At 28.0% G+C, this 50,260-nt stretch carries 35 protein-coding genes and 5 pseudogenes; 36 read left to right on the top strand and 4 right to left on the bottom strand.

Features of this window, described 5'->3' with window-relative positions; genetic code table 11:
* Nucleotides 1–302 precede the first annotated feature (302 nt).
* Nucleotides 303–1,673: a relaxase/mobilization nuclease domain-containing protein gene (locus tag FYJ26_RS09405; RefSeq protein ID WP_154541815.1), complete on the bottom strand. Its 1,371-nt coding sequence runs from the start codon at nucleotides 1,671–1,673 to the stop codon at nucleotides 303–305.
* Complete coding sequence (locus tag FYJ26_RS09400; RefSeq protein ID WP_154541813.1) at nucleotides 1,673–2,041, bottom strand: plasmid mobilization protein; 369 nt, start codon at nucleotides 2,039–2,041, stop codon at nucleotides 1,673–1,675. Before FYJ26_RS09400 ends, FYJ26_RS09405 begins: the two co-directional genes overlap by 1 nt.
* Before the next feature lie 607 nt (nucleotides 2,042–2,648).
* Between FYJ26_RS09400 and FYJ26_RS09385 the strand changes: the two genes are divergently transcribed.
* The 32 genes and pseudogenes from FYJ26_RS09385 to FYJ26_RS09240 all read left to right on the top strand — a co-directional run bounded on the left by FYJ26_RS09385 (nucleotide 2,649) and on the right by FYJ26_RS09240 (nucleotide 45,715).
* Entirely contained in the window at nucleotides 2,649–3,020 is a 372-nt protein-coding gene (locus tag FYJ26_RS09385) for a metal-dependent transcriptional regulator (RefSeq protein ID WP_326831257.1), read from the top strand.
* A 156-nt stretch (nucleotides 3,021–3,176) separates the two neighbouring features.
* Complete coding sequence (locus FYJ26_RS09380; RefSeq protein WP_154541807.1) at nucleotides 3,177–3,935, top strand: thioesterase II family protein; 759 nt, start codon at nucleotides 3,177–3,179, stop codon at nucleotides 3,933–3,935.
* The gene (locus tag FYJ26_RS09375) at nucleotides 3,913–4,587 is read left to right on the top strand and encodes a 4'-phosphopantetheinyl transferase family protein (RefSeq protein ID WP_154541805.1); all 675 of its coding nucleotides are present in this window, start codon (nucleotides 3,913–3,915) and stop codon (nucleotides 4,585–4,587) included. The genes FYJ26_RS09380 and FYJ26_RS09375 overlap by 23 nt, the downstream gene beginning before the upstream one ends.
* An 18-nt stretch (nucleotides 4,588–4,605) precedes the next feature.
* On the top strand, nucleotides 4,606–6,195 hold the full coding sequence (locus FYJ26_RS09370; protein ID WP_154541803.1) for an AMP-binding protein: 1,590 nt from the start codon (nucleotides 4,606–4,608) through the stop codon (nucleotides 6,193–6,195).
* A 12-nt stretch (nucleotides 6,196–6,207) separates the two neighbouring features.
* A complete protein-coding gene (locus FYJ26_RS09365) occupies nucleotides 6,208–12,381 on the top strand; it encodes a non-ribosomal peptide synthetase (RefSeq protein WP_154541801.1) in 6,174 nt (2,057 codons plus the stop codon).
* Nucleotides 12,382–12,403: 22 nt separating this feature from the next.
* Nucleotides 12,404–13,468: a Gfo/Idh/MocA family oxidoreductase gene (locus tag FYJ26_RS09360; protein ID WP_154541799.1), complete on the top strand. Its 1,065-nt coding sequence runs from the start codon at nucleotides 12,404–12,406 to the stop codon at nucleotides 13,466–13,468.
* Nucleotides 13,465–14,922, top strand: a complete 1,458-nt coding sequence (locus FYJ26_RS09355; protein WP_154541797.1) for a condensation domain-containing protein — start codon at nucleotides 13,465–13,467, stop codon at nucleotides 14,920–14,922. The genes FYJ26_RS09360 and FYJ26_RS09355 overlap by 4 nt, the downstream gene beginning before the upstream one ends.
* Before the next feature lie 24 nt (nucleotides 14,923–14,946).
* Nucleotides 14,947–16,323 (top strand): phosphopantetheine-binding protein, encoded by a 1,377-nt coding sequence (locus FYJ26_RS09350; protein ID WP_036762254.1) that lies wholly within the window; start codon nucleotides 14,947–14,949, stop codon nucleotides 16,321–16,323.
* Complete coding sequence (locus FYJ26_RS09345) at nucleotides 16,320–17,393, top strand: NAD-dependent epimerase/dehydratase family protein (protein WP_154541795.1); 1,074 nt, start codon at nucleotides 16,320–16,322, stop codon at nucleotides 17,391–17,393. The genes FYJ26_RS09350 and FYJ26_RS09345 overlap by 4 nt, the downstream gene beginning before the upstream one ends.
* Nucleotide 17,394: 1 nt before the next feature.
* Nucleotides 17,395–18,444: a Gfo/Idh/MocA family oxidoreductase gene (locus FYJ26_RS09340; protein ID WP_154541793.1), complete on the top strand. Its 1,050-nt coding sequence runs from the start codon at nucleotides 17,395–17,397 to the stop codon at nucleotides 18,442–18,444.
* 19 nt (nucleotides 18,445–18,463) lie between these two features.
* On the top strand, nucleotides 18,464–23,836 hold the full coding sequence (locus FYJ26_RS09335) for an AMP-binding protein (protein WP_154541791.1): 5,373 nt from the start codon (nucleotides 18,464–18,466) through the stop codon (nucleotides 23,834–23,836).
* Nucleotides 23,837–23,903: 67 nt separating this feature from the next.
* Nucleotides 23,904–26,075 (top strand): class I SAM-dependent methyltransferase, encoded by a 2,172-nt coding sequence (locus FYJ26_RS09330; protein WP_154541789.1) that lies wholly within the window; start codon nucleotides 23,904–23,906, stop codon nucleotides 26,073–26,075.
* Between the two features lie 23 nt (nucleotides 26,076–26,098).
* A complete protein-coding gene (locus FYJ26_RS09325; protein WP_154541787.1) occupies nucleotides 26,099–26,755 on the top strand; it encodes a hypothetical protein in 657 nt (218 codons plus the stop codon).
* Between the two features lie 109 nt (nucleotides 26,756–26,864).
* A pseudogene (locus FYJ26_RS11155) lies at nucleotides 26,865–27,017 on the top strand (TetR/AcrR family transcriptional regulator); the annotation flags it as partial.
* A gap of 60 nt (nucleotides 27,018–27,077) precedes the next feature.
* On the top strand, nucleotides 27,078–27,476 hold the full coding sequence (locus FYJ26_RS09320) for a hypothetical protein (RefSeq protein ID WP_229771246.1): 399 nt from the start codon (nucleotides 27,078–27,080) through the stop codon (nucleotides 27,474–27,476).
* Between the two features lie 170 nt (nucleotides 27,477–27,646).
* Complete coding sequence (locus tag FYJ26_RS09315) at nucleotides 27,647–28,240, top strand: MptD family putative ECF transporter S component (protein WP_001006067.1); 594 nt, start codon at nucleotides 27,647–27,649, stop codon at nucleotides 28,238–28,240.
* A complete protein-coding gene (locus tag FYJ26_RS09310) occupies nucleotides 28,241–28,927 on the top strand; it encodes an energy-coupling factor transporter transmembrane component T (RefSeq protein WP_154541785.1) in 687 nt (228 codons plus the stop codon).
* A gap of 12 nt (nucleotides 28,928–28,939) precedes the next feature.
* Nucleotides 28,940–30,355: an ABC transporter ATP-binding protein gene (locus FYJ26_RS09305; RefSeq protein ID WP_154541783.1), complete on the top strand. Its 1,416-nt coding sequence runs from the start codon at nucleotides 28,940–28,942 to the stop codon at nucleotides 30,353–30,355.
* Between the two features lie 3 nt (nucleotides 30,356–30,358).
* Nucleotides 30,359–32,071, top strand: coding sequence for an ABC transporter ATP-binding protein (locus FYJ26_RS09300; RefSeq protein ID WP_154541781.1), 1,713 nt, complete (start codon nucleotides 30,359–30,361; stop codon nucleotides 32,069–32,071).
* 1 nt (nucleotide 32,072) lies between these two features.
* The gene (locus FYJ26_RS09295) at nucleotides 32,073–33,815 is read left to right on the top strand and encodes an ABC transporter ATP-binding protein (RefSeq protein WP_326831255.1); all 1,743 of its coding nucleotides are present in this window, start codon (nucleotides 32,073–32,075) and stop codon (nucleotides 33,813–33,815) included.
* A 2-nt stretch (nucleotides 33,816–33,817) separates the two neighbouring features.
* The gene (locus FYJ26_RS09290) at nucleotides 33,818–34,072 is read left to right on the top strand and encodes an AAA family ATPase (protein WP_229771245.1); all 255 of its coding nucleotides are present in this window, start codon (nucleotides 33,818–33,820) and stop codon (nucleotides 34,070–34,072) included.
* A 19-nt stretch (nucleotides 34,073–34,091) separates the two neighbouring features.
* Nucleotides 34,092–35,429 (top strand): MATE family efflux transporter, encoded by a 1,338-nt coding sequence (locus tag FYJ26_RS09285; RefSeq protein WP_154541777.1) that lies wholly within the window; start codon nucleotides 34,092–34,094, stop codon nucleotides 35,427–35,429.
* Between the two features lie 306 nt (nucleotides 35,430–35,735).
* Nucleotides 35,736–36,146: an RNA polymerase sigma factor gene (locus FYJ26_RS09280; protein WP_154541775.1), complete on the top strand. Its 411-nt coding sequence runs from the start codon at nucleotides 35,736–35,738 to the stop codon at nucleotides 36,144–36,146.
* A gap of 412 nt (nucleotides 36,147–36,558) precedes the next feature.
* Nucleotides 36,559–36,726, top strand: a complete 168-nt coding sequence (locus FYJ26_RS09275; protein WP_154541774.1) for an aminoacyl-tRNA hydrolase — start codon at nucleotides 36,559–36,561, stop codon at nucleotides 36,724–36,726.
* Nucleotides 36,727–36,824: 98 nt separating this feature from the next.
* Nucleotides 36,825–38,543 (top strand): recombinase family protein, encoded by a 1,719-nt coding sequence (locus FYJ26_RS09270; protein ID WP_154541772.1) that lies wholly within the window; start codon nucleotides 36,825–36,827, stop codon nucleotides 38,541–38,543.
* Nucleotides 38,536–40,284 (top strand): recombinase family protein, encoded by a 1,749-nt coding sequence (locus FYJ26_RS09265; protein ID WP_154541770.1) that lies wholly within the window; start codon nucleotides 38,536–38,538, stop codon nucleotides 40,282–40,284. Before FYJ26_RS09270 ends, FYJ26_RS09265 begins: the two co-directional genes overlap by 8 nt.
* Entirely contained in the window at nucleotides 40,277–41,800 is a 1,524-nt protein-coding gene (locus tag FYJ26_RS09260; protein WP_154541768.1) for a recombinase family protein, read from the top strand. The genes FYJ26_RS09265 and FYJ26_RS09260 overlap by 8 nt, the downstream gene beginning before the upstream one ends.
* Before the next feature lie 140 nt (nucleotides 41,801–41,940).
* Nucleotides 41,941–42,984, top strand: a complete 1,044-nt coding sequence (locus FYJ26_RS09255; RefSeq protein WP_154541766.1) for a Fic family protein — start codon at nucleotides 41,941–41,943, stop codon at nucleotides 42,982–42,984.
* Between the two features lie 34 nt (nucleotides 42,985–43,018).
* Nucleotides 43,019–43,645: pseudogene (locus FYJ26_RS09250) on the top strand (ABC transporter ATP-binding protein); the annotation flags it as partial.
* A gap of 398 nt (nucleotides 43,646–44,043) precedes the next feature.
* Nucleotides 44,044–44,655 (top strand): class I SAM-dependent methyltransferase, encoded by a 612-nt coding sequence (locus tag FYJ26_RS09245; protein ID WP_154541764.1) that lies wholly within the window; start codon nucleotides 44,044–44,046, stop codon nucleotides 44,653–44,655.
* A gap of 82 nt (nucleotides 44,656–44,737) precedes the next feature.
* A pseudogene (locus FYJ26_RS11270) lies at nucleotides 44,738–44,848 on the top strand (phage replisome organizer N-terminal domain-containing protein); the annotation flags it as partial.
* A 45-nt stretch (nucleotides 44,849–44,893) separates the two neighbouring features.
* A complete protein-coding gene (locus FYJ26_RS09240; RefSeq protein WP_326831254.1) occupies nucleotides 44,894–45,715 on the top strand; it encodes a cation:dicarboxylate symporter family transporter in 822 nt (273 codons plus the stop codon).
* Nucleotides 45,716–45,758: 43 nt separating this feature from the next.
* On the opposite strand, the pseudogene FYJ26_RS11150 reads toward FYJ26_RS09240, so the two are convergent.
* Together FYJ26_RS11150 and FYJ26_RS09230 are read right to left on the bottom strand one after the other, a co-directional pair.
* A pseudogene (locus tag FYJ26_RS11150) lies at nucleotides 45,759–46,376 on the bottom strand (sensor histidine kinase); the annotation flags it as partial.
* 436 nt (nucleotides 46,377–46,812) lie between these two features.
* Nucleotides 46,813–47,487 (bottom strand): annotated as a pseudogene (locus FYJ26_RS09230) (response regulator transcription factor).
* Nucleotides 47,488–47,603: 116 nt separating this feature from the next.
* On the opposite strand from FYJ26_RS09230, the gene FYJ26_RS09225 reads away from it, so the two are divergent.
* From FYJ26_RS09225 to FYJ26_RS11145, 4 genes are all read left to right on the top strand, one after another.
* Nucleotides 47,604–47,750, top strand: a complete 147-nt coding sequence (locus FYJ26_RS09225) for a CD1871A family CXXC motif-containing protein (protein ID WP_320595417.1) — start codon at nucleotides 47,604–47,606, stop codon at nucleotides 47,748–47,750.
* On the top strand, nucleotides 47,737–48,624 hold the full coding sequence (locus FYJ26_RS09220) for a 4Fe-4S binding protein (RefSeq protein ID WP_229771244.1): 888 nt from the start codon (nucleotides 47,737–47,739) through the stop codon (nucleotides 48,622–48,624). Before FYJ26_RS09225 ends, FYJ26_RS09220 begins: the two co-directional genes overlap by 14 nt.
* Nucleotides 48,608–49,522, top strand: coding sequence for a TlpA family protein disulfide reductase (locus FYJ26_RS09215; protein WP_154541758.1), 915 nt, complete (start codon nucleotides 48,608–48,610; stop codon nucleotides 49,520–49,522). The genes FYJ26_RS09220 and FYJ26_RS09215 overlap by 17 nt, the downstream gene beginning before the upstream one ends.
* A gap of 472 nt (nucleotides 49,523–49,994) precedes the next feature.
* Nucleotides 49,995–50,260, top strand: a 266-nt coding sequence (locus FYJ26_RS11145) for a transposase (protein ID WP_326831256.1), incomplete at its 3' end; no start/stop codon positions are given.

Genomic DNA, 50,260 nt, shown 5'->3' with positions numbered 1-50,260 from the left:
CAATTAACATTTTTGCTATTTTACTTCTTCTTGTTTCCGGTCTTTTTCTTGGCATAAAAATTCCTCCTGGTTAGTTTTTCTTTACCCTAATCAGGAGGTTTCTATACACAAAACTTTACACAGTCTCATAGAAAGGTAAAAGATTATAGGGGGCAGGTTTTAGTCTGCCTCCTGTATTTTTTTATTGGTTGTCTTTAAGAAAAAATGAGGGGTTATATTGAAAAAATATCAGCCACATCCTATCAGGAGGGCTGATATACAAAACTTTTCACACTACCAGAGAAAGCTGATACACCAGATCCTTACTTATATAATTCATTATAAATATACTTATCAGTATTCTTTCTTAATTGAGTCAATTCATTTATCAAGATATTCTCGTTGGCGTAGTCATCCATAAGAATATCTTTTTTATTTTTGTATTCATCATATAAATTTGATAACTCTTTTATACTTGGATTTTTATATTGACACTTTTCTAAAGTATTTATTGCTTTTTCATATGCGATAATTTGAGGCTTATATTCACTATAAAAATCTTTATCATTTGGATTTTCTTTATAGGTTCTATAGATAACCTTATTTATTTTTATAGTGTTAATGTCTTCAATAGCTGTGTAAATTTCGCTCATAACTCTCTCTATATCCTTAATTTTATTTAAAATTTTTTGCCTATTAACAGCCTCCTCTTGAAGTTTATTTTCTAAATCCATACTAGATGATAGACCATATTTTCTAAGCTGATTTAAGGTATTTGCCATAGTATTCATGTTATGTTTTCTTGCCCATATTTCATAACCTTTAGAAGATTTAACCTTTTCATTGCCTTCCATATCTATTATATTATCAAATTTCTTATAAGATTTTTTAGCATAATATACTTCACTATTTTTGTAATTTTCATTTACCTTATTTTCAATTCTTTCTTTTATTTTCTCTTTTGTATAATCTTTTCCAAGAGTAGTTTCCCTCGCACGAATGAATCGCCCTTTTTCTCCTTGTTCTTTATGTCTGAAAGAAAGATATTTTCCAAGTTTAATTTCATAGCCATATTCTTCCATAAGCTTTAAGAAATCCTCATAGCTATTTGTTTTATTAATAGCATGATCAATAGCAATTTGAAGTTTATGTTTCCAAGATTTTCCTTTCTTAAATTCAACATATTCTTTGTAGGACTTTCCATTGGTTTTATACTTTTCTTTAAATTTTGCATAATCTTCATCTATAACTGATAGCTTATACTTTCTACATAAATCATCACTATGATTTCTAATTTGGTGGTAAGTTTTTTTATTACTTTGATATGCTTTACCAGTTTCAAAAGAAACATTATTAAATAGTATATGATTGTGAATATGTCCCTTATCTATATGGGTAGTAAGAACATATTCATACTTTCTTTTTAAGATTTTATCGCATAGTTCTATACCTATTTGATGGGCCTCTTCAGCAGTAGTTTCTCCAGGGAAAAAAGATTGAATTAAATGTCTTGCCAAAACTTTTGCTTTAGAATTACATTCTATTTTTGTTTGTTCAAATTCTAAATGAGCAGTTATAGGGTTACAGTTTAGGGAGGAAATTAGAATTTTTTCATCTGTTTTATCACTATTCATAATATAATCAAGTGCTGCTTTTAAGGTAGATTTTATAGGGTGAATTTTAGTAATAGCCATTATTCTTTCTCCGTATTTATGCTATTAGAATTAGTAAGAGAGTATATTTTTTTACGCATAGAGAAAATATCTTTCGCTTGATTTTCTAATAAGCTTTTTAAATCTTCTACATCATCTTTATATATAATTGATGTAGTATTTACTCTTTTAGCAATTTGATTTATATTATTTGAAGTACGACTTATATTTGTTGACATTTTACGAAAGACATCCATATCTAATACATAAATATCTTTTTCTAAAATACATTTCATAATAAATTGCCTAAGAGTTTTACACTTAGATGCTTTATATTTTTCATTTAGCAATTCTAACTCCTCGTCAGATAACATTAAATAAATTCCGTTATTTCTAAATCTACTTGTCATAATTTAACCTCCTCGTATATTATAGTTGTAGTAATAAATACTACATTTTGTTCTCAATCCCTCTTTCTTATGGGATAATAATTGTATAGATAGAGCTCGTAGTAAACCTCCTTGAAGCTTGTCTTCCTAATAAATTTATTAATCGAAATAAAAAAGAAAAACCTGTAAATTCAAGTAGGATAACTTGACTTACAGGTTTAATTTATTCTATATATTTCGTCTGGAAATCTCCTGATTTATTTTTTTATTGCTTATATTTTATCATTTTTTGAGATAATATTCAAGTTTACGTTGAAGCTATTATAAGAGTTTGTTGATGAATTTAATTATTATAAATTTAGGGGTTTGGGGATATTCCCCAACAAGTAAAATGGAAAAAAATAAGCGATATAATCGTAGTATTCTTATTCCATTTTTAGTAAGTGCATATGCACTTACTGTGCTTGCTATAATTGCTATAATTGCTATAATTGAAAAATTTACTTTGAAATAGAGACTTTTACAACTATAATAATATGTATGATGTTAAAAAATATTTTAAATTATCAAATTTCAAAATATTTAATTAAATTCTTAATCACTAACAATTTAAGAGGGGGCGTAATTTATTTTACACAGGGAATTTGCTGAAGAAAATTATTTAGAAGCCATATATATTTTATCTTTGGAAAATGAAGAGGTTAGAAATATAGATCTTGCTAACTTTTTGGATTATAAAAGGCCGACGGTTACAAGAATGCTAAAAAAACTTGAAAGTAAAGGCAGGATAACTTATGGAGATGATAAAATAATTCGTTTAACAGACGAATCAAAAAAATTTTGTGAAAAGATGTATAAAAAGCATATGTATCTTACTGGTGTATTCATTAAACTTGGAGTTAATCCTAAACAAGCAGAAGCCGAAGCTTGCCTTATAGAACATGTTATTTCAGATGAAACTTTTGAAAAACTAAAAAAACATTTTAATGAAACTTTATAATATATAGCATAGATTACTTTTAAATAAGTTTTTTATGCTATTTTTTTTAATTATTTTACAAAAAAGATCAAAAACCTATTGATAAATGTTATCAAATAGTATATAATAAATTAAGGTTAGCTATCGCTAACAAAGAATGAATTAAAAGGTGAATTTATGTCAAAAAATTTTGAAATACTAAATAAAGAATTAGACGAAAATAATATTAAAGCTAGCCTTGTTATATTTCCGTTTGCAGGAGGTGGAGTATCCGCATTTAGAAAATGGGCAGATAAATTTGATGATACTAGACTTTACGTGGCACAGTATCCTGGCAGAGAAAATAGATTCTCTGAAAAGGCTATAAGTGATATAAATGTTTTAGTGGAAGAGTTATTCAATGATATGAAAGAAAATTTTGATTTTGAAAAACCTTACTTTTTATTTGGACATAGCATGGGAACAAAGATTGTCTATGAACTTGCTTTAAGAATCAAAAAGTCTGATTATGTAAACCCAAGAGGGATAATAATTTCAGCAGGGCGAGCTCCACTATATAAAGAACCAAACCCAATTTATCATCTAAATGATGAGGGATTTATAGAAGGTCTAAGAAGATATGAGGGAACTCCGAAAGAGATATTAGATAATAAAGAATTAATTTCAATTTTTTTACCGACACTTAGAGCAGATTTTGTAATAGACGAGGACTATAAAGATACAAAACATGAAAAATTAGAAAGTCCCATACTTGGACTTATGGGAGATAAAGATCAAGAAATGAAATTAGAAGAACTTAAAAAATGGCAAGATTATACAACAAAAGAATTCGTCTATAAATATATAGATGGCAAGCATATGTTTGTAAATACATCTACTGAAATGGTTATAAGGGAAATAAAAAGCTATATTAATGAAAACGTTAAAAATAATTAAAAATACAGAACTAACAAAATATGACATTAATGAGGTAGTTCAATTTATACATGATGATTGTATAGCAGTAGTTGCTGTAGAAACAAATAGTTATGGAATTATAAGTGAATGTATTCCATATTTAAGTAAAGATCAAATTGAAATTATGTGGAAGTATAGAAAAGAAAGTGACAGAATTAATTATGCTGTAACAAAAGCAATAGTAAACTTGCTATTTTCTAAAATTGAGAAACTAAAATGCGAAGAGATTAGATGGCGTTACGGTAAATATAATAAACCATATATTAGAAATCATTTGAATTTACATTTTAATATATCACATACCACAGGATTTTCAATAGTAGCTTTCTCAAGAAATGATATAGGAGTTGATATTGAAAATATAGAAAGAAATATAGATTATAGTGAAATTAAGAATAATTTTTTTATTAACAATGAAAAAATATTAGGTCTGAAGGACTTTTACAAATATTGGGTTTCTAAAGAAGCTTATTTAAAATATAAAGGAGTCGGCTTAATTCAAAATTTGGAAACAGTTGATGTTATTAATAAAAATAATAATGTAATGAAAGTTATAGATAAAGAAAATGATATTCAAAAGGAGATTTTAATTTTTGAAAAAGAAAAATTTGTTTTTGCATTATGCTATTAAAAAGGTAGGGCAAATATTATGAATTTAGAGATTAAGAGACAATTAATCAACTTTTATGACAAAAATGTTTGGGAGCATCTAACCGTTAGCGAACATTTGAAAATGTGGTCAAATACATACGCCGATAGAGTAGCAGTTGTAGATGAAAATGAAGAATTGACATATAGACAACTTAAAGATGAAGTGGATTGTTATGCTAATGGACTTTTAAATCAAGGCTTCTGTAAGGGAGATAAAGTATTATTTCAACTTCCTAATAGTAAAGAATTCATTATAATTTTATTTGCAATGATGAGTATAGGAGTGATTCCTGTAATTATCTTGATGGGTCATAGATATTCTGAAGTTAAGGGAATTTTAAATAAAACAAATGCAAAAGCATATATTGGAATTAACAGGTACTTAGGATTTTCATATGAAGATATGGTGTCTAGTATTATAGAAGATACGAAAGAAGATTTACAAGTTTATTTGATTGGCGAAACAGAGAAATATGAGAAATTATGTGCTTTAAGACAAAATAGAAAAAATAAATTTGCCGAAGAGTTAGATTATAAGGAAACTGCTATATTTTTATTGTCAGGAGGTACAACCGGCTTTCCTAAACTAATACCTAATAGGCATTGTGAATTTATATATTTAGCAAAAGAATTGGCAAATGCAACGGATATGAATGAAGATACAGTGTATTTGGCAGCTTTACCTATGAGCCATAAATTTGCACTTTGTTGTCCGGGAATGATTGGGACATTGTCAAAAGGTGGTAAGGTGGTTACTTGTAGAGTATCCAGTCCTGATGAAATAATACCTTTGATTGAGGAACAGGAAATTAGCATTATGGCATTGGTACCTACTTTAGCTAATATGTGTATAGAATATCTTAAAAATGATGATGCTGATATCAGCAGTTTGAAGTATATACAGATAGGTGGATCTGTTCTTGATTCTAACTTAGCAAAAAAGATTCAGGAAGAATTTAATTGTAAATTATTGCAATTATATGGCATGAGTGAGTCGTTGATTACTTGCTCTAGGGTTTTGGACGATGATTATGACAGATTATATACTCAAGGGAAGAAGTTAAGTGAGTTTGACGAAGCTCGTATTGTTGATGAAAACGGGAAAGAGGTTTCTGATGGAGATTTTGGAGAGCTAATAGTTAGGGGACCATATACTATTTTGGAATATTATGATTCATCAAAACTAAATGATACTCAGTTTACAGAAGAATGTTTTTTAAGAACAGGAGATAGAGCCGCTAAGTTATATGGAGACAATTATAAAATTGTTGGTCGTGTGTTGGAGATGATAAATCGTGCTGGAGAAAAAATAGTTCCTTCTGAGTTGGAAAATATTTTGCTTACAAATAAGAATATTAGAGAAGTGCAAATTGTTGGCATACCCGATGAGACTCTCGGAGAAAAAATAGGTGTATTTATTTTGAAGGGGAGTACCGTTCTTACGCTTAGAGATATAAGGAATTATTTGGTAGAAAGAGGACTTGCTTCTTTTAAGTTACCGGATGAAGTACAGTATGTTGATCAATGGCCATTAACAAGCGTTGGAAAGATAGATAAAAATAAATTGAAGCAACAAATGATTAAATAAGGAGAATATCGCATGGAAGAATATCAAATCAGGCAACAGGCAATAAAGCTTCTTGATGAAGTTTTACAAGAAGATTTAGATGGATTTAAACCTTCAGGAAAAGACAATTTGATTGAAAAGGGTTTAGGCTCTATCCAAATCATGCAAATAGTTTCAGAGCTTAAAAAATTAGGGATAAAATTATCGTTTGCAAAACTAATGGAAAATCCTACACTTGAAGATTGGATTAGACTTATTGAAAAAGCAAATATTAAAAATATTGATAAAAAAACTGATTTAAGAGAAAAGAATATTTCGGAAGAGTTCCCTTTAACGGATGTACAGTATGCTTATTTTGTAGGGAGAGAAGAAGATCAGGTTCTAGGTGGTGTTGGGTGTCACGCATACTTAGAAATTGATGGACAAGAGATTGTAACAGATAAATTAACTGCTGCTTGGAACTGTTTACAAATGGAAAATCCAATGCTTAGAGCAAAATTTAACCGTAATGGTACTCAGCAAATTATGGAAGAACCATACTCAAAAGAAGTTAAAATTTTTAATTATACTTCACTATCTGAAGAAGATGCAGACATAAAACTATTGGAAATGAGAAAAGGAATGTCTCATAGAAAATTTGATATAGAAGTTGGAGAAGTAGCTAGCCTTAGCATTGCGTTACTAAAGGATAAAAAACATAGAATATTTTTAGATGTTGATATTCTAGTTGCAGATATAATGAGCATAGGCATTATAATGAGTAGACTTGTAGAGCTGTACTGCGGAGAAGATAAAGTTTCAATAGATAGCAATTATACTTTTAAAAATTATCTGGAGGGACGAAAAATAGATGACGAAATATACAAAAAAGATAAGGAATTCTGGAAGAAAAAAATTGAATCCAGTTTTCCTTTAGAGGCACCTAACTTACCCATCAACAAAAAACCAGAAATGATTGAAAAAGTGGTTTTTTCAAGAAGAAAGAAAATTATTAGCAAAGAAAACTGGATTAAGATTAAAGAAAATGCATATAAAAATAAAGTTACCCCATCAATGGTTCTGTTATCAGCATATTCAATGATTATTGAAAGATGGACAAATCAAGAAAATTTTGTAATCAATGTTCCATTATTCAATAGAGATGTAAATGGTAATAGTGTTAAAAGGATGGTTGCAGATTTTACTAATCTTCTATTAGTTGAGTGTGAAAGAAAGAATGAAAATTTTTTAGATAGAGTGAAAACTATATCTGGCACATTTTTAGAAAATGCCTCTCACAGCTCATACTCTGGAGTGCAGGTACAAAGAGATGTTTATAAAGAAGTTGGAAAAACTATCAATATTGCACCTGTGGTGTTTGCTTGTAATATAGATTATCCTTTAGAGACTCAGGAAACAAGAAAAATATTCGGGAAAATAAACTATATGGTATCACAAACTCCACAAGTTTGGCTCGATTTTCAAACTTATTTAGTAGATGATGAGATTGTATTATGCTGGGATGTGGTTGATGAATTATTTCCAGATGGAATGATTGATGATATGTTCGACTCTTTATACACTTTATTACAATCATTAAGTGATAATGAAAATTGGTATAGATTGACTGAAATTCTTCCGTTGAATCAGATTGAAGATAGAGAAAAAGAATTAAAAAATATTTTGCCTTTGAGTTACCCTAAACAAACTCTCTATACAGAATTTCTTGATAGGATTAAAGTAAACCCGGAAAAAGTTGCTATCGTGGATGCACAATCCGGTATTGAATTAACTTATGGAGATTTGTACAAAAAGGCGTTAATTATTGCAACAAATTTAATTTCTTTTGGAGTAAAAAAGAATGACTACGTGGGAATAACATTGCCAAGGGGATATAGTCAAATAGTTGGTATTTTAGGAATTTTATTTGCCGGTGCAGCATATGTTCCTATCGGTATTAATCAACCCAACGAAAGAAGAAGGAAAATATATGAACAGATAGGAATAAAACATGTCTTATCCAATAAAAATACAATAAGGGATTTTAATTTAGATGATACAGATATCACATTTGTTGATATGGATCAATCAACTATTCAAAGTATAATTGAAAAACCTGTCAATATTAGTCCGTTTGATACAGCCTATGTAATTATGACATCAGGAACGACAGGAATTCCTAAAGGTGTTGAAATTGCACATAATAGTGCTATTAATACAATAAATGACTTAAATGAAAGATATAAAGTAAATACTAATGATAGTGTAATAATGGTATCGGCAATTGATTTTGATCTGTCAGTTTATGATATTTTTGGGATACTATCAACTGGAGGAACCATCATTACTTTAAATGATAATAATTTCAAAAATCCAGAACTTTGGTTAGAACTTATTAAAAAATATAAAGTAACAATATGGAATTCTGTACCAATTCTTTTTGATATGCTAGTAACTATGGCAGAAGGTAAAAATGTTTTTATTCCATTGAGATTAGTGTTTCTTTCTGGAGACTGGATTACAACAACATTGCCTAAAAGATTTTATAGCAGAAGTAAAAACTCTCTTGTAGTTGGAATGGGTGGAGCAACGGAGGCATCCATATGGTCAAACTATATCAATATTCCAAAAGAAATACCTGAAAATTGGATTTCTATTCCGTATGGAAAAGCGTTAAAGAATCAAGTCTATAGAGTAGTTGATGGTTTAGGAAGAATATGTCCTAACTATGTTAAAGGAGAATTGTTAATTGGTGGGGTTGGTGTTGCAAAGGGATATAGGGGAGATAAGGAATTAACAGAAAAGAAATTTGTAGAATCGGATGGAGTTAAATGGTATAGAACTGGAGATGCTGGAAGAACATGGAATGATGGAACTATTGAATTTTTAGGAAGGCTTGATAATCAGGTAAAAGTTAAAGGGCACCGAATAGAACTTGGAGAAATTGAAGATGCTTTAATTGGAAATCCTAAAATTAATAAAGCTGTTGTTGATGTTATTAAGATAGGCACTAATAATCAATTGGTCGCATTTATTGAAAGTAATGAGAGTAAGGATCATACATTAACTAGATTAAGTAGTAATGAAAAAATAAATAAACTGAAATCTGAATACATTGATTATGATGAGTATCTAAATAGTGAAAATAATATGGTTTTAGGTTTGATATTTTCTATTTTCATGGATTTGGGTATTAGTCAAGGGAAAAGGTATTCTTTTGATGAAATAATGAAATTTGGAGAAATAGATATAGGATACGAATTGCTCGTAAAAAGATGGCTATTATTATTGCAAGAGCATAGTATGATAAGTTTAGAAGATGGTATTTACTTATTTAAAAAAATAGATATAGCATTAGACACAACAGTCAACCTAGATAATTTCAAAAATAATGTGGTAGATATTATACAGGGTAAGAAACAAGCTATTGATGTGTTTTATGCTTCTGAATCTAAACTTAGTCCTTCCAGACTTTTGAAAAACCTAAAAAATTATAAAGAAAATATAAATGAACTTATTGAAATTATAAAGATGGTATTTGATGGCAAAAATAAAAAGCTTAAGATTTTAGAAATAGGTGGAAGAAATAGCGAATTAACAGAAGAGGTAATTACAAACTTTGAAGATAAAATCGAAAAATATGTTTATACCGACACTTCGCTATATTTTTCAAATGAGTTTGAAGGCATAAAAAATAAATATACTTGTTTCGAGTTTATAAAAATAAATTCTTCAAGTAAGTATTTGGAAAATTTTAAAACGGAAAATTTTGATATTGTCATATTATATAATTCGCTACATCGTTCTCATAATATTTCAGATATGTTGCGTAATATAAAAACCATATTAGCTCCTATGGGCGTTGTGATTGGAACTGAAATAAATGATGAATTATTATTACCAGAAATTAGTGCATCTGTATTAGAACGTGGTTTTATTGATTTTGATTTGTTAGAGCGAAATGGAAAAATTATTCCAAATATTAAAAACATTAAAAATGCAAGTGAAAATTGTAAATATAAAATTGAGTATTTATCTAATGAGACTGAAATTAACAAAATGGGAAGTATGATATATGTTCTTAAAAATAACAAAATAGATGTTGAACAAGATGAATTAATTAAATTTTTAAAGAACAAGCTTCCTGAATACATGATTCCACTTGAGTTTATAATTGTAGAAGAAATGCCATTAAATAAAAATGGGAAAATTGACAGAAAATCATTAAGAAAATTGATAGAAAGAAATGATAATCATAATTTTATCAATGTCAGAAAAAGGATTAATAATACAAATGAAATAGAAAAGTATGATGAAATTACAAAAAAAATAATTGATATATACAAAGAAATTTTAAATAATGAAAATGTATCGTTTACTTCTAATTATTTTCAATTAGGGGGAGATTCTCTTACAGCAACAAAGGTTGTTTCAAAAATTCAAAAAGAATTATGCGTAGAAGTATCAATTGGCGATATCTTTAAATATCCTATTTTAAGAGATTTTTCAGAGTTTATTAAGAAAATCGAAAAAGATAGACATTTACCATATAAAAGAATTGTACATGATTTTAAAAACATAAATGAGCCATTTCCATTAACGGATGTGCAATTTGCATATTGGATAGGAAGAAACAAAATGTATTCTTTAGGTTCAGTAGCAACACATTGTTACTTCGAATTAGATTGTTTGAATATTGAGCCTAATAAACTTCAAAAGGTAATAAATGATATGATTAAGTATCATTCTATGTTAAGGGCGATAATTTTAAACAATGGAACACAACAGATATTGGGAAAAGTTCCACCATTTATGTTAGATATTAATAACTTATCATGTCTTAATAAGGTTGAACAAGAGGAAGCTTTAAAACTGACTAGAGATATTATGTCTCACGAAATATTAAAGATAGATAAATGGCCTATATTTAATTTCAAACTTAGCATTTTAGATGAAATTAAATCCAGACTCCATATTAGTTTAGATAATATTATTTTAGACGGTTGGAGTATGTTCTATATTCTAGATGAATTGAAATTAAGATATAATGATGAAAATTTTTATAAGGAATTACCAGATGTTTCATTTAGAGATTATGTTTTAGAAATTAGAAAAGTAAAAAACACATCTAAATATCAAGTTGATAAAAAATATTGGCTGGATAGATTGAATGGATTTTTGGAAGCCCCTAAATTTGAAATAGCAAAGTTAGAAAGTGATATAGAAGAACAAACTTTTAATAGAAGAGAAAAAATTATTGATTCTTATGGATTGAATAAATTAAAAGGAATCGCAAGAGAAAATAACATAACATTGACAATTTTATTAATAACATTATTTTCTGAAATAATTAGGAAATATTCATTAAATGATGAATTTGTATTAAATATTACACAGTTTAACAAGGAACAAATTCATCCGGATATAAATAAAATCATAGGAGATTTTACTAACCTAACATTTCTTGAAGTAAAAAATTGTACTAGCGATTCATTGCTAGAAAAATCCAAAATGTTGCAAAAACAATTATTAGAAGATACAAAACACAATTCATATAGTGCTGTAGAATTTGGAAGAGAATTAAGGAATAAATACTCTAACAATAGATATTCTTTAATGCCTATAGTATTTACAAGTGGATTAGGTTTGTCTGAAGGCAGGAAAGATACTTGGCTAGGAGAACTTGTATATAATATTTCTCAAACACCACAAGTTTGGCTTGATCATCAAGTTATGGAAATGGACGGCAAATTAAAAATAATTTGGGATTCCATTGATGAAATATTTACGGCACAGTTGCTAGATAGGATGTTTGAGTCTTATGGAAACTTATTGGATACTATAATAAATAATACCAATACGTTTTCCACTAAAATTAATTATAAGGAAAATAAAGATACTGAAAATAATGTATGTATTAGAGAAGACTTATCAGTTTATCAAAATAATGAACCTGATGAAGATATTCATAAATCAAACAAGAAAACAGAAGATAAACTGAACACTGAGTTACTTTATTCTATATCAGAAATTTGGAAAGAAATTTTAAAAATTGAAGAAATAAAAAAAGAAGATAACTTCTTTAAACTAGGAGGGAATTCTTTAAATATGATACAACTATCTAATACATTAATGGAACGATATGGTTTTCATTTAGAATTAGGGGAATTTATGGAAACTCCATATATTGAAAATTTGGTAATAAAGTTGAGGGATTTTTTGAAATGATGTATTTGGAGAGAGGAACATTATGATGAAAGCGATAGTTTGTGGAACAACTTTTGGTCAATCCTATATAAATGCGATTAAAAAAATAAATAATATTGAATTGGTAGGTATATTAGCTTTTGGAAGTAGTCGTTCTAAGAGGTGTGCAGAAGAACATAATGTTCCACTATATGTTGATGTAGATTCTATTCCAGGAAATATAGATATTGCATTTGTTATAATTAAATCTTCTGTATTGGGAGGTAAGGGAACTGAATTGTCAGAGAGTCTCTTAAAAAAAGGAATTCATGTGATACAGGAACATCCAATTCATTATAGAGAGATAGAGAACTGCTTAAAGTTGGCTCATGAATTCAACTCATATTATATAGTAGGGAATTTATATAATTCATTGGAAACTATTGAAAAATTTATTGAAGCTGCAAAATATTTAAATAAAAAAGATGTTCTTGAACATGTAGATATCATGACATCTTCGCAACTTCTTTATTCTTTGATAGGTATTCTGAACGAAGCATTACCTCTTCTTAGAAGTTTTAATATAATTCCAACGTTAACAGAGAAAAGATACCCTTTTAATCGTGTTGTTTTGTCAAATGGGCAATTGGATGTAAACTTACAAATTCATAATGAGGTTTCTGATGTGGATGGGAATAACCATATGCATCTTCTTCATAAAATTACTTTTTTTTATAAAAGTGGAAGATTAGATCTTGAAGATACCTTTGGATCTGTAATATGGAGGGATAGAATGAATATATCTGATAATATTGTGTTAGATTCAAAACAAATTGATGTTAATTATTTAAATAAGCCAATAAAATTTAGCTTGGCAAATTACAGTAACTTGACATATGAAACTATACTTTATGATGTTTTTCCGAATGCCATAAGGAAAGAAATTGAAAAATTTATTGAAAATGTTAAACAAAGAAAAAATAATATTACAAGAACGCAAAAGGAAATAATAGTTTCGAAAAAATGGGGAGAAATAATGAAAGAAATAGGGTTTCCTAAAAATGTTAAATTTGGTGAAGAACATCTTAACCATTTACAAGCTTTAAAAAATTTAGGGATGAAAAAATGAAACTAAAAAATGATAGTACAGACTTAGAATTATTTGATTATGTAAATGAGCTGAGAAAACAGGGAATGTTTTTGTTTGTGGAAGATAAAAAATTAAAATATAGAATCAAAAAAGAATTATACAATGAAGAGGTAATCAACGAAATTAAAGTTAACAAAGAGGATTTACTCAGATATTTATCAAAAGCACAAGAAAACACTTTGGAATTGAGTTCACTTCAGTTGGCATATATGGCTGGACAAGTAGATGGGGAATTTTTAAATAAAGTTAATGCTCATTATTATATTGAATTTGAAAAGCAAAATTTAAATATTGCTAATCTTGAAAAAAACATTAATTTGATGATTAGAAAAAATGATATTTTAAGATTGATTTTATTATCGGATGGTAGAGGGATTATACTGGAAAAAGTTCCTGAATATAAAGTTTTTAAATATCAATATAATTCTAAAGAGGATAGGTATAAAATGCGAAAGATTTTATCGCATATGAAGTATAATATCGAAACATGGCCTATGTTTAAATTCGTAGTTGGAAAGAAAATTAATGGCGGGAATAAAAATGATGTACTCCACATAAGTTTTGATTGTTCTATATTAGATGCGTGGAGTGCAGGTAATATGATATATAAGCTTTTTGCGTTATACGAAGGAGAAAAAATAAGTTTTTCCGATGTATCTTATAAAGATTATGTAATGAATTTAAGAATATATAAGGAACTTGCATTTAATAAGAGACTTTTAGATGAGGCTGAAAAATATTGGAATAAAATGATAAAAACACTACCAAAAGCACCGAATTTAAGAACAAAAATGCCGATTAATGACTTAGAAGAATACAATTTTAAAAGAAAAGAATATCGTTTTAGTAAAGAACAAACTGACAATTTAATACATTATTCAAAACTAAGAGGTGTAACGTTGTCTGCTATATTAATCACTATTTATATGAAAGTATTGTCTGACTTAATTGAGACTGACGAATTAACAATAACAACAACATTATTTGGGAAATTACCAGTAGTTAAAAATGCAGATGAATTGTTGGGAGAATTTACAAATATAGGATTAATTAGCTATAAAGATGAATATAAATCTATATTAGAGTCCATCAAAAAAACCCAAAAACAAATATTTAAGTTATTAGAATATAGATGTTTTGATGGGATTAATATTATAAATAAAGCTAGGCAAGAGAATGGAATAAATAAATTGTTTCCAATAGTAGTTACTTGCATGATTGGAGAGAGTTATAGCAATTGTAAAAATGGATTTCATGAAATATGTTCATTAAGTCAAACACCTCAAGTTTATCTAGATCATCATATAAGAATGATTGATGATAGTATTGTGATTACTTTTGATTATATAGATGAGTTATTATATGAAGAGGATATTATTTGGATGGTAGGTAAGTATATTGATGTTTCAAATGAAATATGCTCTAATTTTTGATAAATCAACTATGGAGGGAATAATATGAAAAGAAAAAAGTTTAATATTGAGTATCAAAAAAGAATTTATAGTGGTAAATATAAAACAATAATCTCACAAGAAAATGTTAAAACGCTCCTGGTTGAACCAGAATTAGAGGAAGATAAATCGGAATTTAAGATAAATTATATTGATAATATTAATACAGACAATGAGGTAAAAAAGAGAAAGTATTTTGTCCAAAAATTTTTATTAGATTTATTAACTGAAATTAATGTTAAAAAAATAAAAATAGACAACAAGAATGAAAATATAATTAAATACTGGTTGAAATATGTGAAAGATTTTAAAGCAGATGAGATGAATGAAGTAAAAATCGCAGAGGATTCTTTATATAGAAAACTACAACTAAAAAAGAATTTATTTGTAGATATACTTGAGAATAATAATAAAAAAGAGCTTTTGCTTTTAGATAATGAAATATCCCCAGCAAAACTAGGCATTAGAAGTGAGTTTACTGAGAGTTTATTAGATAAATTAATTAAAAACATCAATAATGAAAGTAAAGATATTAAAAGGTTAACAATAGGCATTGTTAATGATGTAGATTGCATAATAAAAGATAACTTAGTCAGCAGAATTAAAGATTTAAACAATGTAATTTTATTAAATGATTGTAATGATAAGAAATTTTTGAAAGATAATTACTTAAGTAGATTTGATCACATTATTTCTGTTAATTTTTTACATCAAATTGAAGACGTTGAATCTTTTTTCAAAACCTCAAAACTAATGTTAAAAAGAAACGGAAAAATTCATGTAATTGATTTTGGTAAAATGGATCCAATATCTGTACTTACAGCCATATTTTTTCAAGAAAAAAATCTTGATGTAGAAACTGAAAAACGTACGCAGTTTTTTTATAAAGTTGATTACATTAAGAAAATAGCCAAAAAATATTTTTTTAAAAATACTATGTTTTTGATAGAAAATAATATTGCTTATTATCTCGAATCAGAAAACTATACAGATCATATTGAGTTGATAAATAACTTAGAAAATGAAATTGGGTTAGATTTCGATAAGAAGATTGTTTTGCTGTCATTGGACTCTTTTAATGTGGATGTCTCTGATAAAACAACAATAAAAGAACAATTAAAAAATTATAATGAAAATTTAGAAGAAATCTTAAAAATAATATGGATGCAAAATTTGGATATAGATGATGTAGATAGAAATTCTAATTATTTTAAGCTTGGAGGAAATAGCTTATCTGCAACAAAGCTTCTAGTTGAGATAGAAAGAAGATTAAAATGCAAACTCACATTAAATGAAATTTTTTCAAATCCTGAATTTGAAAAAATGTTAAATTTGATAAATTCAAAACAGTTAGGTATGGAGGTAGTAGAAGGTGAAATATGATAGGAATAATTGGAGCTACTGGAGATATTGGTTCAGAATGTACTAAAATTTTGAATGATTATGGAATCAAAGATATAAAGTTGGGATATAGAAGAAAAGAAAAAGTTTATAAGAGTAAGAATACTTTTGCATTTATAGATTTGGATGATATAAATACTTGTATTGAGTTTGTTGATGGATGTGACTGTATTATAAACTGTTCAGGGTATTCAGATTCATCAATATTTAATTTAATAGATACAGTTAATAAAAACAAATGTATTCTCATTGACTTAAGTTATTATAATTTCTATGAGAAATCTGTTTTTGAAGGAGGAACAATATATCATGGAGTTGGTTCATCGCCAGGATTAATAGAAGCATTGCCAGTTATTATTTCTAGAGTTTTTGATAAAACCCTTAGTTTTCAAATGTATTACGCCTCTAATGGAGAATTTACTTATAATGCAGCCAAAGAATACTTGAGATATTTAAGTGAAGATGGTTTTTATGCAAGATCAATCTTAAATTCAGGAAAGATAGAACCCTATTTGGCAGGAAATAAAACAATAACATTGCCAATAAGCAGCGAAAGATGGGTGCCATTTCCGTATATTGATAAAAGAACTCTTAAAGTTTGTAGGCAAATAGGTGTGGAAAATGCCATATTTTATATGTGCATAAAGAACGGATATGTTTGCAATTTTTTAAAGAATATTCGTTCTGATAACATTGAAAATATAAATGTAATGGCACAAAAATTAGTGGATTTATCCAATTTGGATAATATTGATAAAAAAGAATTTGGAGGATTTATCTTAGAGGCAACAGGAATAAAAAATAAAAATACTATAGATGCTAATATGATTTTAAAAAGCATTTCACCAACTAGATTAACGGCTCTAACAGTAGCAGCTGTTTCTATTTTAGCTATAGAACATGGTAATAAAACTGAAATCAAAGATATGAGTGAGTTTCCTTTATTAAATAGTTTACTTGATAAGATGATGGAAATGGATACAACATTTTATTACAAATTGATGAAAGGAACAAATTTGAAATTGAATAATATCTTTGAAGGAGAAATATAAAATGAAAAAAAGATTGAAAGCCATAGTTTGTGGCACGAATTTTGGGGAATTTTATTTAAAAGCATTAAAGAGAGCCGAATCAGATTTTCAAATTGCAGGTATTATCGGAAGAGGGAGTGAAAGGTCAAAGACACTTTCAAAGAAATATAATGTACCACTGTATTTTAATGTTGAAGAATTGCCATCAGATATAGATTTAGCTTGCGTTATTGTTAGAAGTGAGGGAACAGGTGGGGATGGAACAGAATTGTGCATAGATTTACTAAATAAAGGAATAAACGTAATTCAAGAGCAACCTGTTTATCAAGAACATTTATATAAATGTTATAAGCTAGCAAGAGAGAAAAACCTTATTTACTTGACTGCAAATCTATATTCAAATTTATCAAATATGCAGAGCTTTGCAGTGTATGCAAAAAAATTAAATATATATTCTAAGTTAGAATATATAAGCGTTTCTTTTTCTACACAATTATCATATGTAGCTTTGGATTTATTAGCTATTTCTGGTATTTTAGGTGATTTGGAGTTGGATAATAATATAATAAAGGGATTAGGTCCATTTGATATATTATATGGAAATATAGGGAAATTACCTATTTTAATAGAATTCAATAATCAATTAAATCCCAAAACACCTGATTACAATATGCAATTAATGTATAGTTTTAAACTTTATTATGAAGATGGAGTATTATCGCTAAATGATGCTTATGGAGATGTTGCTTGGCGTCCAAGAACATATTTAAAAGGAGCTAAAGACGATTTAAATATAGGTAAAGAGTCAATCTACAAGGTTTTGAATTCTTTAAAAGAAACGAGTACTTCAAAATTTTTTCAAACATACTGGATTGATTCAATAACAGCAGAATTGATTAAAATGAAGAAATATATGAATTCAGGCAAACTTGATATTCGTCGAGTAAACAGGGAACTATCAACATCTAAAAAATGGGAAATTTTGCAGAAAAAAGCGGGATATGCAAAGTTTATGGAGACTAGTAAAGAGAAGCTGCTTTTGCTGAGTGATATAAAAATTTTTGATGAATAATTTAATAAGGAGGTAAATAATGGAGAACGGTTATAAAGAAATAATTGAAAAATATTCTAAGCAAGGTATTGAGTTGTATGTTGATGGTGAAAAGTTAAAATATAAATCCATAAATGGTCAGTTAGATGAAGATATTTTAATGGAATTAAAATTAAATAAAGAGGGACTTAAAGAATACATTAAAAAACTTGAGAATAAATATGATGTTAAAGATGATTATGCACCATTTCCATTATCTCCAGTTCAGACATCATATCTTTATGGAAGAGATGACCTACATTCATATGGAAATGTATCTTGTCACATTTATCAAGAATTTTTATATGATAATTTAGACGTTTCAAAAGTACAAGATACATGGAATTACTTGATAAATAAACATGAAATGCTGAGGGCAGTTATATTTAAAGAAGGATATCAAAAAATACTACAAAAAGTTCCAGAATATGAGGTTGTTACTGGAGATAGGATATCTATTAGAGAACAGTTAGAGGATAAAGTTTATCAATTAGAAAAATGGCCAATGTTTGATATTGGAGTATCAAATTATGGAGAAAAATCAATTTTACACTTTTCGATGGATTTTATGATATGTGATTGGTCAAGTATATGGCAACTTTTATTAGAGTTTGAGATGAAGTATTTTAAAGGAATAGAGAATGATAGACAATCTAAGATATCATTTAGGAATTATATAATAAGTGAAGAAAAGACAAAAGAAAACTCGGAATACAAGAAGGCGAAAGCATATTGGAGTCAAAAGACTAGAAAATTAAAGACATCTCCAGTAATACCTTTAAAAACGCTAAAAGAAACGGACGTTTGTAAGTTTAAAAGATTGTCTTTAACATTAGATAAGGATATGTGGGATAAATTTAAAATTTTAGCTCAAAACCATGCTTTAACACCGACAGCATCAGTATTGACTGTATATAGTGAAGTACTAAAAAAATGGAGTACAGAAAAAGAATTTCTTATAAATTTAACTTTATTTAACAAGAAAAATTTAGGGGAAAATATAGAATCTTTAGTAGGCGATTTTACAAATACATCGGTAATTTCGATAAAAAACATAAAAGAATCTTTTTCAGAGTTAGCAAGAGAAGTTAATAAAGAATTATTCAGCTCAATAGATAATAGTGCATATCCTGGAGTTAATATATTAAGAGATATTGCTAAACTGCATAACTCCAAAGAATTTTTAGCACCGTATGTATTTACAAGTGCAATAGGGTTAATTAAAAAGAGGTTGATAGGAAGATATGTGTATGGAATATCTCAAACACCGCAAGTATTTATTGATTGTCAAGCTATGGATACTGAATTAGGTTTACAGATTAATTGGGATGTTCGTGAAGGAATATTTGAAGATGATATGTTGGAGGATATGTTTAGTGAGTTTAAGAAGATTTTAATAAATTTATCGAACAATAAAGAATTTTGGGAGAAACGTCTTGAAATTGATCTACCTAAGTGGCAACGTGAAATTAGAGAAAAAGTTAATGCTACAAATAAAAAAATTAATAATAAGACATTATTAGAAGATTTTATAGAAAAAGTAAAATCTTATCCAGATAAGGCGGCTGTTATAGACTCTAGAGGTTCAATTTCTTATAAAGAATTATATAATAAGTCTGTATCTATAGCTTTAGCATTGAAAGAAAAAAATGTAAAAAAAGGTGAGCATATAATTGTAAAACTACCACATAATAAAAGTCAAGTTTATACTATTCTTGGAATACTTATGGTAGGAGCTATATATGTTCCGGTAGATTTTAATATAGAAGAAAAAAGATTAGAGAATATTTTAAAACAATGTAATTGTAAAGTTATTTTGACAAATGGCAGTTGTTATGATAGCAGACAAAGAAATTTTGTGAACATTGATGATGTAAATTATAGGTTAGATTTGATAAATATGTTTAATATAGAACATATCGATTCGACTGATGCAGCTTATATCATGTTTACGTCAGAGACTACTGAAAATCCAAAAGGTGCTGTAATAAATCATGGCGCAGTATTTAATACTATATATGATATAAATCAAAAATTTGAAATATCTGAGAGAGATTGCATATTAAGAATATCAAAATTAGATTTTGACTTATCTGTTTATGATATTTTTGGAATGCTATCAGTTGGAGGAACTATTGTATATCCTGATGAAAGTGAGTATTTAAATCCCGCTCATTGGGATAAATTGATTGAAGAAAATTCTGTGTCTATATTAAATATGGTACCAGAATTAATGAAACTATATTTAAATTATTTAGAAAATTTATCAAAAAAACAAAATTTTATTAAACTAATATTGCTATCAAGAGATTGGATTCCTTTAAATATGCCTAATGCGGTGCAAAAAACTTTTGTAGAATCTAAAATAATAGTATTGGGAGGTGCTACAGAAGCCTCTATATGGTCTAACTATCATGAATATAAAGGTATTAAAAAGGGATGGAAAAGCATTCCGTATGGGAAACCGCTCACTAATCAACAAATTTATGTATTAGATAAAAATTTTGAAGATTGTCCAGTTTATTGCGAAGGTAATTTATATATAGCTGGTAGAGGCTTGGCGGAAGGGTATTTAGGAGATAAAAAGTTAACAGAAGAAAAGTTCTTTATTCATCCTCTAAAGCAGGTCAGACTTTATTCTACTGGAGATTTGGGTCGCTATTTATCAAGTGGAGAAATAGAATTTTTAGGTACGGAAGATACTCAGGTAAAAATAAGAGGCAATAGAATAGAACTTGAGGAGATAAAAAATGCTTTAATTAAGCAAAAAGTAATTTCAAATGCTATTGTAATGGTAAATGAAAATAAAAAAGAATTTCCTATTGAATCAGTAGTAACAATTGCTAGAGAAGACAGAGATGATAAATTAGATTCGCATTATGAAACTTTATTTAATAATAATGAGGATATAGATATTAAAAATAAGGAATACTTATTTAGTAACAAATATAGGGAATTATGCGATATAAGAGATAAAATATGTTTAAATGCTATACTAAATGCAATGATAGATACAGACATATTAAAAAAAGAACCAAATTCTGACTTATATAAAAGAAAAAGGAAATTAAATGATAATAAATATAATTGGATAATTGACAGATGGTTATATCAATTGATAGAAAAAAATATAATATATGCTGAAAATGGAGATTATAAAATTCAGTCTATTTTGACATATGATGATATTGCTAATTTATGGACAAAAGTTTTTTTAAAATGGGATATTAAAAATGATAATAGTTTGAAGTACTTAAAGTATGTCAAAGACAGCACGGATAATTTAGTAGAAATTTTAAATGGGAAGATTGATCCAGTAAATATATTATATCCTGAGGGTTCTGATATTTACACTGATGCAATGTATAATACAAGTATAAATTCTATTGTTATTAATAATTTTTACTGTAATTTTATTAATGAGTATATTAAAAATAATAATCATAGGAAAATAAGAATTTTAGAAATAGGTGCCGGAACTGGGGCAACATCTGAAAAAATAATAGATTTATTAAATGGTGTAGATTATGAATATCATTTTACAGATGGAAAGAAATATTTTTTATCTAAAGCTAAAAAGAAGTTTGAAGATAATAAAAATGTTAAGATCTATCAATTGGACATTAATGAAGATCCTATAAAAATAGGAATAGAATACAATTATTTTGATATAATAATTGGCGCTTATGTTTTAGAAAATGCTAAAGATGTTGTAAGTAGTTTAAATTATATAAGAAATATATGTGCGCCTAAGGGATACTTACTATTTTCTGAGCCTATACGTAATGAACCGTGGATAATTGCATCTCAAGTATTTATGATGGAAAAACCATTAGATTCATTAAGGAAAAACAAATTTTTCTTATCAATAGAAGAATGGAAAAATATATTATATGAAAACAATGAAAAAATCTTTACTTTACCAAGAGAAGAATCTGTTATAGAGAAATTAGGAATGGTTTTGTTTATAAAACAGTTTAAAAGTGATTATTCTTTTATCAATAGAGAGAAAATATATAATAATCTTAAGATATGTTTACCTATTGATTTGATGCCTGACAAAATAACTTTTTTAGAAAAATTCAAATTGACTTCAAATGGTATAGTTGACATAAAGAAAAATTTTTCATATGTAACGGATTATTTGAGATGTGCAGAAAATGAATCTATTAATTTTAATTCAAAAAAGACATCTATACCAAAAGAAGTGTTGAATATTTGTGCTAAATTTTTAGATGAAGAAGAATTAAATTTAAATAAGAATTTATATGAATGTGGAGCTGATTCATTGATTTTAGCTCAAATAGCAGCTGAAATTAGAAAAAGCATTGAATCAAGTAGCACATTTGAATATATACTTAGAGAATTAATAGATGAACCAACTTTTTATAGGATTTCCGAGTTATTGAAAGGCGGAAACGGTACAGAGCATAATATTTCTAATGATGAATTTATATACTCAAAAAAATATAGTGCAGCCATCGAGGATAAAAGATTAAGAGTTATATTACATGGAGCTTTTGGAAATCTTGAAAATTTAAAAAATTTAGCAATGGAATTATGTTCTCAAAATAAAGGAGATATATTATTGATGGGTGTATCAGATATAGGTAAGTATCTAGATATAAATTCAGATGAATTAGTTGAAAAATTGGCAAATGAGTATTATAAAGAAATACAAAAATTTTCTCCAACAAATGTTCAAATAATAGGATATAGCTTTAGCGGGGTAGTTGCAATAGAAGTTTCTAGGAGATTATTAGAAGCAGGAATTTTAGTAGATAATTTAGCAGTTATAGAAGGTGGAAGCTTGTTAAATTATAATTATGATGAATTATTATTGGAATTTAATTTCTTACAAGCATTTAATATTGAAATTTCAGATATAGGATTTAAAGAAACAAATATATTAGATATAGCATTTTCTAATATGGATAATAATTATGAGAATGCAATGACGGTTAATAATATATTGAGTAAAATGCGATTCGAAGAAGATATACTTTATGTAAAAAAATTAAATTCTTTATCTCAACAAAAAAGATTTGAATTATATTATAATTTAGTAAAAAATAAGGGAAATTCAATTACAAAAAAATCTTTTTTAGATATGTATAAAATTTTCATAAAGTCATTTAATGCTCAAAAATTTATGCCTGAAATATATTTTGGGGATATAGATTACTATATAGCAAAAGATAATGTTGGGGCATATAAGCACTTTAATATCCTAGCTGAAAATTGGAAGAATATAATTATTGGCGATATTAGAAAATTTTATATACCAGGCAATCATTATAGTTCAGTACAAGGAAAGTCAAACTCAAAAGTTTTAGCAAATATGTTAAATGAAAATATGTCGAGCGAAATATAGAGAATAAAGTATATATTATAATAAATATTTAAAAAAGAAAGTATATCGTTTTGTGGGGGGTGAAAAAATGATAGAAACAATTATTTGTGGAAAAGTATCAGGAAATTTTATTGTAGAATCTTTATTTAAATTAAAAGATATAATTGAAATATCAGGAATTTTTGAAGTTAATTCTAAGACAACAATTAGAGATGCATATTTTAATAATTTGCCACTTTTTACAAATATAAAAAATATCCCTAATAATACTAAACTTGCATATGTTCCATTTAATTCTGAAATTAATAGAGATGTAGATATTGTTCGCTATCTATTAAATAGAGGAATAAACGTAATTGAAGAAATTCCTAAAAGTAAAAAAGATACAATAAAATATTTAAAGGAAATAAAAAGTAAAAACTGTTACTATCTTATTAGAAATTTATATGAAGAAACAGAAATTTCAAAAATGTTTATAAGAAAAGCGAAACAAATAATGCAAGAACAAAAAATAATATATATTGATTCGTTTATATCTAAAGATATGTTATTTTCTATTTTTAAAATTATTAAGTCAAGCCTTAATGAGAATTTTTGTTTTGATATAAAAACATTTAGTCATGATGAATTTATTACTATTAGTGGGAAAATATCGGAAATAACATTTTGCTTTAAAGTATATGATCCTATAAATATTAATAACAGATGCAAATACTATGAAAATAAATTGGAGTTTGTATTTGAAGATGGTAGTTTGATTTTAGAATTTTTTAAAAATATAATTATCTGGGAAAATAGAAGAAATTTATTTTTTGATAAAGATAACATAAATATAAATTTATACAATGCAGAACAACTACTAAATTTAAAAACATCTTTTACAGTCGAAAATAAAACAGATTTAAATGATGAATTATTACTTTTGGTAAAAAAACAGATCACTTTTTTAAATAATATGAAGAATGATGGAAGAAAATATTTGCCAAAGGTACACGAGATTATTAAAGATGTTCAATTATTTGATGAATTTGAATATTTAGTAAGAAAGTTTGATTTAAAAGATGACCTTACAATAAAACAAAACTCATATTTATCCTCAAATTTAGAAAAAAATGAGTGGTTGTATGAAACACCTAATTTAATGAATATTCATTGTATACAAGATGTTGAAAGAAGGTACTCATTTATAGATCATGTTCATGTAAATAAATTTTTAGAATCGATAAATATGTATATATATTTGTCCATGATATTGTTTTTTCAAAATAATGGTGTTTTTATTGATTGTAATCGCAAATATAATATAAATGAGATTATTGAAAAAAACTTTAATAGTAGAAATAAAAATATTATATTAAGATGGTTAAATATATTATTCGAAAATGAATTTATACATCTAGAAAATAATAATTGTTATTTGCGTAAAGTCGTGAATAAAAATAATATTGATAGATATTATGAAGATGCAAAGAACTTATGGGATTGGAAATTAGGAGATCCGTTGTCTATAGATTATATAAATCAAAATATAAAATATTTACAAGAATTATTTGATGGAAAGAAAAAATGTAATTCTATATTATTTCCTGAGGGAGACCTGAAATATGCAAAGGCATTATATAAGAACAACATGGTATATAGATATATTAATGACTTAGTAGCAATAACTATATCTGATTATGTAAAAAAATATTCTAGTGGAATTAATAAGATAAAAATTTTAGAAATAGGAGCTGGAATAGGAGCTACTACAGATAGTGTATTAAAAAGATTAATAGATGAAAATTTGATTGATGAAGTATTATATAAATATACAGATATATCGAATTTTTTTATCCAGTGTGCAAAAAGCAAATATGAAAATGTTGTTAGTAACATTGAATATGAAAAGATTGATATAGATAAAGATTTGGAAAAGTTAGGAAAGGAAACTTTTGATATAGTGATAGCTGTAGGTGTATTAAATAATTCTGGAAAATTAAATACAGTATTGAGAGAGATATATAATACTGTAAAAAAAGATAGTCTTATATTAATTGCAGAACCAGTTAAGGAACCTCCTGAAATGCTTGTTTCACAAGTTTTTATGATGACAAAACCAACAGATATTAGGCTAGAGAAAAATAGAACATTTTTAAATAGATTAGAATGGCTTGATTTATTAAAGGATACATTTGATAAAAAACAAATTCTTACTTATCCTAAAAATACACACGCCTTGTATGAATTTGGGCAACAATTATTTGTTGTTAAAATATAAAAAAAGGAGATAAATAAGTAGTCATGAAAGAAACAATTATTTTAGTATGTGGAGCTTTTCATTATGAATGGTGCTGGAATGAACATTTTATACCATACTTTAAGGAAAAAGGATACAATTTACATGTGCATGCATTATCAAAAGAAGCTAAAAATTTAAAAGATTCTATGAAAATATTAAGGGAAAATATTAAAAAAATTGATACAGAGTTTATTTTTATAACACATTCTATGGGTAATTTGTTTATAAATGAATTTTTAAAAACTTATAAAGATTGTGTGCCGAAATCAATGGTTTTTTTAATGCCATTTCCAATTGAAAACAGGATTAAAAATTTATTCTTTACTAATAAGAATTATATTAAGTTGACAAGGGAAGAATTCTTTTTTTCTGGAAGAGTTAATAACGCTAAAAAGTATATTGATAAAATGAATAAGGAACCTCTAAGCATAAGAATGTTGCCTGTTATTTATTCCTCAATTAAAAAAATAGAATTTAATGTTCCAATATTAACCATATATTCTAAAAATGACAATTGTTTACTCGGAGAATCAGTAATAGAATCAGCTAAGTTGTATAAATCAAAAATTGTTGTTTTAGACGATGTGTGTCATGATTGTATGCTTGATCCAGAATGGAAACTAGTAGCGGACCTAACAAGAGAATTTATATATAATTAAATAATATGTTATCATAAAAAATGTAATTGATAGTGATTGTTGACTTCATTAGCTTCTTTATGCTAAAATATAGTAAACGGCGTTATCTTAATTTGGGAGGTGAAACTTACTGAGAGACAAAGATGTTACAATAAAGAAAATATTAAAAAGTGCAAAAAGCGAGTTTACAGAGCATGGATTCGAAGAGGCTTCTATTCGCACTATTGCTAAAAATGCAGGAATTACACCTGGTGCAATATATAAGCATTTTAAATCTAAAGAAGATATTTTTAAGGTACTTGTAAGTCCTATACTTAATCACTTATACAGAAGAAGTAAAGAATTGACAAATCAAGCGATTGAAGAAATTAAAGTAAATGGTTTACAAGCTTTTGGAGAAAAATCTGATGATAGTAATAGGGAATTATTGGAATTTATTTACCAAAACGATTCTATAGTTAATCTTCTGTTTAACTGTTCTCAGGGTACGGAATTTGAATCAATTCGTCATGATTTAGTGAATCTTGAAGTGCAGGGTGCTAAGAAATTGATCGAGGTTCTTAAAGAAAAAAAGATTGAAGTAAATGATTTGAATGATGATGAACTTCATGTTCTTTATACAATGGCATGTACACCTTTATTTGAGGTAATCACACATAGGTATTCATATAATGAAGCCTTGAATTTTATCGATATGATGGAGGCAGCAATGAATTTTGGTTGGAGGAGGATTATTAAATGAAAACATAATATAAAATTAAAAATAATAAATTTTGAAATCGGGTTAATCCCGATTTTCTGCGTTTTATGGAAAGTAAACAAAAATAAGAAAAATTCACCAGTAAAGATTATTTTGAATCAATCATATTGCAACTGGTAAATAAATATAAAAATTTAAAAGGAGGTATTCAAATGAATGAAACAAAATTAAAAACAAAAGATTTAGTTAACATCGGCATTTTTTCAGTGATCTATATGGCACTATCCATGGCGGTAATGATTATTCCAATACTTTCACCGATACTTTGGTTATTATGGCCAGCAATGACGGGTATAATATGCAATTTTATTTACATGTTGTTGGTCTCTAAAGTTCCAAAGCCAGGTACTGCTTTACTTTTGATAGCAATTACAGGGATTATATATTTTGCTATAGGAGAATGCACTTTTACAATTGTCATAACTTGCGTTATTGCAGGGGTTTTAGCAGAAATTACTAGAAAAATTTTGGGATATAAAAGTCAAAAAAGCGTAATAGTATCTTCAGGATTGATTTGCATTGGGTTGATTGGCTCACCATTGCCTATGTGGTTGTTCCAAGAATCTTATATGAAATCTATTATTAAAATGGGAATGAGTCCAGAATATGTAAATAAATTACAAACTTTAATTTCAATTCCAACACTTATCGGGATGATCATTACTGCATTTATTGGAGGAGTCATTGGTGCATATATAGGTAAAGCAATGTTCAAAAAACGTTTTGAGAAAGCTGGAATTATGTAAATGGAGGGTATTGTAAGAGGCATTATAAAGCTAAATCCACTAACTGAAATCATTTTTTTGATTTCAGTTAGTATTATTAGCTTTGCAAATAATAGCTTAAAATTAGATGTTTATATTCTTTTAACGGTTGCTATTATAGCATCATTTATGGGACTTGTTAAAATATCTTTAAAGGCATTATCTATGTTTGTATTATTACAGGGATTGAAATATTTTGTTTTGCCGATTCTACCAGATGTCATATCAGCACATTTTGGATTATTGGTGATTCATGCTCCTAAGTTAATACCGATTTTTTTAGTTGGTCAAATTCTTGTAAAAACTAATCCTATACGAAATATTATGTATGCCTTAAAAATGATGCATTTTCCAAAAAGCCTAATTATTTCTCTAGCAATAGGCATCAGATATTTTCCATCTTTAAGAGAAGAAAAAATATTAATCTCAGATGCAATAAAAATAAGAGGCGTGACTGGATTTAAAAAGATACAATTAGGACTAATATCTTTAATAGTTACAGCTTCTAATACCGCAGATGAATTAGCTCAAGCTATTACAGTAAGAGGGATAGAAAATCCTGCAAGAAAGACTTTTATGGATGATTCAGGATTTAACATTTGGGATCTAATAATTATTCTATTATGTATTCTGATGTTCTTTAATGTAAAGTTCAAGTTATTTTTATAAGAGGTACGAAACATGATTAACATAAATGAAGCTTCATATTCCTATAAGAGAAGCTTAGAAGAACAGTTAAAGAAAATTTCAATAAAGATTAATCAAGGAGAAGTTATCTTATTATGCGGAAAATCTGGTTCTGGGAAAACAACTATAACAAAATTAATCAATGGATTGATTCCTCATTTTTTAGAGGGAAATTTATTAGGAAATATCTTTATAAATGGGATAAACACAAAACAAATGAAGATATATGAAATTTCTGAAAAAGTGGGAACAATTTTTCAAAACCCCAAAACACAGTTTTTTAATTTAGATTCAGATAGTGAACTAACATTTGGATTAGAAAATTTAGGTGAAAATCCTGATAAAATAAAAAGACAAGTTTTTAAAGTAGTACGTGATTTGGGAATTGAAAGATTAAAAAACAGAAATGTTTTTATGATGTCAGGTGGAGAAAAGCAATTACTTGCTATTGCATCTATTTATGCTACCAATCCAGATGTATATGTGTTTGATGAACCTTCTGCAAATATTGATGAGTATGGCATTGAAAGAATAAGAGAGATGCTTATAAATCTTAAAGCTCAGGGTAAGACAATTATTATTTCTGAACATAGACTCTATTATTTAATGGATTTAATTGATAGAGCTATTTATTTACAAGACGGAAAAATAAAATATGTTTTTTCAAATGTGGAATTTTCTTCAATTAGTGATGACTCACGAAAGAAACTAGGACTTAGAACTTTTGTAAGAAAGAAAAATGATGATTTTGCAAATCCTGTCACATTTTGTGAATCTGATGACTTTGTAGTTTCAAATTTAGAATATGAAAATAAGAAACAAAAAATTTTAGATAAGATAAATATTTCCGGAAACAAGGGAGATATTATTGCAATAACAGGTAAAAATGGTCAAGGAAAAACAACATTAATGAGAATTTTGTGTGGACTGTTGAAAGAAAACGAAGGAAAAATAAGCTATAAAGGAAGTCCCATAAAATATAAAAAACGAAGAAAACTTTGTTATATGGTTATGCAAGATGTAATTCATCAGTTTTTTTCGGAATCTGTAAGAGATGAATTTAGTTTATTTGATTCTAAAATAGATGAAAAGCAAATAGATAATATTCTAGAAAAATTAGATCTTAAAAAATTAGATAATCGTCATCCTATGTGCTTATCAGGAGGTCAAATGCAGAGACTTTCTGTAGCATTGGGGATGTTAATGAATAGAGAAATTATTATTTTGGACGAACCAACGAGTGGACTTGATTATACAAATATGCTCGAAATAAGCAAAGTCATTAAAGAATTTTCAAATAATAAAATTATATTTATTGTTACGCATGATAATGAATTGATTGATAGTACATGTAATAAATTATTGGAAATTTGCGATGGCAGAATAAAAAGATTTTATGAAAGAAGGTAAAAGATGGATATCTTAAAGGGACATAAAAGCAAGATTTTCGCAGCTGTATTCATTGCGATAATAGGAGTAGGATTTGGTGTAATACCTTATTTTTCTGTAGCAGCCATTATTAATAACTTGGTTGCAAAAAATGCAAATTTAAATAATTATTATCCATATATTTTTGCTGTATTTGTGGGATTTTTGGCAAGTATATTATTTCATGAAATATCTACTATTATTTCTCATAATCTTGCCTACAGGATTATTGAAGATAAAAGAAAGTTATTAGCTGACAAATTAAGTAAAATTTCTATGGGAGAAGTTGAAAGAAAAAGCAGCGGACAGTGGTCTCAATTTATGGTGGAAACACTTGATAAAATGGAAAAACCGATTGCTCATGTGATTCCAGAAGTTATTGCTAATATATTCATTCCTATAGTATTGATCATAACAATTTTTATAATGGACTGGAGAATAGGAATTGCAAATTTACTTACAATTCCATTGGGATTATTGTTCTCAATGTTAATGATGCGAGGTTATGAAGAAAAATCTAAAAGATACCAAGAAGCAGCTAAAGCTATGAATACGACAATGGTTGAATATGTAAATGGTATTAAAGTTATAAAAGCATTTAATAAATCAGCATCATCATTTGGAAAATTTAGAAAGACTGTTGAAGAAAATAAGAACGCAATGCTTGATTGGTATTTGAGTGTTTGTTTTTCAATGACAGCAACTATGGAAACTATCCCGTCAACTATGGTATTCGTTTTACCAGCTTCCTTGTATTTCTTTATGAAGGGTAGTGTTGAAGTAGGGACTCTTATCACGTGTATATTGCTATCATATGCTTCATATAAACCATTAATAAAAGCTATGAGTCATATGGAAACAATAGCAAATATAAAAGTTGTATTTGAAGAAATAAAAAAGATAATGGAAATTCCTAACTTAAAAAGAGGAGAAGAAGTAAGAGATATAAAATCTTATGATGTAGAGTTTAAAGATGTTACATTTGCATATGAAGAGTCAAAGAATGTATTAAATAATATTTCGTTTAAAGCAAATGAAAATGAGTTAACTGCAATCGTTGGAAATTCAGGTAGTGGAAAGTCTACTATTACAAAACTAATCGCAGGATTTTGGAATGTTTCTAATGGAGAAATTTTAATTGGAAAAACAAATTTGAACGAATTGCCTTTAAAACAGAATATGGAGCTTGTTAGCTATGTGTCGCAAGAAAACTTTCTTTTTAATAAAACAATATTAGAAAATTTAAAGATGGCGAAGGAAGATGCGAGTATGGATGAAATTAAAGAGGCTTGTGAAAAAGCGAGTTGCTATAATTTTATAAAGGGCCTACCAAATGGATATGAAACTATTGTAGGTAAAGGAGGAGCAAATCTTTCTGGAGGAGAAAAGCAAAGAATTGCAATAGCTAGGTGTTTTTTAAAGAATAGTCCTATTGTACTACTTGATGAAGCAACAGCATATTCTGATCCTGACAATGAATCAGTTATTCAACAGTCTATTGATAAGTTAATTAAAGATAAAACAGTGATTATGGTAGCTCATAGGCTATCAACAATTGTAAATGCAAATAAAATAATTGTGGTGGATAATGGAGAGATAGTTGAGGAAGGCTCTCATAAACAATTACTTGAATTAAACGGGAGATACAAAAAAATGTGGGATGCATATACAGAGTCTAAAGAAATTGAGGTGATATAAAGTGAAAAAATTGTTAAAAACTTTATATGAGGTTTCAGGTTCATATTCAAATAAAATAACAAGGATGCTTATTTTTGATGTATTTAAGGGACTATCTGAAGGAGTTTCCTTAGTTGCAATTTTATTTTGTTTGAGCAAAATTTGCGAAAATATATTTGCAGACCAAAGTGTTTTAATGAAGGATGTATACACAGTATTTATAATTGCGGCTATAAGTTTACTAGGAAAAATCACATTTGGATATTTAGCTGACAAAAACAAATATATTGCATCTTATAGTTTAGGTGCAGAAAATAGATTATATATTGGAGATCGACTTAAAAATGTAAACATGGGATATTTTAGCACAAATTCTTTAGGAAATATAGCGGGCGCCCTGTCAACTGTTGTGGGTGAACTTGAAACAGTTGGGGTTTTTATTATTGAACAAATGCTTGTTGGTACAATACAAACATTGATTATGGTAATTTTTATGCTACCCTATGATTTTGTAACAGCTGTTATTATATTATTGACTTTGATTGTTGGAATTGTAGTAAACTTATTAACGCAAAAAAGCACAGATCAACTGACAGAAAGGTTATTGGGACTTAAATTGGATTTAAGTGAAAAAATGCTTGAATATGTGAAGGGAATAGGAATAACTAAGGCATTTGGAAAAGATCAAAATACAGTTAAGGAATTAAACGAAAGTATTACAGAGAGCCGCAAGGGATTTCTTGATGTAGAAAAAATTTTGGTTCCAACGCAGTTTTTATTCTTGATAGTATTTAAACTTGGTATTTGCCTAATAATTATTAGTTCTATCATAAGATATTTCTCAGGAAATATTGAAGCTACTAAAGCAATCATATTGATTGTTATGAGCTTTGTTGTATTTTCAGGATTTGAGTTAGCTGGAAGTATGCAAAGTATTAAGGGAGTTGCCGTACAAAATCTTAACACTGTAATTAGTCTAAGAAATTTGCCAGTAATTAAAGAAGGAGAAATGAAAGAAGTAGATAAAGCAGAAATATCAATTAAAAACATTTCATTTTCTTATGACAAAGAAAATCTTTTTAACAATTTAAGTATGATTGTTCCAGAAGGGAAAACTACAGCTCTTGTTGGATTTTCAGGAAGTGGTAAAACAACACTTTGTAATTTAATGGCAAGATTTTGGGATGTAGATTCTGGTGAAGTAATAGTTGGAGATACAAATATTAAGAATTACAAGTACGATGAACTTTTATCCAACTTCAGCTTTGTGTTTCAAGACGTGTATCTTTTTGATGATACCATAAGAAATAATATTAAATTTGGTAATCCGAAAGCTACAGATGAAGAAATGATAAATATTGCAAAGAAAGCACAGTGCCATGATTTCATTATGAAATTACCACAAGGTTATGATACTGTTTTGCAAGAAGGAGGTTCAAACCTATCAGGAGGTGAGCGTCAGAGAATATCTATTGCGAGAGCTATGTTAAAGCCAAGTAAATTTGTAATTCTTGATGAGGCAACTTCAAGCGTAGATCCAGAAAATGAAAAACAATTATTGATCGCTTTAAAAAATTTATTAAAGGGAAAAACTGTTATTATAATCGCTCACAAGCTTTCTACTGTAAAAAACGCGGATCAGATAATAGTTTTAAAAGACGGTGTTATAGAACAGATTGGATCACATATTGAGCTTATATCAAGGAAAGGTATATATAGGGATTTTATTGAGATTAGAAAACAATCTGAAGAATGGAAGATTTAAATTTGAGTAATAGATCAATCTTAATTTTGGACGAGCCTATAAGTGGTCTTGATTTTAAGAATATGAAAGAATTCTCTAATGAAATGATGAGGCTTAAAGAGGACGGAAAAACTATTTTTATTATTACACATGATCCGGAATTAGTAGAATGCTGTTGTGATTATTTTATGTTTATGGAGAATGGAAAAGTCAAATGGCATGGTGGAAATAGTGATGAAAATTTAAAACGAATAGAAAAGTTTTTCTATCAAATATAAGAATATAAGGAGGAAATAAATGAGAGATAGACAAGATAAATTGTTAAAAGAAAAACCTTTTAAACTAATGTTAGAACTATCCATCCCAGCTATAATTGGCATGGTTGTCATAGGTTTGTATCCACTGATGGATGGAATATTTGCGGGTCAAATTCTTGGTCAGCAGGTCATGACAGCAGTTGGTATTGCTATGCCCCTTACTTACATCAACTCTGGAATTTCTACCCTAATCGGTGTGGGGTCGGCATCGATATTGTCTAGGGCCATGGGAAGAAAAGATCAAGAGACCATAGACAAGATAATGAGCAACTTGCTCTTCTGGGTAATCATATTTTCTGCAATAGTCACTGTCTTAGGTATTACTTTTACAGACCAACTCCTATCAATAATGGGAGCCACACAAGATATTCATGCCTTGGCTGTAAGATATATGAAGGTTATTTTTATAGGATCATTTTTTGTCAACTTTACTCAAGCCTCTAATATGGTCATTAGAGGAGAAGGATTAATGAAAGATGCGATGATTATTATGGGAACAGGTGCCTTGATAAATATTATCTTAGATCCAATCCTTATGATGACAATGGGTGATAAAGGGATAGAAGGAGCAGCAATAGCTACTGTTACAGCTCAAATTATTCAAGCCATCATGACAATATTCTACTTTAAAAAGAAAAGTAAGATTGTAAAAATAAGAGGAGTAAAGGCGGATAAAACAATTTACAAAGAAATGTTTGCAGTAGGTGTATCGGCTATGTTAATGCAAGTTTTATCTATATTACAACAGACTCTTCTTTATAATGCTGCTTTTACTCATGGCGGAGAAAGTGCAGGCTCAATTATGGCTGCATCTCTTCGAGTTTTTTCCTTCTCCTTTATTCCTTTATGGGGTATGAGTCAAGGTCTACAACCTGCTGTTGGAGCAAACTTTGGCGCAAAAAAATATGATAGAGTAAAAGATATTTTTAAAGTTTTTTCTTCAAGTTCAGCATTTTTAGCAACTCTATTTTGGATTCCATCTTTAACATTTACTGGAAAACTTTTAGGTCTGTTTGGATTGGAAGGACAAACATTAATTCAAGGAGTTCCCAGCTTTAGAATTTTTTATAGTGTTTATATTACCTATGGCATTATGATTATGTGCATCACTTTCTTTCAAGCCGTAGGAGATGGAAAATCTGCAGGACTTTTAGTTATGTTGAGACAGGTCATTTTATTTGTACCAGCCATATTAATACTACCAAGAGTAGCTGGATTAACAGGTGTTTGGTTAGCAGAACCTATTGTAGATTTTATAGTATTTTTAATTGGAGTATTAAAGTATAGAAAGGCAGTTAAAGGATTTAAACAGGCATAGAAGCTTTGAAATTAATTAATTAAGAAAAAACAATATTCAAAGGTATTGAATAGAAAAAAATTAGATTAGCAACGGATTTAACTAAAAGAATGGAGGTAAAAGATGCAAAAAAATATAATTAAAATAAAGGCACTTTTTTTCTTCAGTTTATTCTGTTTGCAAACTATATAATTTAGTTGAAAAATTAAATATTATTAATAATATCAGAAAGGGTTTCTTTCATTTTAGAGGACTTCTCATGCCTAAGTGTAGGAGTCCTCCTTTTTTGTCTAGAAAACAAAAATAAAAAATAATGGGGGAACTTAAATGTCAAAAGAATATTACCTCTATGTCGGTGGACAAAAAATAAAAGTAAGCGAGCAGATATATAAAGTCTACTGGCAAGAAAGAGAACACGCAAAATATTTAGAGCGAGTGGACAAGAAAAACCACTTGCTCTTTTTTTCTTCTCTGAATCATGATGGAAACTTTGAAGATAATATAGAAGATAAGAACGTTGATGTAGAAAAAATTGTAGCTACACAAATGATGATTGAAACATTAAAAAATGCTATATCAAAGTTAAATGATGAAGAGCGGGAAATAATAGAAAGACTATATTTCAATGATGAAACACTTCGTGAAGTAGCAAAGACTAAAAATATTTCACATCCAGCTTTAATTAAAAGGCGAGATAAAATTTTAGAAAAACTAAAGAAATTTATAGAAGAACTATAAATTCTGGTTACCAAAGAGGGCAAATTTTCCTTTATAAAGTGAAGGGGAATTTTGTCCTCTTTTATATAAAAAAATTAATAGAAATTTGAACCTTGACAACTGAATAGACCAAGACAGGACATTAACCATTTGTGGAGCTTTATAATTTCTTCGCCATGACATTTCTGCTGATAAGGATTTCGGTTTAAATAAATACTCTAGTTAAAAGAAGGATAAAAGAAAACGAGCGACAAAAAGAATTTATATATTCAGCCTAGGAAACTGATGCATTGAAGCAAATGGGGATAATGATACTTCTACAGTTGTTGCCGGCTCATCTTGAAAAGGGGCGGTGGTGAAATTCCAATGTCGTGACCTACACGCCTGTTAATGTCAAAAAACTTAAAAATATTGAAGATAAGGAGAAGATATTATGTGTGATGAACATAATATAGATATAGAAATGGAAACAGATGAAAAAGATAAGCAGACAATAAATCAAATTGATGGTTGGAATATAGTAGTTAAATTTAATGAAAATGGATTTAACTTGGAAAACTTAGTAGAAGAATACATCAAAGAAAAAATTTCTGTCTATTAGGGGCTGACAAAAAATATAAGGAGCGTTATAATGTACTTGTGGAAGCCAAACCTTGGTTCGATTTATTGTATATAAATTGAATTTAAGGAGGCTTTTTTATGTTTAAAAACAATGCAAATAAAGAAAATATAGCAGTTATGTATTTGAGACTTTCAAAAGAAGATGGAGAAAAAATAGAAAGTAACTCTATATCAAATCAAAGAGAGATTATAAATTCATATGCAAAGAGAAATAAATTTGTAATTGTAAAAGAGTATGTTGATGACGGATATTCAGGAGCAAATTTTGATAGACCAGATTTCAAACAGATGATTGATGATGCTTACAATAAAAAATTTCATACAATCATCGTAAAGGATCTCTCAAGATTTGGAAGAGATTATATAGAAGCAGGAAAGTTTATACAAAGAATATTTCCTGAAAATGGGATAAGATTTATATCTATAAACGACAACTACGATAGTAAAAGTGCAGATATAAACGATACACACCTTATACTTCCTATAAAAAATTTCATCAATGACAGTTATTGCCGAGATATTTCCAATAAGGTAAAGAGTTCTCAGAAGATAAAAAGAGAAAAAGGTGATTTCATCAGTGCATTTGCACCCTATGGATATAAAAAATCAGAAGAGAACAAAAATAAGTTAGTGGTTGATGAACAGGCTGCTCCTAACATCAAAAACATATTTGATATGAAGCTGTTGGGATATTCCTCAAAGGCAATCGCAGATGAATTAAATCGTTTAGGAGTTTTGACTCCAAGAAAATATAAAGAAAGTCAAGGATTTAAATGCAATGGATTTCAAAATATAAAAGGTGGAAATTGGTCAGCAAAGACAGTAAATAGAATTATAGAAAATGAAGTATATATTGGTAATACATTGCAGGGAAAGAGTATTACATTAAACTATAAAAATAAAAAGCAAATAGAAAAAGACAAAGAAGAATGGATAAGAGTAGAAGATACACACGAAGCAATCATAAGTAAGGAAATTTTTGCTATTGCAAATACAATGGTAAAAAGAGATATAAACAACTTTCGTGGAAAAGATAAAATTGATATTTTTACAGGAATGTTGTTTTGCAAGGATTGCGGAAGTTCTTTGATTAGAAGAACTGTAAAGTATAAAGAAAGAGAAAAAGTATTCTATATATGTTCAAAATATAACAAAGAAAAAGCTTGTTCAAGACACAGCATAAAGGAAGAAACTCTGATAAAAGCAGTGTCTAAAATAATTAAATCATATATAGAATTTAATGAAAATCTATATTCAAAAGTTCAGCTTATAGACATAGATAAAAACTTAAAAGACAATCAAATCCCTATATTAAAAAGAGAAAAGGATATGACTGAAGAACTTTTGTCTTCACTTTATATTGATTTAAAAGAAGATGTTATTAGCAAAGAAGAATATCAACTTTTTAAGAAAAATTATATGGAAAAACTCACTAAGCTAGATGAAAGTATCGAGTATAGATTAAAAAGGCAAGAAGATACGAAGTATAAGATAGATAAAAATAAGAGTTGGATTATTGATATTAATAGATATAAAAATCTATCAGAAATAGACAGGTTATCTGTTGTAATGCTTATTGATAAAATTTTCATTTCTGAAGATAAGACGATAGACGTTAGATTTAACCATGCTGAAGAGCTTTCTTTACTTGAAGATATGACAAAAACAGAGAATATTGAGCTGAAAAATAATATTTTAGCAAAGAAGAATACTATCAAAAATAAAGGTCAAAAAATTATAACTACCGGCAAAAATAAAAGCATTGTGAGTTCTGAAAGTGAGGTATGTTATGGCTAGAACAAAAAATAGACATAAATCACAATCAGAAATATGTGCATTAGATACAAAAACAATAGAAAAGACATATATTGCCGGTATTTATACAAGATTGTCACAAGAAAGAAAAGAAGAATATAGAGATAAAAGTAATTCACTTGAAATGCAGGAAGAACTTTGCATAAAAGAGGCAAGTGAAAAAGGCATAAAAATTTTTAGAACGTACAAAGATTATGAATATTCCGGGACGAATTTTAAAAGACCCGACTTTCTTGAAATGATGGAAGATATAAGAATAGGGAGAATAAACTGTATCATAGTCAAAGATATGTCTAGATTTGGAAGAGAATATTTAGAGATTTCAAACTATATAGAAAAAGTGTTTCCCTTCTTAGGAGTTCGATTTATTTCCGTAAATGATAAGCTTGATACCAAAGATGGTATAAAATCAGATAAAAGTTATGAAATAGCGATAAAAAATATCTTTAACGATTTATATGCCAAAGATATTTCAAAGAAAGTAAAAGCTTCAAAAGAAATAAAGATGAAACAAGGAACATTTATAGGTGCAATTGCTCCGTATGGTTATAAGGTTGATAAAATTGATGGAAAAAGAGTTCTGGTGATAGATGAAAAGGTAGCAGGTGTGGTAAGACTTATCTTTTATATGGCAAGTCAAGGAAAATCTAATATGCAAATAGCAAGAGAATTGACTAAAACATATACGACACCTGATGAATATAAAAGAACTGGTAAGATTTTTAAAGATAAGAAAGATACAAAACAATGGAATAGTTCCTATATATCAAGAATTCTATCTCATGAAACATATATCGGTAATTTAATCCAAAGGATAAATGCAAACAGGAATAATCCAATGAGAAAAAGCAAGTTTCGTGATAAAGAGGAGTGGATTATAAGAGAAAATACCCATGAAGCTTTGATAGATAAAGATGTATTTGAAAGAGTACGAAAAATTAAAGAAACAAATCAAGGCACATTGCCATATCATTCGCTAAAAAATATCATAAAAGATGGGAAAGAAAATGTTGGAGTAAAAATTCAAAGAGATCATAAAAAAGAAGGAAAGTATGACGACCTCATACAGTGCAGTGTTTGTGGTAGAAATTTAAAAAAACAATATGGACCACGAGGACTGAAATATCATGATGAGATTTGCTATTGCTATTATTGTAAAGGTGGCGACAGATTAAACTTAGAAAAATCTCATGTCAGAATATATGAAACGGACCTCGACAAAATTTTAGTAGATACCTTAAAAAGACTGTTTTCAAGCTTTTATAAAAATGATAAAAGATTACAACTAAAAATATATTTAGAAAATATAAGTACTGAAAAGATAAATCAAGTTTCTCTAAAAACAGATGTAAACAATAAAAAGATTGCTTCTCTTAGGATCAATCTACAAGAACAATATGAAAACTATGTTAAAGGAGAGGTTCTTTTAAGTGATTTTAAAATAGAAAGTAAAAAAATAAATAATCAAATAAAAACCTTAAAAAATGAGTTAAAAGTTTTTGATGAAAGAACAAGAAATATAAAAAAGAAAAAAAGAGAAATTATGGAATTTATAGATGCACTATTTGGCTGCTTAGATGCTAAAAGCATAGAAGTTGATAAAGAATTGGTTGATACATTAATTAGCCATATAGAAATATCAGCTTATAAGCAGGTTAGCATATATTTTAAGTTTAAACTTGATAAAGATGTGGGAAAGCAGTTGGAGGTAGAGCATGAATAAGATAGCTATTTATCTCAGACTTTCACAAGAAGATTATGAGAAAGCGGATGAAAGTACAAGCATAGTAAATCAAAGAGATTATATAAAAAGCTACATTGAAAATGAAAGATCTTTAAAAAGTTGTGAAATAGAAGAATATGTAGATGATGGATATTCTGCTACTAATACAAACAGACCTTCATTTTTAAGGCTTATTGAGGATATAAAGAGTGGTAAAGTAGGAACTATAATTGTAAAAGATATGTCTAGGTTTTCAAGAGATTATATTTTGCTTGGGGATTACTTAAGCAATATATTACCATTTCTAAAAATTCGATTTATTGCTATTAATGACAACTATGATTCTTTAAAAGAACAAGGCAATGGCTTAGATACAGATACACAGTTTAAGACATTGTATTATGATTTATTCAGTAAGGAATTATCTGAGAAGGTAAGAAGTTCTATTAAGCAAATCAAATCGCAGGGGAAAAATATAAATTGGGCAGCACCCTTTGGCTATATTAAAGATCCTAAAGATAAACATAATATTATCATTGATGAAAAAACAGCTTTTATAGTTAAAGAAGCTTTTGATTTATTGCTAAAAGGATATTCATGTATTCAAGTGGCTAATATATTTAATGAAAAAGGTTATATTACACGCTCTGAACGAAAAGAAGAACTTAAGCTTTCAGATTATTCGAAAAATTTTATTACTGGAAGTGAAGTAAAGAAAAGAGTTTGGACAAATGCAGCTATCTCACAGATTACAAATAACGAGCTATATACAGGTGATTATGTATATAATAAATTCAAAGAAACAAAAATAGGTGGAAGAAAAAGAATTTTACTTCCTGAAAAGGAGTGGAGAATACTTCCTAATACTCATGAGGCAATTGTATCAAGAGAAGTCTTTGATGAGGTAAAGAAAATAAAAGCAAAAAGAAGTTTTGGAGATTATACCGGAAATAGAAATCGTTCCATTTTTTCTGATAAGATTTTTTGTAAAGAATGCGGTAGGAGCATGTGTTTTAGATGTGATAGTAGACAAAAGAAAAACGTAGAAAAAGAATATAAGTATAGAAATTACTATTGTCATTTTTGCAAAGATTGTAGGACACCGAACAATATTAAAGAGAGAAGTATTATAGAACTTATTAAGCCTAAATTAAAAGAATTTAAGGCTCAAATCACAGTTGAAAAAGAAATGAATTTAGATTATAAGAATGAAAAAGAAGATATTCTCAACGAAATAGCCATATTAAATAGCAAATTACAAATCATCTATGAAAAATACAAGCTGACAAATATTTCAAAAGAGGACTATTTAAAGGAAAAAACTATTATTCAAGATAAAAAGACAATGCTTAGAAATAGACTTACTGAGTTTGAAGTTAATATAGTTGATTCAAAGAATGAAATGGATATTACTCTCATAGATGAGGAAGAGTTGTTAAAGGCTTATGTGAGAAGTTCACTTAAAAAAATAATTGCATCAAGAAGTGGAGAGATAGAGATTGTAGAAATATTATAGTATTACATTAAAGATAACTAATAATCTCGCCAATTTTAATTTTAATACGCCAAAACCAGAATAATGGCGAAATTATTCTCGCCATTATTGATTTTTCACAGCCAAATATGTTATAATGGCTATGAAAAGGAGAAACAATTTTGAGACAATTTAATTATTTAAAGCTTATGGATTTATCTTTACCTGTTAACATATACCATACTATTGCAAAAATCCATGAATATAAGGGAAAGCAGGAACTTTATGTAGAAAACTATCCTGATGTTTTAGAGAAGATGACAGATATTGCTAAAATACAAAGTACAAAGTCTTCCAATGCTATTGAGGGAATTTATACTAATGAATCAAGATTAAGGGAACTGATGAATAAAAAAACAGAACCTAAAAACAGAAATGAAGAAGAAATTGCAGGATATAGACATGTGCTTGACATAATTCATGAAAATTATGAATATATAGAATTTAACAAAAACGACATTTTAACACTTCACAATCAGTTGTATTCTTATTCCTATGTAAGTAACAAAGGAAAATTTAAGACTATGGATAACAGCATTGTAGAAGTAGACGCCTTTGGAAATAAAAAAGTACGATTTCAACCGATGAGCAGTTTTGAAACAGAAATTTATTTTGATAAAATGGTGGATGCTTATAATGAAGCAGTTAAGGCAAATATCCCGCCACTAATTCTAATACCTGTACTTATACATGATTTCTTATGTATTCATCCATTTGATGATGGAAATGGAAGGATTAGTAGAATACTGACACTTCTTTTGCTTTATAAGTTTGGATATTTTGTCGGAAGATACATTAGTATAGAAATGCTCATTGAAGAAAGTAAAGATTCATATTATGAAGAATTAAATAGGTCTAGTGAGAATTGGCATACAGGAGAAAATGATGAACTTCCATTCATTAAGTATATGCTGGGAGTTTTCTTAAAAGCTTATAAAGAATGTGATGATAGATTTAAGCTAATTGGAAAAGAAAAATTAACTTCGCCTGAAAGAGTATTTTCAGTTATTAAAAAATCATTAGAGCCACTTTCTAAAAGAGATATTATGATTCTATGCCCGGATATATCACAAAGGACAATAGAACGAGCATTAAAAGAATTACAGGACTTGGGAAAAATAAGACAAGTAGGAAGTGGTCGTTCAACAAAATATATTAAAATTTAAGCACTTTTTCCATAACAAATACTTGACATTGTAGGGTAAGACTACATTTTGTAATCTAATAGCGAGATTTTGGGATATAAATTCTGGTGAAATTTTAATAGGTGGAAAAAATATAAAAGACTATAAGATAGAAAACCTTATGAATTCAATTTCCATGGTATTTCAAGACGTCTATCTCTTTGAAGATACAATTGAAAATAATATAAAATTTGGAAGACAAAATGCAAGCCATGAAGAAGTAGTTCAAGCTGCAAAAAAAGCAAGATGTCATGAATTTATAGAAAATCTCCCAGATGGATATAATACTATTATCGGAGAAGGTGGAGCAAGTCTTTCAGGTGGAGAAAAACAAAGAATTTCCATTGCAAGAGCAATGCTAAAAGACGCAGATATAATTATCTTTGATGAAGCAACTGCAAATATAGACCCAGAAAATGAAGATAAGCTTAAAGAAGCAATAGAATCATTAACAAAAAATAAGACAGTAATAATGATTGCTCATAGGTTAAAGACAATTAGAAATGCTGACCAGATTTTAGTCTTAAAAGATGGAGAAATAGTAGAACGTGGAAATCACGAAGAACTGATTAAAAATAATGGACTTTATTCTGACCTTATAAATGCAAAAGCTAAGGCAGAATCATGGAAATTAAATAATTGATAGGAAGAAAGATTTAAAGTCTTTGAATAGGAAAATTTAGATTAGAGGATTTATGCCTAGTAGCATAAGTCCTCTTTCTATTTAAAAAGAAATCTAAACAATATTTGAACTTTAACAATCGAATATATCAAGACAAGGCGTTATCAGTATTTAGGTTGATACACAAAATTATTTACACTTCTAGAGAAATCTAAGGGAGTAACGAAAAGTTACACCCTTAAATAACCACAATAACAAGACTTCCTAAAAGCAGAAGTCCAGACTTCCGAAAATCAGGAAATCAAGAATTTCGATTTTCGAAAATATGGAAAAATACAAGGTAGATAGGATATAAAATTGAATAAATGTAAAATTTATGGTAAAATGATATTAATAATAGTTATCAACTGGAGATAAAAATGTTAAAAAAATTTTTTGAAAATGTAAAAAATCCTAAAAATAATTTTGGCGGTCGTTTCATGGTGAAAGGAATGAACGTTGGTCACGAAAAATTGGCGAAATGGGGCAGATCCTTTCTGCATATTAAAAGCTCGGATGTGGTTTTAGATCTAGGGTGCGGTGGTGGACGTAATGTTCAATACTTCTTAACAAAGGCTAAAAAAGTATATGGAATGGACTATTCTAAAACAAGTGTAGATATCGCAAGTTCAGTAAATAGCGAATCTATAAGAGATGGCAGGTGCAAAATTATTGAAGCAGATGTGGCTAAGTTACCTTTTGAAGATGAATCCATAAATATAGTAACTGCCTTTGAAACTATTTATTTTTGGAATAATATAGAAGTACCCTTTAAGGAAATCCATCGTGTTCTAATTAAGGACGGTCAGTTTCTAATATGTAACGAAGGAGCATATAGAGATCATAAAAATATAAAGAAATGGGCGGATATGCTAGATTTTGAAGTTTATTCTCCCGAATATCTCACAGAAACATTGAATAAGATAGGATTTAAATGCGAATACCATCTGGACGAGAAAAAGCATCTAGCTTTTTTAGCTAGGAAATTATAAAAAATTTGTGAATAATGAAAAATAAATTATAAAGAGAAGTAGAGAAAAAGTCTACTTCTTTTTTATTGCAAGGATGATTAGAATTGCAATAAATAAAAGATATTATTGGATAGAATTAAAAGAAGAATTTTTCACAGACAAAAGGATAAAAAGATTAAGGAGAATATCGAGAGGAGGAACTGATATAATAATATAAATAAAAAATACGTAAACATGAATTTTTCAAACAAAATAAGGAATGGTAAATATGAAGATTAATTATAACGGACTTTGGAAAGTACTTATTGATCAAAATATGAATAAAAAGGAATTGATGGATAAGGTAGGGCTATCACCAGCAACTGTTGCAAAAATGTCAAAAGTAGGAGAATTTAATGATATTATAACAAAAGTATTATCGACAGCTATAGTACCATTTTTACCATTTTTTATATTTGATAACTTTTCAAAGATGGCTTTTACAGGATCAGGATTTGCAGTACTTTCCATATTTTGGAAAATATTCTTATGTGTAATAGCACTTCATTTAGTATATATTTCAATACTCTTTATAATAAATGGTGTATACACAAAGAAAAACCCTATTACACTTATGAAAAACCAAGTGAAAGGATATTTAACAGCAGTTGGAACTCAATCATCAGTTGCAACAATTCCTGTAAACTTAGAATGTGTTAAGCAAAATAGTGTAACTAAAGGAATAAGAGACTTTGTAATACCCTTAGGAGCAACAGTACATATGCCAGGCTCCATGATTACAATTACAGCTTGTACATTTACAATTCTTGTAATGTATGGAATGGATCATTCTTACCTACTAATGCTAAAATATATGGCGATTTTGGGAATTGCAATGGTTGCAGCACCAGATGCACCAGGTGGAGCGGTAATGAGTGCCCTACCATTTTTACCTGTAGTAGGTATTCCATCTGAAGGAGAACTTGCATCACTTTTAATAACACTTTACTTGACACAAGACTCATTTGGAACAGCAGCAAATATATCAGGAGATACAGCAATCTCAGTTGGTATAGATAAGATATTAAAGGAAATTTTATAGAAAATTTAGCACCAATTTTTGAATCAAGAATTTTTATTTCTCCTCCGTGTATTTTAATAGTTTTATAAATAAGGGAAAGACCAAGACCTGATCCCTTTTCTTTTTGATTTTCCTTATTTATCCTATAAAAGGGAATGAAGACTTTATCTCTTTCATTATTTTCTATACCTATACCTGAGTCTTCTATAAAAATTTTAATACTTTCTTTTTTTATCTTAGAATAAATTTTAATATAGCCATCTTTTTTATTATATTTCATGGCATTTTCTATAATATTATAAAATACCCTATATATTAGGATGTCATTTCCTAGAATATAAGACTCATCACATTTATTTTCTATGCTTATATTTTTCTTATCTGAAAGGTATGCTAAGTCCTGGTTTACCTCTTCTATAAGTGATGATATTTCTATTTTTTCATCTCTTTTTATTGAATTAAGTTCGCTTATATCTAGAAGATTTGTTACAAGTTTTTTTAGTCTATCACTTTCATTTTTAATCATGTGAATTAAATCTTTAACCTCATCATCATTCATATACATCTCATCATATAAGTCTATTTGAGAATTTATTATTGCAAGTGGAGTTTTAAGCTCGTGAGCTGCTCCTCTTGTAAATTCTTTTTCGGCCTTATAAGATTCATCAAGTCTTTTAAGCATTCTATTAAATGAATTTTTAATCTTTTCAAATTCTTTTATTTCTTCATCTCTTATTTGGTATTCTTTAATATTTTTCAACTCAATCTTTTCAATTTTTTGAGAAAAATCATCCAAGGGCTTAAGTGATTTTCCACTTATAATATAGGATAAGATTCCACCACTTAAGCTTATTATAAGAGTTATAAATGCAGATTTTTTTGAAAAATTTATCTTTATATTAACTACTTGGTTTGAAAATGTACTGAAAAAATCATCAATCTTATCCTCATCTATCTTTATATAAATTTTCTCATCACTTTCTACATCAGCAATATATCCATTTAAGGAGTCCATGTAGTAATAGGCTGTTTTATTAAGAAAAAAGTTCATAGCTATGCAGCTTATACCAACAAGGAGGGCTGTCATTATGGCAATTCTTAATCTTAAGGAAATTTTTTCATTTTCTTTTCCTTAAAAGATATCCTACGCCTATCCTATTTTCTATAGGATCATAGGATAGTTATTTTTTTAGTTTTCTTCTAAGGGCTGATATGTGAACTCTTATAGAATTTGATAGCATATCTATACTGGAATCCCACACATGTTCAATTAACTCTTCCTGACTTATAGGTCGACCTTCATTTATAAGTAAGTATTCTAAGATTCCTGTCTCTTTTCTGGTTAAGATAATAGATGAATTATTAATTTTTGTAAGTCTTGTTTTTGTATCCAAAGTTATTCCGTCAAAAGAAAGTAGGCTATTATTTTGAATAAATCTTCTTCTTGTTAATGACCTTATTCTTGCCTTAAGCTCATCTAGGTGAAATGGCTTTTCTAAAAAGTCATTGGCTCAATAATCAAGACCTTCAACCTTATCTTCGATTTGGCTACGAGTGGATAAAATGATTATTTTTATTTCATCATCATTTTTTCTTATAGTCTTTAATACATCCATTCCATCTATAAATGGTAGATTTAGGTCGAGTACAATTAAATCATAATTTTCAACTAAGAACAAATCTAAGGCCTTTTTTCCGTCATAGGCTGATTCAACCACATAACCTGATTCTTTTAGGCTTGTATTTATAGTCTTATTTAAAATCACTTCATCTTCAACTATCAAAATTTTCATAAGATTCACCTTTATAATAATTATAACAAAAGTCAGTAAATTTTTGCTTAATATTATTTCTTAACATAAATTTTATATGGATTTTTGTAAGATAAATCTATAAGAAAAAAGGAGTGATTATTATAAAAAAGAAAAAATATGTACAAGTTTTTAGTCTTGTTCTCGCTTTAGTATTTATAATTTATGGTGCATATCGTGGTGAAGTTGATACTGTATTTTCTAAAGCTATAAACTTGTGTTTGGAGTGTGTTGGAATTGGATAAGTTAAAATCAAAAATAATATCAAAGTATAGGTTTCTTATACAAATTTTGGCAAGTCTACTTACTAATTTTCATCTTACAAACTTCATAAAAGGAAAAATTTATAGGGGGAATTTTAAAAGAATTTGTGTACCAGGACTTAATTGTTATTCTTGCCCTGCTGCTAGTGGGGCTTGTCCTATAGGTGCTTATCAGGCAGTGGTTGGATCAAGTAAATTTAAATTTTCATATTATATAAGTGGATTTTTGATACTAATTGGAGTTTTATTTGGAAGACTAATTTGTGGATTTTTGTGTCCGTTTGGGCTTTTTCAAGAATTACTACATAAAATCCCTACTAAGAAAATTTCTACTAAAAAACTAAAACTACTTAAGTATTTAAAGTATATAATTCTTGCTGTTTTTGTAGTGATTTTACCTATTACTATAAATAATGACCTAGGGATGGGTAATCCATATTTTTGTAAATATATTTGTCCTCAAGGTGTTCTTGAAGGTGCTATTCCTTTATCTATTGTTGATACATCTATAAGGGCAGCACTTGGACCTTTATTTAATATGAAGCTTACTATCCTTATAATTTTTATAATACTAAGTATATTATTTTTTAGACCATTTTGTAAGTGGATATGTCCTTTAGGAGCCTTTTATGCTTTATTTAACAAAATTTCTCTATTTAAGATAATTTTAGATAAAAAAAAGTGTATATCTTGTAACAAGTGTGTTAAGTCATGTAAAATGGATGTAAACGTAAGGAAAAGTCAAAATCATTCTGAATGTATAAGATGTGGTATGTGTATTAGTTCTTGTCCAACTGATGCAATTAAATTTAATTTTGGACTAGAAAGAGGAAATAAAAATGATAATAAAAAATGAGAAGAAAATTAAAAAAATAGTTAAAGCATTAGCAATTACTTTAAGTCTATCTTTGGTATTAGGAGCATGTGGACATAAAAATAATGATACAGATAATAAAAATGTAGTTAAAACAGAAGAAAAAGACTCATCATCAAATACAGACGATAAAATTATAGAACTTACTAGTAAGGAAAATGACATTATTGCAAATAACAAGAATCTTTGGAATAAGGTTTTTGAAAAAGCTGATAAGAATGATACGGAAAAAAGTAAGGAGATGCCTTATGATGAATATCTAAAGAGTCTTGTTGAAAAATCAAAAGATAAGCTTAGTGAAGAAGATATGAAAAAAATAGATAATGATCTGGCACAAATAAAAGATATTGAAAGCAAACTTTCAAAATTAAAAAAAGATACTGAGAAGTCTCAAAGTTCAAATGAAGAAAGCGATGATTTACAAAAATTTCCAGCTTTTAATGCAAAAACTTTAAATGGGGAAGATATATCTAATGATATTTTTAAAGATAAGAAAGTAACTTTAGTAAATTTCTGGTTTAATGGTTGTTCACCTTGTGTAAGAGAGCTTCCAGAACTTCAAAAGCTAAATGACGAGATTGATAAAAAAGGAGGTCAAGTTATAGGTATAAATACAGAAGCAATTGATGGGAATAATACGGCTATTAAAGAAGCTAAGGATATATTAGATAAACAAGGAATAAAGTATAAAAATATATCACTTGATCCATCTAGTGATCTTGGAGAATATGCAGGAAAAATTATGTCTTATCCTACATCTATTCTTGTAGATAAGGATGGAAACATAGTTGGAGAGCCTATAGTAGGTGGAATTGATAATGAAAAAATTATGGAAAGTGTAAAAGATGGAATTGACAAAATACTTAGTAAATCTAAGTAAATAAAAAATATCGTATTTATAAAATTTTTTCATTGCTTACTTAAGTAAGTTTGTGAAAAAATGTGATTAACTTAATATTCCACCTCATATATAGGTGGAGTATTGAGCTTAACTTCAAGTGACTAAAAATCAAAATATAAAAATGAAATATAAATTTTAGTAATAGAGGTATCATATTATGTTTATATTGTAGATAAAAAGAAAATAAAAAACCACTCTTAAGAAATAGTTGGTAAATACTGTGGTTGATATAATATTTTACAGTTTAATTCTGTAAGTATATGAATTATGTATTATAGAGGCTTGTGCAAACTACCAGATAAGCTGGGAATATCTTATTTGAGACTGTGTAATATTTTGTGTACAGAAACCTCCTGATTAAGGTAAAGAAAAACTAATCAGGAGGAATTTTTATGCCAAGAAAAAAACCAGAAACAAAGTTAAACAAAATATCTAAGATGTTAATTAAAGAATATCAGACTCAAAGTGCACAAGATATTTAAGAAGCACTAAAGGCGATACAATACAAGAGCTTTTAAAAGCAGAATTAGATAAGCATTTAGACTATGAATATGGTGAAAAACCACTTTCCATAAATACAAGAAATGGAGCAAGTAAAAAAACAGTTAGATCATCTTACGGAAACATAGAATTAAACATACCAAGAGATAGAGAAGGAACACTTGAACCACAATCATTAAAAAAATACGAAAAAGACATATCAAACATAGAAAATCA

Source organism: Anaerococcus porci (assembly GCF_009696575.1).
Classification (GTDB): Bacteria; Bacillota; Clostridia; order Tissierellales; family Peptoniphilaceae; genus Anaerococcus; species Anaerococcus porci.
The sequence above is the reverse complement of the archived record's forward strand: the minus strand, read 5'-3'. Positions and strand labels throughout refer to the sequence as shown.

What these genes read in the sequence shown, in the direction of transcription:
- FYJ26_RS09405 (WP_154541815.1), bottom strand. Translation starts at nt 1,673, where the DNA reads ATGGCTATTACTAAAATTCACCCTATAAAATCTACCTTAAAAGCAGCA.
- FYJ26_RS09400 (WP_154541813.1), bottom strand. Translation starts at nt 2,041, where the DNA reads ATGACAAGTAGATTTAGAAATAACGGAATTTATTTAATGTTATCTGAC.
- FYJ26_RS09380 (WP_154541807.1), top strand. Translation starts at nt 3,177, where the DNA reads ATGTCAAAAAATTTTGAAATACTAAATAAAGAATTAGACGAAAATAAT.
- FYJ26_RS09375 (WP_154541805.1), top strand. Translation starts at nt 3,913, where the DNA reads ATGAAAACGTTAAAAATAATTAAAAATACAGAACTAACAAAATATGAC.
- FYJ26_RS09370 (WP_154541803.1), top strand. Translation starts at nt 4,606, where the DNA reads ATGAATTTAGAGATTAAGAGACAATTAATCAACTTTTATGACAAAAAT.
- FYJ26_RS09365 (WP_154541801.1), top strand. Translation starts at nt 6,208, where the DNA reads ATGGAAGAATATCAAATCAGGCAACAGGCAATAAAGCTTCTTGATGAA.
- FYJ26_RS09360 (WP_154541799.1), top strand. Translation starts at nt 12,404, where the DNA reads ATGATGAAAGCGATAGTTTGTGGAACAACTTTTGGTCAATCCTATATA.
- FYJ26_RS09355 (WP_154541797.1), top strand. Translation starts at nt 13,465, where the DNA reads ATGAAACTAAAAAATGATAGTACAGACTTAGAATTATTTGATTATGTA.
- FYJ26_RS09350 (WP_036762254.1), top strand. Translation starts at nt 14,947, where the DNA reads ATGAAAAGAAAAAAGTTTAATATTGAGTATCAAAAAAGAATTTATAGT.
- FYJ26_RS09345 (WP_154541795.1), top strand. Translation starts at nt 16,320, where the DNA reads ATGATAGGAATAATTGGAGCTACTGGAGATATTGGTTCAGAATGTACT.
- FYJ26_RS09340 (WP_154541793.1), top strand. Translation starts at nt 17,395, where the DNA reads ATGAAAAAAAGATTGAAAGCCATAGTTTGTGGCACGAATTTTGGGGAA.
- FYJ26_RS09335 (WP_154541791.1), top strand. Translation starts at nt 18,464, where the DNA reads ATGGAGAACGGTTATAAAGAAATAATTGAAAAATATTCTAAGCAAGGT.
- FYJ26_RS09330 (WP_154541789.1), top strand. Translation starts at nt 23,904, where the DNA reads ATGATAGAAACAATTATTTGTGGAAAAGTATCAGGAAATTTTATTGTA.
- FYJ26_RS09325 (WP_154541787.1), top strand. Translation starts at nt 26,099, where the DNA reads ATGAAAGAAACAATTATTTTAGTATGTGGAGCTTTTCATTATGAATGG.
- FYJ26_RS09315 (WP_001006067.1), top strand. Translation starts at nt 27,647, where the DNA reads ATGAATGAAACAAAATTAAAAACAAAAGATTTAGTTAACATCGGCATT.
- FYJ26_RS09310 (WP_154541785.1), top strand. Translation starts at nt 28,241, where the DNA reads ATGGAGGGTATTGTAAGAGGCATTATAAAGCTAAATCCACTAACTGAA.
- FYJ26_RS09305 (WP_154541783.1), top strand. Translation starts at nt 28,940, where the DNA reads ATGATTAACATAAATGAAGCTTCATATTCCTATAAGAGAAGCTTAGAA.
- FYJ26_RS09300 (WP_154541781.1), top strand. Translation starts at nt 30,359, where the DNA reads ATGGATATCTTAAAGGGACATAAAAGCAAGATTTTCGCAGCTGTATTC.
- FYJ26_RS09285 (WP_154541777.1), top strand. Translation starts at nt 34,092, where the DNA reads ATGAGAGATAGACAAGATAAATTGTTAAAAGAAAAACCTTTTAAACTA.
- FYJ26_RS09280 (WP_154541775.1), top strand. Translation starts at nt 35,736, where the DNA reads ATGTCAAAAGAATATTACCTCTATGTCGGTGGACAAAAAATAAAAGTA.
- FYJ26_RS09275 (WP_154541774.1), top strand. Translation starts at nt 36,559, where the DNA reads ATGTGTGATGAACATAATATAGATATAGAAATGGAAACAGATGAAAAA.
- FYJ26_RS09270 (WP_154541772.1), top strand. Translation starts at nt 36,825, where the DNA reads ATGTTTAAAAACAATGCAAATAAAGAAAATATAGCAGTTATGTATTTG.
- FYJ26_RS09265 (WP_154541770.1), top strand. Translation starts at nt 38,536, where the DNA reads ATGGCTAGAACAAAAAATAGACATAAATCACAATCAGAAATATGTGCA.
- FYJ26_RS09260 (WP_154541768.1), top strand. Translation starts at nt 40,277, where the DNA reads ATGAATAAGATAGCTATTTATCTCAGACTTTCACAAGAAGATTATGAG.
- FYJ26_RS09245 (WP_154541764.1), top strand. Translation starts at nt 44,044, where the DNA reads ATGTTAAAAAAATTTTTTGAAAATGTAAAAAATCCTAAAAATAATTTT.
- FYJ26_RS09240 (WP_326831254.1), top strand. Translation starts at nt 44,894, where the DNA reads ATGGTAAATATGAAGATTAATTATAACGGACTTTGGAAAGTACTTATT.
- FYJ26_RS09215 (WP_154541758.1), top strand. Translation starts at nt 48,608, where the DNA reads ATGATAATAAAAAATGAGAAGAAAATTAAAAAAATAGTTAAAGCATTA.